This is a genomic window from Klebsiella sp. K47, from assembly GCF_051858335.1.
Lineage (GTDB): Bacteria > Pseudomonadota > Gammaproteobacteria > Enterobacterales > Enterobacteriaceae > Klebsiella > Klebsiella pneumoniae.
Genome location: NZ_JBPYUI010000028.1, coordinates 1 through 57,671 on the forward strand (window position 1 = coordinate 1; position 57,671 = coordinate 57,671).

51 protein-coding genes (1 of these 51 running past the window's edge) are annotated in these 57,671 nt (G+C 61.8%); 28 read left to right on the forward strand and 23 right to left on the reverse strand.

Features of this window, described 5'->3' with window-relative positions; genetic code table 11:
* On the reverse strand, positions 1 to 657 hold a 657-nt coding region (locus tag RRF55_RS22295), incomplete at its 3' end, for an FGGY family carbohydrate kinase (protein WP_439419169.1).
* Positions 658 to 669: 12 nt separating this feature from the next.
* Positions 670 to 1,278 carry a methylthioribulose 1-phosphate dehydratase gene (locus RRF55_RS22300; protein WP_002894164.1) on the reverse strand — a complete coding sequence of 203 codons (609 nt, stop codon included), beginning with the start codon at positions 1,276 to 1,278 and terminating at the stop codon, positions 670 to 672.
* Positions 1,279 to 1,729: 451 nt separating this feature from the next.
* Here RRF55_RS22300 and codB point away from each other — a divergent pair, with 451 nt between their 5' ends.
* The 7 genes from codB (at position 1,730) to RRF55_RS22335 (ending at position 10,249) form a co-directional block, all read left to right on the forward strand.
* Positions 1,730 to 2,992 carry a cytosine permease gene (gene codB / locus RRF55_RS22305; protein ID WP_032414668.1) on the forward strand — a complete coding sequence of 421 codons (1,263 nt, stop codon included), beginning with the start codon at positions 1,730 to 1,732 and terminating at the stop codon, positions 2,990 to 2,992.
* Entirely contained in the window at positions 2,989 to 4,224 is a 1,236-nt protein-coding gene (locus RRF55_RS22310) for a PucR family transcriptional regulator (protein ID WP_002894159.1), read from the forward strand. The genes codB and RRF55_RS22310 overlap by 4 nt, the downstream gene beginning before the upstream one ends.
* The gene (codA, locus tag RRF55_RS22315) at positions 4,221 to 5,459 is read left to right on the forward strand and encodes a cytosine deaminase (RefSeq protein ID WP_009308170.1); all 1,239 of its coding nucleotides are present in this window, start codon (positions 4,221 to 4,223) and stop codon (positions 5,457 to 5,459) included. The genes RRF55_RS22310 and codA overlap by 4 nt, the downstream gene beginning before the upstream one ends.
* Positions 5,460 to 5,604: 145 nt before the next feature.
* A complete protein-coding gene (locus RRF55_RS22320; RefSeq protein WP_072157843.1) occupies positions 5,605 to 6,555 on the forward strand; it encodes a LacI family DNA-binding transcriptional regulator in 951 nt (316 codons plus the stop codon).
* Between the two features lie 121 nt (positions 6,556 to 6,676).
* Positions 6,677 to 7,486 carry an inositol monophosphatase family protein gene (locus RRF55_RS22325; RefSeq protein WP_004151655.1) on the forward strand — a complete coding sequence of 270 codons (810 nt, stop codon included), beginning with the start codon at positions 6,677 to 6,679 and terminating at the stop codon, positions 7,484 to 7,486.
* A gap of 110 nt (positions 7,487 to 7,596) precedes the next feature.
* Positions 7,597 to 8,955 (forward strand): MFS transporter, encoded by a 1,359-nt coding sequence (locus RRF55_RS22330; protein ID WP_025368352.1) that lies wholly within the window; start codon positions 7,597 to 7,599, stop codon positions 8,953 to 8,955.
* A gap of 25 nt (positions 8,956 to 8,980) precedes the next feature.
* Positions 8,981 to 10,249 carry a histidine phosphatase family protein gene (locus RRF55_RS22335; RefSeq protein WP_004176900.1) on the forward strand — a complete coding sequence of 423 codons (1,269 nt, stop codon included), beginning with the start codon at positions 8,981 to 8,983 and terminating at the stop codon, positions 10,247 to 10,249.
* A 59-nt stretch (positions 10,250 to 10,308) separates the two neighbouring features.
* On the opposite strand, the gene mtnA is transcribed toward RRF55_RS22335, so the two are convergent.
* The gene (gene mtnA / locus RRF55_RS22340) at positions 10,309 to 11,337 is read right to left on the reverse strand and encodes an S-methyl-5-thioribose-1-phosphate isomerase (protein ID WP_004183373.1); all 1,029 of its coding nucleotides are present in this window, start codon (positions 11,335 to 11,337) and stop codon (positions 10,309 to 10,311) included.
* 101 nt (positions 11,338 to 11,438) lie between these two features.
* On the opposite strand from mtnA, the gene mtnK reads away from it, so the two are divergent.
* Positions 11,439 to 12,638, forward strand: coding sequence for an S-methyl-5-thioribose kinase (mtnK, locus tag RRF55_RS22345; RefSeq protein WP_032447410.1), 1,200 nt, complete (start codon positions 11,439 to 11,441; stop codon positions 12,636 to 12,638).
* 213 nt (positions 12,639 to 12,851) lie between these two features.
* Here mtnK and RRF55_RS22350 read toward each other — a convergent pair whose 3' ends face one another.
* The 4 genes from RRF55_RS22350 to RRF55_RS22365 all read right to left on the reverse strand — a co-directional run bounded on the left by RRF55_RS22350 (position 12,852) and on the right by RRF55_RS22365 (position 17,776).
* Positions 12,852 to 14,093, reverse strand: a complete 1,242-nt coding sequence (locus tag RRF55_RS22350; protein WP_004178989.1) for an LVIVD repeat-containing protein — start codon at positions 14,091 to 14,093, stop codon at positions 12,852 to 12,854.
* Positions 14,094 to 14,193: 100 nt separating this feature from the next.
* Positions 14,194 to 15,258, reverse strand: a complete 1,065-nt coding sequence (locus tag RRF55_RS22355; RefSeq protein ID WP_002894036.1) for a sugar ABC transporter substrate-binding protein — start codon at positions 15,256 to 15,258, stop codon at positions 14,194 to 14,196.
* A 20-nt stretch (positions 15,259 to 15,278) separates the two neighbouring features.
* Complete coding sequence (locus RRF55_RS22360) at positions 15,279 to 16,277, reverse strand: ABC transporter permease (protein WP_064148757.1); 999 nt, start codon at positions 16,275 to 16,277, stop codon at positions 15,279 to 15,281.
* On the reverse strand, positions 16,274 to 17,776 hold the full coding sequence (locus RRF55_RS22365; RefSeq protein ID WP_014907937.1) for a sugar ABC transporter ATP-binding protein: 1,503 nt from the start codon (positions 17,774 to 17,776) through the stop codon (positions 16,274 to 16,276). Before RRF55_RS22365 ends, RRF55_RS22360 begins: the two co-directional genes overlap by 4 nt.
* A 163-nt stretch (positions 17,777 to 17,939) precedes the next feature.
* Between RRF55_RS22365 and RRF55_RS22370 the strand changes: the two genes are divergently transcribed.
* The 4 genes from RRF55_RS22370 (at position 17,940) to RRF55_RS22385 (ending at position 20,694) form a co-directional block, all read left to right on the forward strand.
* On the forward strand, positions 17,940 to 19,028 hold the full coding sequence (locus RRF55_RS22370; RefSeq protein WP_004191385.1) for an oxidoreductase: 1,089 nt from the start codon (positions 17,940 to 17,942) through the stop codon (positions 19,026 to 19,028).
* A gap of 57 nt (positions 19,029 to 19,085) precedes the next feature.
* Positions 19,086 to 19,829 (forward strand): SDR family NAD(P)-dependent oxidoreductase, encoded by a 744-nt coding sequence (locus RRF55_RS22375; RefSeq protein WP_002893908.1) that lies wholly within the window; start codon positions 19,086 to 19,088, stop codon positions 19,827 to 19,829.
* 183 nt (positions 19,830 to 20,012) lie between these two features.
* Positions 20,013 to 20,315 carry a type II toxin-antitoxin system RelE family toxin gene (locus tag RRF55_RS22380; RefSeq protein ID WP_004147534.1) on the forward strand — a complete coding sequence of 101 codons (303 nt, stop codon included), beginning with the start codon at positions 20,013 to 20,015 and terminating at the stop codon, positions 20,313 to 20,315.
* Positions 20,290 to 20,694: a helix-turn-helix domain-containing protein gene (locus tag RRF55_RS22385; protein WP_025862177.1), complete on the forward strand. Its 405-nt coding sequence runs from the start codon at positions 20,290 to 20,292 to the stop codon at positions 20,692 to 20,694. Before RRF55_RS22380 ends, RRF55_RS22385 begins: the two co-directional genes overlap by 26 nt.
* Here the strand turns inward: RRF55_RS22385 and RRF55_RS22390 are convergent.
* The 7 genes from RRF55_RS22390 to entC form a co-directional block, all read right to left on the reverse strand.
* Positions 20,691 to 20,888 carry a YbdD/YjiX family protein gene (locus tag RRF55_RS22390; RefSeq protein WP_002893903.1) on the reverse strand — a complete coding sequence of 66 codons (198 nt, stop codon included), beginning with the start codon at positions 20,886 to 20,888 and terminating at the stop codon, positions 20,691 to 20,693. The genes RRF55_RS22385 and RRF55_RS22390 overlap by 4 nt on opposite strands.
* Positions 20,889 to 20,992: 104 nt before the next feature.
* Positions 20,993 to 23,098, reverse strand: a complete 2,106-nt coding sequence (gene cstA, locus RRF55_RS22395) for a pyruvate/proton symporter CstA (protein ID WP_002893896.1) — start codon at positions 23,096 to 23,098, stop codon at positions 20,993 to 20,995.
* Positions 23,099 to 23,454: 356 nt separating this feature from the next.
* The gene (gene entH / locus RRF55_RS22400; protein ID WP_002893892.1) at positions 23,455 to 23,868 is read right to left on the reverse strand and encodes a proofreading thioesterase EntH; all 414 of its coding nucleotides are present in this window, start codon (positions 23,866 to 23,868) and stop codon (positions 23,455 to 23,457) included.
* Entirely contained in the window at positions 23,869 to 24,615 is a 747-nt protein-coding gene (gene entA, locus RRF55_RS22405) for a 2,3-dihydro-2,3-dihydroxybenzoate dehydrogenase EntA (protein ID WP_024622880.1), read from the reverse strand. It abuts the gene before it with no gap.
* Positions 24,616 to 24,623: 8 nt separating this feature from the next.
* The gene (gene entB / locus RRF55_RS22410; RefSeq protein ID WP_020324582.1) at positions 24,624 to 25,475 is read right to left on the reverse strand and encodes an enterobactin biosynthesis bifunctional isochorismatase/aryl carrier protein EntB; all 852 of its coding nucleotides are present in this window, start codon (positions 25,473 to 25,475) and stop codon (positions 24,624 to 24,626) included.
* Positions 25,476 to 25,488: 13 nt separating this feature from the next.
* On the reverse strand, positions 25,489 to 27,096 hold the full coding sequence (gene entE, locus RRF55_RS22415) for a (2,3-dihydroxybenzoyl)adenylate synthase EntE (protein WP_004223595.1): 1,608 nt from the start codon (positions 27,094 to 27,096) through the stop codon (positions 25,489 to 25,491).
* Positions 27,097 to 27,105: 9 nt separating this feature from the next.
* Positions 27,106 to 28,281, reverse strand: coding sequence for an isochorismate synthase EntC (gene entC / locus RRF55_RS22420; protein WP_032414663.1), 1,176 nt, complete (start codon positions 28,279 to 28,281; stop codon positions 27,106 to 27,108).
* Between the two features lie 188 nt (positions 28,282 to 28,469).
* Between entC and fepB the strand changes: the two genes are divergently transcribed.
* Positions 28,470 to 29,429 (forward strand): Fe2+-enterobactin ABC transporter substrate-binding protein, encoded by a 960-nt coding sequence (gene fepB / locus RRF55_RS22425; RefSeq protein WP_004147526.1) that lies wholly within the window; start codon positions 28,470 to 28,472, stop codon positions 29,427 to 29,429.
* A 143-nt stretch (positions 29,430 to 29,572) separates the two neighbouring features.
* On the opposite strand, the gene entS is transcribed toward fepB, so the two are convergent.
* Positions 29,573 to 30,814: an enterobactin transporter EntS gene (entS, locus tag RRF55_RS22430; RefSeq protein ID WP_004147525.1), complete on the reverse strand. Its 1,242-nt coding sequence runs from the start codon at positions 30,812 to 30,814 to the stop codon at positions 29,573 to 29,575.
* A gap of 112 nt (positions 30,815 to 30,926) precedes the next feature.
* Here entS and fepD point away from each other — a divergent pair, with 112 nt between their 5' ends.
* From fepD to fepC, 3 genes are read left to right on the forward strand one after another with little or no spacing between them, the layout of a single operon-like run.
* A complete protein-coding gene (gene fepD, locus RRF55_RS22435; RefSeq protein ID WP_004176917.1) occupies positions 30,927 to 31,934 on the forward strand; it encodes a Fe(3+)-siderophore ABC transporter permease in 1,008 nt (335 codons plus the stop codon).
* On the forward strand, positions 31,931 to 32,923 hold the full coding sequence (gene fepG / locus RRF55_RS22440; RefSeq protein ID WP_004147521.1) for an iron-enterobactin ABC transporter permease: 993 nt from the start codon (positions 31,931 to 31,933) through the stop codon (positions 32,921 to 32,923). Before fepD ends, fepG begins: the two co-directional genes overlap by 4 nt.
* Positions 32,920 to 33,714 (forward strand): iron-enterobactin ABC transporter ATP-binding protein, encoded by a 795-nt coding sequence (gene fepC / locus RRF55_RS22445; RefSeq protein WP_002893737.1) that lies wholly within the window; start codon positions 32,920 to 32,922, stop codon positions 33,712 to 33,714. Before fepG ends, fepC begins: the two co-directional genes overlap by 4 nt.
* A gap of 64 nt (positions 33,715 to 33,778) precedes the next feature.
* Here the strand turns inward: fepC and entF are convergent, their stop codons facing one another.
* Genes entF through fes form a run of 3 tightly spaced genes read right to left on the reverse strand, consistent with a single transcriptional unit; the run spans position 33,779 to position 39,110 of the window.
* Complete coding sequence (gene entF / locus RRF55_RS22450) at positions 33,779 to 37,660, reverse strand: enterobactin non-ribosomal peptide synthetase EntF (RefSeq protein WP_032414662.1); 3,882 nt, start codon at positions 37,658 to 37,660, stop codon at positions 33,779 to 33,781.
* A 10-nt stretch (positions 37,661 to 37,670) separates the two neighbouring features.
* Positions 37,671 to 37,874, reverse strand: a complete 204-nt coding sequence (locus RRF55_RS22455; protein ID WP_004176919.1) for an MbtH family protein — start codon at positions 37,872 to 37,874, stop codon at positions 37,671 to 37,673.
* Between the two features lie 27 nt (positions 37,875 to 37,901).
* Complete coding sequence (fes, locus tag RRF55_RS22460) at positions 37,902 to 39,110, reverse strand: enterochelin esterase (protein WP_021313372.1); 1,209 nt, start codon at positions 39,108 to 39,110, stop codon at positions 37,902 to 37,904.
* A gap of 259 nt (positions 39,111 to 39,369) precedes the next feature.
* Between fes and fepA the strand changes: the two genes are divergently transcribed.
* Together fepA and entD are read left to right on the forward strand one after the other, a co-directional pair.
* The gene (gene fepA, locus RRF55_RS22465; RefSeq protein WP_439419170.1) at positions 39,370 to 41,598 is read left to right on the forward strand and encodes a siderophore enterobactin receptor FepA; all 2,229 of its coding nucleotides are present in this window, start codon (positions 39,370 to 39,372) and stop codon (positions 41,596 to 41,598) included.
* 66 nt (positions 41,599 to 41,664) lie between these two features.
* Positions 41,665 to 42,288 (forward strand): enterobactin synthase subunit EntD, encoded by a 624-nt coding sequence (gene entD, locus RRF55_RS22470; RefSeq protein ID WP_032414660.1) that lies wholly within the window; start codon positions 41,665 to 41,667, stop codon positions 42,286 to 42,288.
* 51 nt (positions 42,289 to 42,339) lie between these two features.
* Here entD and RRF55_RS22475 read toward each other — a convergent pair whose 3' ends face one another.
* Positions 42,340 to 43,275, reverse strand: a complete 936-nt coding sequence (locus RRF55_RS22475) for a transketolase family protein (protein ID WP_023282274.1) — start codon at positions 43,273 to 43,275, stop codon at positions 42,340 to 42,342.
* On the reverse strand, positions 43,268 to 44,098 hold the full coding sequence (locus RRF55_RS22480) for a transketolase (protein ID WP_002893603.1): 831 nt from the start codon (positions 44,096 to 44,098) through the stop codon (positions 43,268 to 43,270). Before RRF55_RS22480 ends, RRF55_RS22475 begins: the two co-directional genes overlap by 8 nt.
* 374 nt (positions 44,099 to 44,472) lie before the next feature.
* Here RRF55_RS22480 and RRF55_RS22485 point away from each other — a divergent pair, with 374 nt between their 5' ends.
* From RRF55_RS22485 to RRF55_RS22520, 8 genes are all read left to right on the forward strand, one after another.
* Entirely contained in the window at positions 44,473 to 45,423 is a 951-nt protein-coding gene (locus RRF55_RS22485; RefSeq protein WP_002893602.1) for a sugar-binding transcriptional regulator, read from the forward strand.
* Between the two features lie 349 nt (positions 45,424 to 45,772).
* Entirely contained in the window at positions 45,773 to 47,293 is a 1,521-nt protein-coding gene (locus RRF55_RS22490) for an FGGY family carbohydrate kinase (protein ID WP_004191412.1), read from the forward strand.
* Positions 47,294 to 47,452: 159 nt separating this feature from the next.
* Positions 47,453 to 48,388, forward strand: coding sequence for a D-ribose ABC transporter substrate-binding protein (locus RRF55_RS22495; RefSeq protein ID WP_002893597.1), 936 nt, complete (start codon positions 47,453 to 47,455; stop codon positions 48,386 to 48,388).
* A 43-nt stretch (positions 48,389 to 48,431) separates the two neighbouring features.
* The gene (locus RRF55_RS22500) at positions 48,432 to 49,052 is read left to right on the forward strand and encodes a DUF2291 family protein (protein WP_002893596.1); all 621 of its coding nucleotides are present in this window, start codon (positions 48,432 to 48,434) and stop codon (positions 49,050 to 49,052) included.
* Between the two features lies 1 nt (position 49,053).
* Positions 49,054 to 50,598, forward strand: a complete 1,545-nt coding sequence (locus tag RRF55_RS22505; protein ID WP_004176928.1) for a sugar ABC transporter ATP-binding protein — start codon at positions 49,054 to 49,056, stop codon at positions 50,596 to 50,598.
* 17 nt (positions 50,599 to 50,615) lie between these two features.
* Positions 50,616 to 51,683 (forward strand): ABC transporter permease, encoded by a 1,068-nt coding sequence (locus tag RRF55_RS22510; RefSeq protein WP_002893591.1) that lies wholly within the window; start codon positions 50,616 to 50,618, stop codon positions 51,681 to 51,683.
* 60 nt (positions 51,684 to 51,743) lie between these two features.
* Entirely contained in the window at positions 51,744 to 52,541 is a 798-nt protein-coding gene (locus RRF55_RS22515) for an SDR family oxidoreductase (protein WP_004191416.1), read from the forward strand.
* A 200-nt stretch (positions 52,542 to 52,741) separates the two neighbouring features.
* Complete coding sequence (locus RRF55_RS22520) at positions 52,742 to 53,527, forward strand: SDR family oxidoreductase (protein WP_021313378.1); 786 nt, start codon at positions 52,742 to 52,744, stop codon at positions 53,525 to 53,527.
* Positions 53,528 to 53,579: 52 nt separating this feature from the next.
* Here the strand turns inward: RRF55_RS22520 and RRF55_RS22525 are convergent, their stop codons facing one another.
* On the reverse strand, positions 53,580 to 54,185 hold the full coding sequence (locus tag RRF55_RS22525) for a glutathione S-transferase (RefSeq protein ID WP_004223546.1): 606 nt from the start codon (positions 54,183 to 54,185) through the stop codon (positions 53,580 to 53,582).
* A 254-nt stretch (positions 54,186 to 54,439) separates the two neighbouring features.
* Between RRF55_RS22525 and RRF55_RS22530 the strand changes: the two genes are divergently transcribed.
* Positions 54,440 to 55,333, forward strand: a complete 894-nt coding sequence (locus RRF55_RS22530; protein WP_023284831.1) for a LysR substrate-binding domain-containing protein — start codon at positions 54,440 to 54,442, stop codon at positions 55,331 to 55,333.
* Here the strand turns inward: RRF55_RS22530 and RRF55_RS22535 are convergent.
* Complete coding sequence (locus tag RRF55_RS22535) at positions 55,330 to 56,586, reverse strand: mechanosensitive ion channel family protein (protein WP_032424690.1); 1,257 nt, start codon at positions 56,584 to 56,586, stop codon at positions 55,330 to 55,332. The two genes, RRF55_RS22530 and RRF55_RS22535, sit on opposite strands and share 4 nt — an antisense overlap.
* Positions 56,587 to 56,810: 224 nt before the next feature.
* Here RRF55_RS22535 and ivy point away from each other — a divergent pair, with 224 nt between their 5' ends.
* Entirely contained in the window at positions 56,811 to 57,257 is a 447-nt protein-coding gene (gene ivy / locus RRF55_RS22540; protein ID WP_004210923.1) for an Ivy family C-type lysozyme inhibitor, read from the forward strand.
* A gap of 45 nt (positions 57,258 to 57,302) precedes the next feature.
* Here the strand turns inward: ivy and betT are convergent, their stop codons facing one another.
* On the reverse strand, positions 57,303 to 57,671 hold the 3' portion of the coding sequence (betT, locus tag RRF55_RS22545) for a choline BCCT transporter BetT (protein ID WP_004142478.1). Its footprint extends 1,665 nt past the window's final position; 369 of the gene's 2,034 nt are visible here — the last part of the coding sequence; its start codon lies off the right edge, out of view; it ends in the stop codon at positions 57,303 to 57,305.

A 57,671-nucleotide genomic window follows, 5' to 3' on the forward strand; every position in this document is an offset into this window, starting at 1 on the left:
CGTGCCGGCCCGGGCATCCGGGGCCAGCAGCGGGGGAAACAGCGGCAGCAGTTCGTTCAGCCCCATCTCGTTCATCACCACCGAGGACCAGCTGCCGGTCTGCTGATTGAGTAACGAGCTGCTGGCGTCCGTCAGCTCCAGCGCCGCCACGCCGGTCAGGCGAAAGCGGATCCAGTCCTTGGCGAAAAACAGATAGCGCGCGGCCGCCAGCCGCGCCGGCTGATACTGTTTCAGCCAGTACAGCTGCAGGCTGGTATTGCAGGGCTGCAGGTGGGTGCCGGTATCGGCGAAATAGCGGCGGTCGAAGCCGGGTCGGCGCAGCAGGTCGCTCATCAGCTCGTGGCTGCGGGTATCGCTCCACAGGATCCCCGGGCCCACCGGTTCGCCCTGCTCATCGCTGAGCCAGACCCCCTCCCCTTGCCCGGCGAGGCCGATAGCCCGCAGCCGCCCCGCCTGTAGCGCCGGATGGCGGGCAATCTGGCGCAGAATAGCCAGCACCGAATGCCACAGCTGGGTCATATCCTGTTCCGCGTAGCCATTGGCCGACAGGCGGGGTGAGGTATTTTCCGCGGCGCTGGCGCAGGCGGTGAAATGCTGATCAAACAGCACCGCTTTCACCCGCGAGGTGCCAATATCGATACCAAGATAAAAATCCATACCTGCTCCGGCTCAGGGCTCGTAGCGGCGGCGCATCAGCTCGCACTCGAACAGGAACTCCAGCCCCTCCAGTTGACGGCGGGCCTCCTGAATATCTTTCCCCCAGCAGGTCAGGCCGTGGCCGCGCAGCAGAAAGCCGTAGCGCAGCGGGCGCGTTTGCGCATAATCGGCAATCCGCGCCGCCAGGGCGTCAATATCCTGGTCATTATCGAAGATGGCGATCGGAACGGTATCGAGATGGCTATGCTGCCCGCTAAGGGTTTTCTGCATTTCATACCCCTGCAGCGCCAGCGTGTCGCTTTTTTCGATGCGCGACAGCACAGTGGCGTTGACGGTATGCACATGCAGCACCACGTTGGCTTCCGGGAACAGGCGATACACCAGGGTGTGCAGACCGGTCTCGGCCGACGGCTTCCGTCCGGAAGGCGCCTGGTTGGTGGCGATCTCAACCTGCAGAAAATCCTCGGTTGTCAGGCTGCCTTTGTCGCGGCCCGACTCGCTTAGCCAGCACCAGGTATCATCCTGACGCACCGACATATTGCCGCCGGTCGCCGGCGCCCAGCCTTTCGCGCCGATCCAATGACAGGTGGTGACCAGTTGCGCGAGTCTTTCTTGCCACATAGCAGTTCCTTAGGTTAGCGATGATTTATTTAGCCGTCTAAATGGCTATTTATCCGATACTAACACCGCTAACCGGAGGGGACAATATTTCAGGAAACACACACAAGACAAATGGTTATATCATAAAAGCATATTAAATAACCTTTATTCACAGTGATTTAACCAACCGTTTTCAGTACACCACTATTCTCCACTACTCTCTGGCCAAAAACAGGCGGATCGTCCTGGCTAAAATTCTCCTCCGGCGCCAGGGATGCGCTCACCGCCCTACTCTGCCCTGGACTGGTGCAAAACCTGGCAGGATGCACAGTAGAATGGCATTACCCCTCCTGGATCCTTCAATAACTGTGCATGTTGCACACCGCGCGCTATTCCCCGTGCCCGGTTTTTCCTGGCACATCTCTTGCTACTTCCGGCTATCACCGCCCATCTACCAGCCAGAGGTTCCAGGATGTCAAACAGCAATGATTTTCCCCTCGTCGAAGCGCCCGCCGCCGGACGCAAAGGCGTATTTTCCATCGCCATGGTGTTGTTCAGCTTTACCTTTTTCACCGGCACGATGTTCGCCGGCGGTAAACTCGGCGTCTCCTTTTCCATCGTCAATCTGCTGTGGATAGCCGTCATCGGCAACGCCTTGCTGGCCCTCTATGCCGCGTCGCTGGGCTGGATCGCCGCGCGCAGCGGCCTGAATACGGTGCTGATGGGCCGGTTCTGCTTCGGGGAGATTGGCAGCAAGCTGGCCGATTTTATTCTTGGCTTTGCCGAGCTGGGCTGGTACGCCTGGGGCACCGCCACGGTCGCTATCTCGTTGGTGAAGATCCTCGCTCTGCCCGAGGCGCTGACCCAGCCGTTGATGGTGCTGTTTGGTATTCTGTTCTGCGTCACCGCGCTGGTGGGCTACAAGGGGCTGGACGCGCTGTCGCGCCTGTCGGTGCCATTGATGTTTGTGCTGCTGATGGTCTCCATGTATCTGGCGCTGCACCACGCCGGCGGCTGGCAGGCGATGACCCGTATTGCGCCGAGCGACACCATGACCTGGTCGGCGGCCATCACCATGGTATTCGGCACTTTCGCCAGCGGCGCCACCCAGGCGACAAACTGGACCCGGCTGGCCAACTCCAGCCGGACCGCCATTCTCGCCAGCATGGGCAGCTTCCTCATCGGCAACGGGCTGATGATCGTCGCCGGCGCCTGGTGCGCTATCGTCTATCAACAGGCCGATATCGTTGAAGTGCTGATCCTGCAGGGGCTGTCGGTGGCCGCGGTGATCATGCTCTGTCTCAACCTGCTGACCATCCAGGGCCCCACCATCTATAACGTCTCCGCCGCCGCCTGCCATCTGCTGCGCAGCGAACGTCGCCGGACGCTGACCCTCGCCGCCGCCGGGGTGGGCATTGTGCTGGCCATTGGCGGGATGTACGAAATGCTGATCCCCTTCCTCGTGCTGCTGGGCAGTATTATTCCGCCCATCGGCGGGGTGATCCTCGCCGACTACTGGTTCGCCCGCGGCGGGCGCTATCCCCTGCTGCAGAACGCCCGCCTGCCGCGTTTTAACTGGCTGGGACTCGTCGCCTACGCCGCCGGCGCGGTGGTGGCCTATCTTTCGCCGTGGATCGCGCCGCTGGTGGGGATCTCCGTCTCCGCGCTGGTCTATATCGCCCTGACTCTGCTAAGCAAACGCCAGCCTGCCGCCGTCGCGGAGCAGGAGCCATGAGCCTGACGGTCAGCGAACTGCTGGCCCTTGAGGGACTCTCCGCCCTGCGTCTGCGGGCGGGAAAGCAAGGGCTGCAGCGGGCCGTACGCTGGTACTATGTGGCGGAAAATGAACATATCGCCGAGTGGATCATGGGCGGCGAGCTGGTGTTTATCACCGGCATCAACCATCCCCGGGATGAAGCCAACCTGATCCAGTTGCTGATGGAGGGCAAACAGCGCGGCATCGCCGGGATGGTGATCCTCACCGGCGAGGCCTATATCCACGCCATTCCCGCCACGCTGATCGCCCTTGCCGACGAGCTGGGCATGCCGCTGATCGAGCAGCCCTACCTGCTGAAGATGGTGATTGTCACCGAGCGCATCGGCACCGCGCTGGTCCGCAGCGAAAACGTCCTGCAGTCGCAGCGCGACATTCTGATGCAGCTGGTCACCGGCGACTATCCGGACCTGCAGATGCTCCATCAGCGCGCCCTGCACCAGCAGCTCGATTTTACCCGTCCGCTGCGGCTGGCGGCGCTGCGTCTGGAGGGGCTGTCCCGCCTGTTTCGCCAGTTCCCGCCCGAGCAGGCCGAAGCCTGGCTGCTGCAGGCCCACCGCAGCGTGCGTCAGCAGCTGCAGCAGCAGCTCAACCAGCAGGGCAATTCCTTTCCGCTGCTGGAGCGCAGCAACATGTTCCTTTTCCTGCTGCCGGATGAGGAGGGGGAAGGCTTTCAGCAGAAAAAATGGCTACAGCAGTGGCTGCAGGCGCTGGCGGACGGAGAGGAGAGTTTGTCGCTGCTCTGCGGCCTCTCCGCGCCGGTCAGGCAGTTGCAGGGCTACCCGCGGGCGCTGTCGCAGGCGCGCCAGGCGCTGGATCTGTGCGATACCCTGCGGCCAACCCAGCGCATCAGCGACTATCAGCAGCTGGGGTTTATCAAACTGCTGTCCGCGGTCAGCGACCCGGCGCTGCTCAACGATTTTATGCACGACACCCTCGGCTGCCTGATCGAGCCGGGCCGTAAAGCGCCGTGGCTGCTGCTGGAGACCCTCGAGACGCTGCTGCAGGAGAACGGCAACGTGGTGCGGGCCGCCGACCGGCTGGGTCTCCATCGCAACACGTTGCATCAGCGCATCCAGCGCATTGAAAAACTGACCGGCTACCCGGTCAGCCACCCTCAGTTTCATCTCAACGCCTCGGTCGCGCTGGTGATCTGGCGTTTATCGCAAAACCATTTACAGGACCCACCATGAAAATTATTAACGCTCGCCTGCGCCGCCAGGAGGCGCTGTTTACCCTTGACCTGCAGGACGGGATGATTCACCGCATCACCGCCCAGGCCGCGATGCAGACTGCCGACGCCGGGGATATCGACGCCCGGGGCCGGCTGGCGATCCCGCCCTTCGTCGAGCCGCATATCCATCTTGACGCCACCCTCACCGCGGGCGAGCCGGAGTGGAACCGCAGCGGCACCCTGTTTGAAGGCATCACCCGCTGGAGCCAGCGCAAAGCGAGTATTACCCCGGAGGACACCCGTCAGCGAGCGCTGAAAACCATCGGCATGCTGCGCGATTTCGGCGTCCAGCACGTCCGCACCCATGTGGATGTCACCGACCCGTCGCTGGCGGCCCTGCAGGCGCTGCTGGCGGTGAAACAAGAGGCCGCCGATCTCATCGATCTGCAGATTGTCGCCTTTCCGCAGGAGGGAATCGAATCGTATCCCAACGGCCGGGAGCTGATGACGCGCGCCATCGAGATGGGCGCCGACGTGGTGGGCGGCATTCCGCACTATGAGAACACCCGCGACAAAGGGGTCAGCTCGGTGATGTTTTTGATGGACCTCGCCCAGCGCTACGGCCGCCTGGTGGATGTCCACTGCGATGAAATCGACGATCCGCAGTCGCGTTTCCTCGAAGTGCTGGCGGAAGAGGCGCGGGTGCGCGGCATGGGGGCGCAGGTCACCGCCAGCCACACCTGCGCGATGGGCTCTTATGATAACGCCTACTGCTCAAAGCTGTTTCGCCTGCTGAAAGCCTCAGGCATCAACTTCATCTCCTGCCCGACCGAAAGCATTCATCTGCAGGGCCGGTTTGACAGCTGGCCGAAACGGCGCGGCGTCACCCGGGTGGCGGAGCTGGATCGCGCCGGCATCAATGTCTGCTTTGCCCAGGACTCGATTCAGGATCCGTGGTACCCGCTGGGGAACGGCAATATCCTGCGCATTCTGGATGCCGGACTGCACATCTGCCATATGCTCGGCTATGACGATCTGCAGCGCTGTCTCGACTTTGTCACCGACAACAGCGCCCGGGCGCTGTGTCTGGGCGATAACTACGGCCTCGCCGAAGGCCGCCCGGCGAACCTGCTGATCCTCGATGCGGAAAACGACTACGAGGCCGTCCGTCGTCAGGCACGGGTGCTGACCTCCATTCGCCACGGCAAGGTGATTTTGCAGCGTGAGGTGGAGCACATCCGCTACCCGGCATAGGGCGCAAGGCGCTGCGCGACGACGCCTTTCTGTGATACCTTTTCAGGCAGTGTGCGTGACCGACGCCCGCCCGGGCGTCGGCCTCCTGGAAAACAGACGGCGCGAAACGACGATGAGCGATAAAAAATGGATTAAGGCCGAGGACGTGGCCAGACTGGCCGGGGTCTCGCGCTCGGCGGTCTCCCGCACCTTCACCCCCGGCGCCTCGGTGTCGGAGAAGACCCGGCAGAAGGTGCTGAGCGCCGCGGAAGCCCTGGGCTATCAGGTGAATATCATCGCCCGGACGATGATCACCGGCAGCAGTAATTTTATCGGCATCGTCACCGCCGGTTTCGACAACCCGTTTCGCAGCAAACTGCTGGCGCCGCTGGTCCATCAGCTGGCGCTCAATGGCTTTATGCCGCTGCTGATGAACGCTGACGATCCGCAGCAGCTCGCCCCCTCGCTTAAACAACTGCTGAGCTATCACGTCGCCGGGGTGATCATCACCTCCGGCGCGCCGCCGCTGTCGCTGGCGGAGGAGTATCTGGCGCGCAAGATCCCCGTCACCCTGATCAACCGCCATGCGGACCTCGCCGGCTGCGACCGGGTGTGCAGCGATAACGCCCAGGGAGCGAAGCTGGTGGCGGATCTGTTCAGCCGCCGAGGCTGGCGGCAGGTTGGCTTTATTGGCGAAAATCGCGAGAACTTCAGCACCCGCCAGCGCTATGAGGCTTTTATCGCCCGGACGTCGGATATGGCGGTGAGCAGCCGCTTCTGCGACGGCGGCGGCTATCAAGCCGGCTACCAGGCTGCCAGAGAATTGGTTGCTGAAAACCCCGGGATGCAGGCGCTGTTTTGCGCCACCGATATGCTGGCGCTGGGCGCCCAGGACGGCCTGCGGGACGCCGCCGCCCCGCTGCCGGCCATCGTCGGCTTTGACGATATCCCGCAGGCGGACTGGCAGCCCTATCAGCTCACCACCGTTCAGCAGAATACCGCCCTGCTGGCCCACCACGCGGTGGATTTGTTAATGACGCGGATCGCCCGCTTCAGCCTGCCCTCGCGCCATCGCGAAGTGCCGGTGAAACTAATTATTCGTCATAGTGCGAAATGAAAAAATCATTTTATGCTGGAGCGATCACAGAATCTTCTGCGAAACCCGGCCACACTCATTCGGCCCTTCGGGGCTGTTTTTTTCACGCAAAATGCACACGTGTGCAAAATAGGGAGTCACTATGCAATCTCAGGAATCAGAAGCGCTACAGGCCCGCTACCGTCTGGCCTGCGAGCTGGCGAAAGCGGGGGCTGAGCTGGCGTTTGAATACTATCAACAGCGCGAGGCGCTGACCGTCGACCATAAGGGCGACGACCTGCAGGATGTGGTCAGCGTGGCCGATAAACGGGTGGAGGCCTTTGTCAAACAGCGCATTCAGAGCGCGTTTCCGGAGGATGGCTTTCTCGGCGAAGAGAGCGGCGCCCGCCTGCCCGACGCGCGAGTGCTGTGGGTGGTCGACCCCATCGATGGCACCAGCTGTTTCCTCAACGGCCTGCACACCTGGTGCCTGTCGCTGGCGATCGTCGCCGACGGCGAACCGGTCATCGGCGTGGTCTACGACCCCAACCATCGCGAGCTGTTTCACGCCCTGCGGGGCCATGGCGCCTGGCTCAACGACGCTCCGATCCGTCCGCACCCCGCGACGACGGTCAAAGAGGGCGTGATGGGCGTCGGCACCTCGCATCGCGTCACCCCGGCGGACTTTCTGCCGTTTCTGCAGGCGCTGCTCAGCGACGGCGGCATGTTTATCCGCAACGGCTCCGGGGCGTTGATGAGCGCCTGGGCGGCGGCGGGCCGGTTGATTGGCTACTACGAGCCGCACATGAACCCGTGGGACGCCCTGCCGGGGCTGGTGCTGATGCGCGAAGCGGGCGGCGCCAGCAACGATTTTCTGGCGCAGGAGGGGATCCAGCGCGGCAATCCGCTGCTGCTGGCCAGCCCAACGCTCTACCCGCAGCTGAAAAAGATGATCCCACAACCATTACATTAACCCTTACGGGTCAGGCTATTTCTGATTATGTACTCTACACAGTAACGATAACTTCATTCACGGACGAACCACATCAATCAGTCAGGCCTCCGACCTGCGGAGAACCACCTATGTCTGGAATTATCGCTTTTTTCCGGGCGTCGCCGCCGAAAGCGGGCGCCGCGTTTGATGAACACCGTTTTCGCCGGGTGCGCTGGCAAACCTTCATCGCCATGACCCTGGCCTACGTCACCTTTTACGTCTGCCGGTTATCCTTCACCGTCGCCAAAAGCGCGCTGGTGGAGCTGGGGATCACCCCGACGGAGCTCGGCATGATCGGCTCTACCCTGTTCTTCAGCTACGCCATCGGCAAACTGGTCAATGGTTTTATCGCCGATCACGCCAACGTGGTGCGCTATATGAGCCTCGGTTTATTGCTCAGCGCCGGGATGAACCTGATGATGGGGATGACCACCAACGCCCTGCTGCTGGCCATCTTCTGGGGGATCAACGGTTGGGCGCAGTCGATGGGCGTCGGCCCCTGCGCGGTCTCGCTGGCGCGCTGGTACGGCGTTAAGGAGCGCGGCACCTTCTATGGCATCTGGTCGACGGCGCATAATATCGGCGAGGCGGTGACCTATATGGTGATCGCCGCGGTGATCGCCGGGTTTGGCTGGCAGATGGGCTACCTGTCCACCGCCGCGCTCGGCGCCGCCGGCGTGGTGCTGCTGGTGCTGTTCATGCACGATTCGCCGCAGAGCAGCGGCTTCCCGTCCATCAACGTCATCCGCGATGAACCGCAGGAGGAGGTCGAAGCCCGCGGCTCGGTGTTTAAAAACCAGCTGCTGGCGCTGCGCAACCCGGCGCTGTGGACCCTCGCCCTCGCCTCCGCCTTTATGTACATCGACCGCTACGCCGTCAACTCATGGGGGATCTTCTTTCTGGAGCAGGATAAAGCTTATTCCACCCTGGAGGCGTCCGGGATTATCGGCGTCAACGCTATCGCCGGCATCGCCGGGACCATCATCGCCGGCATGCTCTCCGACCGCTTTTTCCCGCGCAACCGCAGCGTGATGGCCGGATTCATCAGCCTGCTGAACACCGCCGGCTTCGCCCTGATGCTCTGGTCGCCGCACAATTACTACACTGATATTCTGGCGATGATTATCTTCGGGGCCACCATTGGCGCTCTGACCTGCTTCCTCGGCGGGCTGATCGCCGTCGATATCTCTTCGCGCAAGGCCGCCGGGGCCGCGCTCGGCACCATCGGCATCGCCAGCTACGCCGGCGCCGGCCTGGGCGAGTTTCTCACCGGGATCATTATTGATAAAACGGCTATCCTTGAAAACGGCAAAACGCTGTATGATTTCAGCACGTTGGCGATGTTCTGGGTGGGTACCGGTCTGGGTTCCGCGCTACTCTGTTTTACCACTGCCGCCATCGTCGCCCGGCGCCATGCCGTCGAACGGCAGACCTCGTTCTCCTCATAACCGATTAACGAATAAGGAAGAAGATATGATGCCTGCAAGACATCAGGGGCTGTTACGCCTGTTTATCGCCTGCGCACTGCCGCTGCTGGCGCTGCAATCTGCCGCCGCCGCGGACTGGCAGCTGGAGAAAGTGGTCGAGCTCAGCCGCCACGGTATTCGTCCGCCGACGGCCGGCAACCGGGAAGCCATTGAGGCCGCCACCGGCCGACCGTGGACCGAGTGGACCACCCATGACGGGGAGCTCACCGGCCATGGCTATGCCGCCGTGGTCAACAAAGGGCGTGCGGAAGGCCAGCATTACCGCCAGCTCGGCCTGCTGCAGGCCGGATGCCCGACGGCGGAGTCGATATACGTGCGCGCCAGCCCGCTGCAGCGGACGCGAGCGACCGCCCAGGCGCTGGTGGATGGCGCCTTCCCCGGCTGCGGCGTCGCTATCCATTATGTCAGCGGGGATGCCGATCCCCTGTTTCAGACCGACAAGTTCGCCGCCACGCAAACCGACCCCGCCCGCCAGCTGGCGGCGGTGAAAGAGAAGGCCGGGGATCTGGCGCAGCGTCGGCAGGCGCTGGCGCCGACCATCCAGCTATTGAAACAGGCGGTTTGTCAGGCCGATAAGCCCTGCCCGATCTTCGATACCCCGTGGCAGGTCGAGCAGAGCAAAAGTGGGAAGACCACCATTAGCGGACTGAGCGTGATGGCCAATATGGTGGAGACGCTGCGTCTCGGCTGGAGTGAAAACCTGCCTCTCAGCCAGCTGGCGTGGGGCAAGATCACCCAGGCCAGGCAGATCACCGCCCTGCTGCCGCTGTTAACGGAAAACTACGATCTGAGTAACGATGTGTTGTATACCGCGCAAAAACGCGGGTCGGTGCTGCTCAACGCTATGCTCGATGGCGTCAAACCGGAGGCGAATCCGAACGTACGCTGGCTGCTGCTGGTGGCCCATGACACCAACATCGCCATGGTACGCACGCTGATGAACTTTAGCTGGCAGCTGCCGGGCTACAGCCGGGGAAATATCCCGCCGGGCAGCAGCCTGGTGCTGGAGCGCTGGCGCAACGCGAAGAGCGGAGAACGCTATCTGCGGGTCTATTTCCAGGCGCAAGGCCTCGACGACCTGCGTCGTCTGCAGACGCCGGACGCGCAGCACCCGATGCTGCGTCAGGAGTGGCGTCAGCCGGGCTGCCGTCAGACCGACGTTGGTACGCTGTGTCCCTTCCAGGCGGCCATCACCGCGCTGGGTCAGCGTATCGACCGGTCATCCGCCCCGGCGGTAGCCATGGTCCTGCCGTAGCGGCGCGGTGTTTGTCCGGGCCCGGGAAAACCTTTTTTCCAGGCCCGGCACGACGTCCGTTATCCGTTGTCCGGCGCAAACGCCCCGGCGGCGACCTGCGCCGGGGTGACCACCCCGCTGTCCAGCACCCAGCCGCTTATCAGCCCAGCAGGCGTGACGTCGAACGCCGGATTGTAAACGGCGGCCCCCGTCGGCGCCCACTGTACCGCGCCGAAGCTGCCCGCCACTCCGGTCACTTCCGCCGCCGCGCGCTGCTCAATGGGGATCGCCGCCCCGTTCGGGCAATGGCGGTCGAGGGTGGTCTGCGGGGCAGCGACGTAAAACGGGATCTGGTGATAATGGGCCAAAACCGCCAGAGAATAGGTGCCGATTTTATTCGCCACGTCGCCGTTGGCGGCGATACGGTCGGCGCCGACCCACACCGCATCCACCTGCCCCTGCGCCATCAGGCTGGCGGCCATTGAATCGGCGATCAGCTGATAGGGCACGCCCAGCTCGCCCAGCTCCCAGGCGGTTAAACGACCGCCCTGCAGCAGCGGCCGGGTTTCATCAACCCATACGTTGGTCACTTTTCCCTGCCGGTGCGCCAGCGCGATAACCCCCAGGGCGGTCCCTACCCCGGCGGTCGCCAGGCCACCGGTGTTGCAGTGGGTCAGCAGTCGACTGCCGGGCTTCACCAGCGCACTGCCCGCCTCAGCGATGCGGTCGCACAGCTGTTTATCTTCTTCGACCAGACGCAAGGCTTCCGCTTCCAGCGCCTGCGGGTAATCCTCCCGGGCCAGCGCCTGCTTCATGCGATCCAGATTATTCATCAGGTTGACCGCTGTCGGCCGCGCCGCGCGCAGCGTCTCCAGCGCCTGCTGGAGTGCATCCCGGTTCAGGCCGCGCTGGGCCAGCAGGGCCAGCAGCAGGCTGGCGGACAGGCCAATCAGCGGCGCGCCGCGCACCCGCAGGGTATGAATATGGTCCACCAGCAGCGCAACGTTATCCGCCGCCAGCCAGCGTTTTTCCTGCGGCAAGGCCTGCTGGTCGAGAATAAAAAGCTGATTTTCACTCACCCGCAGGCTGGTGGTCTGTAATGTCTGCATGTCGTTAAATCCCTGTTGCGTTGTTGTATCACATTGTGTCAGGATGGAATCCAGAAGTATAGACGTCTGAACGGCTTAATCAGAATTCGAGGATCGAGGCAATGTCGCAATACCATACCTTCACCGCCCACGATGCCGTGGCTTACGCGCAACAGTTCGCCGGCATCGACAACCCATCTGAGCTGGTCAGCGCGCAGGAAGTGGGCGATGGCAACCTCAATCTGGTGTTTAAAGTGTTCGATCGTCAGGGCGTCAGCCGGGCGATCGTCAAACAGGCCCTGCCCTACGTGCGCTGCGTCGGCGAAACCTGGCCGCTGACCCTCGACCGCGCCCGTCTCGAAGCGCAGACCCTGGTCGCCCACTATCAGCACAGCCCGCAGCACACGGTAAAAATCCATCACTTTGATCCCGAGCTGGCGGTGATGGTGATGGAAGATCTTTCCGACCACCGCATCTGGCGCGGAGAGCTTATCGCTAACGTCTACTATCCCCAGGCGGCCCGCCAGCTTGGCGACTATCTGGCGCAGGTGCTGTTTCACACCAGCGATTTCTACCTCCATCCCCACGAGAAAAAGGCGCAGGTGGCGCAGTTTATTAACCCGGCGATGTGCGAGATCACCGAGGATCTGTTCTTTAACGACCCGTATCAGATCCACGAGCGCAATAACTACCCGGCGGAGCTGGAGGCCGATGTCGCCGCCCTGCGCGACGACGCCCAGCTTAAGCTGGCGGTGGCGGCGCTGAAGCACCGTTTCTTTGCCCATGCGGAAGCGCTGCTGCACGGCGATATCCACAGCGGGTCGATCTTCGTTGCCGAAGGTAGCCTGAAGGCCATCGACGCCGAGTTCGGCTACTTCGGCCCCATTGGCTTCGATATCGGCACCGCCATCGGCAACCTGCTGCTGAACTACTGCGGCCTGCCGGGCCAGCTCGGCATTCGCGATGCCGCCGCCGCGCGCGAGCAGCGGCTGAACGACATCCACCAGCTGTGGACCACCTTTGCCGAGCGCTTCCAGGCGCTGGCGGCGGAGAAAACCCGCGACGCGGCGCTGGCTTACCCCGGCTACGCCTCCGCCTTTCTGAAAAAGGTGTGGGCGGACGCGGTCGGCTTCTGCGGCAGCGAACTGATCCGCCGCAGCGTCGGACTGTCGCACGTCGCGGATATCGACACTATCCAGGACGACGCCATGCGTCATGAGTGCCTGCGCCACGCCATTACCCTGGGCAGAGCGCTGATCGTGCTGGCCGAGCGTATCGACAGCGTCGACGAGCTGCTGGCGCGGGTACGCCAGTACAGCTGAATGCGCCTGTTTCCCTCACCCCAACCCTCTCCCACAGGGAGAGGGAGCACCCCCTAAAAAAGTGCTATTTTCGGGGATTGCCCGGCGGCGCTGCGCTTGCCGGGCCTACAAATAGCCGCATAACGGTTTGATATTGCAGTCTTTCGTAGGCCGGGTAAGGCGAAAGCCGCCACCCGGCAGACATGCGAGTACAATTTTGCGTTTACCTTACCCTCACCCCAGATACTCAATCACCGATAGCCCGCCGTTGTAATCGGTGCTGTAGATAATGCCTTGCGCATCGACAAACACGTCACAGGACTGGATCACCCGCGGGCGGCCGGGACGGGTATCCATCATTCTCTCAGGCGCAGCCGGCACCAGCGCCCCGGTCTCCAGCGGGCGATACGGGTTGGAAATATCGTAAGCCCGCACGCCGGCATTCTGATACGTGGCAAAAATCAGCGTTGAGCTGACAAAGCTCCCCGGCCGGTTCTCATGCAGGTTGTGCGGACCGAAATGCGCCCCTTTCGCCACGTAATCCGCTTCATCCGGCGGCGGGAAGGTGGCGATGCTCACCGGGTTGGTTGGCTCGCGGATATCAAACAGCCAGATCAGCTTCTCGCCGTCCTCCTGGTTGTCGAGCACCGCTTCATCCAGCACCACCAGCAGATCGCGATCCGGCAGCGGCAGCGCGGTATGCGTTCCGCCGCCGAACGGCGGGCTCCAGTTGCGATGACTAATCAGCCTCGGCTGGGTACGGTCTTTGACATCCAGCAGCGTCAGGCCGCCGTCGCGCCAGCTGCCGTAGGCGGTATCCCCGGCAATAATGGCGTGATGCAGCGCATAGCGTTTGCCCTGCGGCCAGTCCGGTGTTTCACCGCCCGCCTGGTGCATCCCCGGCAGCCACCAGCGCCCGGCTACTTCGGGCTTACGCGGATCGGCCAGATCGATGGTCAGGAAGATGTAGTCGGTAAAACCGTCGATCAGCGCGGACACATACGCCCAGCGCCCGCCGACGTACCAGATGCGGTGAATACCGATGCCGTTAAGCGACAGGAAACTGATTTCCCGCGGCTGCGCGGGAGTGGAAATATCAAAGATGCGCAGCCCGGCGCTCCAGCCCCTGTCCTGCACATCGCTGACCGTGTCACCCACCGAGCGGGTGTAGTACACCTTCTCATCAGCAAAACGGGCGTCGGCAAACAGATCCCGGGCGTTGATCACCAGCAGCAGATCGTCATGCGCCTGGAGGTGCACGTTCCAGGTGCCCGGCGGCGCGGCAATATAGTTGACGGTGGTGGGCCGGGTCGGATCGCGAACATCGACCACGGAAAAACCCTGCGACACCATATGGCCGATATAGGCGAATCCGCGGTGCACCATCAGCTGCACGCCGTCCGGACGACCGCCCTGATCGCTATGGCCAATCAGCCGCATATTGCGGCTGTATTCGGGGGAAGGTAATGCTGACATAGGGGATCCCTCTCGCCCGGTGGCATGGTTTTCCCCTCTCCCTGCGGAGAGGGCCGGGGCGAGGGCACCAGGCCGCCACCCACCGCCACCCGGCTTGATTTTATTTGTTCTTCGCTTCCAGCGTCGCGAACCACGGCGCGATAAAGTCTTCGGTCTGGCCCCAGCCAGGGATAATTTTCCCCAGCGACGCCACGTTTACCGCTCCCGGCTGGGCCGCCAGCAGCGCCTGGGGAATCGCTGCCGCCTTGAAGTCGTAGGTGGCTGGCGTCGGCTCGCCGGCGATCTTATTGGCGATCAGCCGCACGTTGGTCGCGCCGATAAGCTTCGGATCCACCGCCACGCTCACCTTCCACGGGCTGCCGGCCTCGCGCATCAGCTGCAAATCCTGGTTGGAAATATCAATGCTGTAGAGTTTGATCTCGGTGCGGCCATTCTCTTTCAGCGCTTTATAAGCTCCCTGGCTAAAGGCATCCCAGGTGCCCCAGATCGCGTCAATTTTCCCTTTCGGATACTTGGCGAGGATCGCCCCCACCTTGTTGGCAGTGTCGCCCTGCACATCGGATGACACGGCGCCGATCGACTCCAGCTCTTTAATCCCCGGATTTTGCTTCAGCAGCGTCTGGTAAGCCGCCTGACGGCGCTCCATCGGCGGGAAGCCCGCTACCCACAGCTTGACGATGTTGGCCTTACCGTTGAAGTCTTTCACCAGCTGGCCAAAGGAGAGCTCGGTCAGTGAGGCGTCATCCTGCTGGCTGACCGTCACCCCGGGGATCTCACCGCTTACCGCGGTATCGAACACCGCCACTTTGATCCCGGCGTCCACCGCCTTCTTCACCAGGGCGGTGGAATACGGGTCACGCCCCTGGGAGAGAATAATGCCATCGTATTTCTGGCTGATGGCCTGGTTGACGAAGTCCTGGAATTTGGCGTCATCGCCGTTGCTCAGGAAGGTGCTGATTTTGAAACCGAGCTTTTTGCCTTCCTGCAGCGCCCCGGCGACAAACTGGGTGGTGTTATCGTCAGACCCGAGGTTGCGGATCACGGCAATGCGGATCGGGCCGTTGTGTTCAGCAATCGCCGCCGGCACCGGCGTCGGGGCGGTGGCCAGCGCCGCCGTCGACTGCAGCAGACCCAGCGTCATCAGAGAGAGTGCGATCTTTTTCATGCGTTTTACCCTGTAAAATGTTAAGTACGGCTCTGAAAATAGGTCAGTGCCAGCGCGCCAGCCAGCACCAACCCTTTAATAATGTCCATCGCGTAATATGGCACCGAGAGCATCACCAGCCCGTTGGAGAGCACGCCGAGGATCACCGCCCCCACCAGCGTCCCCAGGGCGTTTGGTTTACCGGAGCCCGCCAGCGAAAAGCCGATCCAGGCCGCCGCCACCGCGTCCATCAGATAGCCGCCGCCGGCGTTGACCTGCGAAGAGCCGATGCGCGAGGCCAGCAGAATGCCGCCGAGCCCGGCCAGCAGCGAGGCAATCACGTATGCTGCGACTTTGTAACGCGTGATCCGCAGGCCGGAGAGCCGCGCCGCCTCCGGGTTGCCGCCGATGGCGTACATCCGCCGTCCGTGGGTAGTGAACGACAGCGCGAGCTGGGCGACCAGCGTCACCACCAGCATGATAATGACGATGGTCGGCACCTGCCCCAGCGCGCCAAAGGCCGCCGGGATAGTACCCTCCGCCATCTCGCCGCTCGGCAGCACCATGTTTTCGGTAATCGACCCACCGTAGCTGTATGTCATTGCCACGCCCTGAATCACAAACAGGCTGGCCAGGGTGGCGAGCATGTCAGGAATGCGCAGCACCACGATCAGAAAGGCGTTAAACAGCCCCACCAGGGTGCAGAGCGCGAGGGTTATCAGAATCGCTTCGGTGGTCCCCAGGCCATGCCAGACAAACAGGGAAATCACCAGCGCGTTAGCCAGCGATGCCGTCGATCCGACGGACAGATCGAAGCCGCCGATGGTGAGGGAAATCGACACCCCAATGGCAATCACCGTCACGATGGCAATCGAGCGCAGAATGTTGATGATGTTGAACGGGTCAAGGAAGTTGTCCGAGGCGAGGCCAAAGACCGCCACCAGCAGCACCACGGTCAGCAACATGCCCCACTTATAGAGAAAATCAAAAAATCGCTGACGGCCCGATACCGTCGCGTTTACTGCCAGGGCCTTGCTCACGCTGCCGCTCCTCCGGTTGAATAATAAAGCAGTGTCTCTTCCCGGGCTTCCGCGCCGGGGATCTCCGCTACGATCCGTCCGTCCCACAGTACGCAGATGCGGTCGCATAAACCGACCAGCTCGGCGAATTCACCCGAGGCATAAATCACCCCTTTGCCTTCCCGCGCCAGACCATCGATCAGCATGAACAGATCGGTTTTCGCTTTCACATCGACCCCTTTGGTCGGTTCGTCAAAAATCAAAACGTTGGCATCACCGCGCAGCCATTTGCCAATGGCCACCTTCTGCTGGTTGCCGCCAGAAAGACGGCGCAGCGTCTGACCGGGACCGGTAGCGCGCACGCCGAGGCGGGCAATCACCTCCTCCGCCCAGCGCCAGGCCTGCCGATGGCCAAACAGGCTCCAGCGCGAAAAGCTGTTATCGGCGCTGACCGCCAGGTTCATCGCGATCGGCTCTTCAATGAAAATGCCCTCTTTGCGTCGCTCCTCCGGGACCAGCGCCAGGCCGCGCCCTACCGAGTCGGCCGGATCGCGCGGCCGCCACGGCTGACCGTTCAGCTCGCCCCGCTGCACCCGGCTTTTGCTGGCGCCGAACAGCGCTTTGCACAGCTCGGTTTTGCCCGCGCCGGCCAGCCCGGCGATTCCGAGGATTTCCCCCTTCCGCAGGCGCAGCGAAATATCCTGCAGCAACGCCTCATCATGCAGACCGTCAACCTGCAACAGCACCTCTTCGCCGTGCGGCGGGCGCGGCGGCGGGAAGATATCGCTCAGCTCGTGGCCCAGCATCTTTTCGACGATCTGTTCGCCGCTCAGCGGCCCCATCGGGCCGCTCTCAATCAGCCGCCCGTCGCGCAGCACCGTCAGGGTGTCGCAGATCGCCTTCAGCTCATGGATACGATGCGAAATAAACACCACCCCGATCCCCTGATGCTGCAGACGGCGTACTACCGCAAACAGACGCTCACTTTCATGCTGATCCAACGGCGCGGTGGGTTCATCGAGGATCAAAAAGCGGCAATGGTGCGACAGGGCGCGGGCCAACAGGATTTGCTGTTTTTCGGCGAGCGTGCAGCTGTCAATGGAGCGCCGGACGTCCAGCGCCACATCCAGCTGCGCCAGCGCCTCGCGCGCCAGCTGCCGAACCCGCGACCAGCGGAAGGTCATGCCCGGCTCCGCCAGCCTGTCCAGCATAATGTTTTCCGCAATGCTCAGGCCCGGCACCAGCGCCACGTCCACCTCCTGCTGCACCAGGTGGATCCCCAGCTGTTTAGCATCCCGCGGCGAACGAATGATGACCGGCTGGTTGTTGATCGTCACTTCGCCCTCATAGTGGGCGTGGGTGCCGCACAGCACGGCCATCAGCGTCGACTTACCCGCGCCGTTGGCCCCGGTCAGGGCATGCACCGACCCGCCATGGAGGGTAAAGTCCACCTTGTTCAGCGCCTGAAAGCCGGAGAAGGCCAGGCTAATGTTATGCATCTCAAGGCGATTCGCGCTCATCACTGCTCCCGTGCGGCAATTAATCTTCTGATTTAACGAATTTTTCATAGCCGCCGCTGGCTGACAACTGCGTAAAAAGCATAAGATACAACGAAATAATATTAGCCATCTGGATGTCCAGACATAACATCAGGTTAGCCCAACACCCATAAGGACAGCTTCCATGAGCAACAGCGATATCCGCGTCGTGCCCGGCCCGGCCAACTATTTCTCCCATCCTGGCAGCCTTGAGCGGCTGAGCGATTTTTTTAACGCCGACCAGCTCTCGCGAGCGGTGTGGGTCTATGGCGAGCGCGCTCTGGCCGGCGCCGAACCTTTTCTGCCGGCGGCCTTCCACCTGCCGGAGGCGAAAAAGATCCGCTTTACCGGCCACTGCAGCGAACGCGACGTGGCGGGGCTGGTGCAGGCCTCAGGTGACGATCGGGCGGTAGTGATTGGCGTCGGCGGCGGCGCGCTGCTCGACAGCGCGAAAGTGCTCGCCCGCCGCCTGGGGGTACCGCTGGTGGCCATCCCGACTATCGCCGCCACCTGCGCGGCGTGGACGCCTCTGTCGGTGTGGTATAGCGACGCCGGACAGGCCCTGAATTTTGAGATCTTCGATGACGCCAACTTCCTGGTGCTGGTCGAACCGCGCATCATTCTCAACGCCCCGGCGGAGTACCTGCTGGCGGGCATTGGCGACACCTTAGCCAAATGGTATGAGGCCGTGGTGCTGGCGCCGCAGCCGAAGGCGCTGCCGCTCACCGTGCGGCTGGGGATTAACGGCGCGCTGGCGATCCGCGACGTGCTGCTGGCCAGCAGCGAAACGGCGCTGGCGGACCAGCGCCGCGGCGATCTGACCCAAGCGTTTCGCGATGTGGTGGAGGCGATTATCGCCGGCGGCGGGATGGTTGGCGGGCTGGGGGAACGTTACACCCGGGTCGCCGCCGCCCATGCGGTGCACAACGGACTGACGGTGCTGCCGCAGACGGATAAATTTCTCCACGGTACCAAAGTGGCCTACGGCATTCTGGTACAGAGCGCCCTGCTTGGTCAGGACGATGTGCTGGCGCAGTTAGTGCAGGCGTATCAGCGCTTTAACCTGCCGACCACCCTGGCGGCGCTGGAAGTCGATATCAATAACCGCGCAGAGCTGGACCGGGTCATTGCCCATACCCTGCGCCCGGGCGAGTCGATTCACTATTTACCGGTGACGTTAACCCCTGAGGTTCTGCGCGCGGCGTTTGAGAAGGTGGAATACTTCAGCCGTTAATCACCCCGACCGTCTATACCTAATGATGATGCTCACCACTCTCGCAACGAGGTCATCATGCAGATCGATTTAACAGGTAAGAAGGCGCTGGTTACCGGCGCCAGCCGTGGGTTGGGTCGCGCCATCGCGCTGTCGCTGGCGCGCGCCGGCGCCGATGTGGTTATTACGTATGAAAAATCGGTCGATAAAGCCCAGGCGGTCGCCGATGAAATAAAGGCCCTGGGTCGGTACGGCGAAGCGGTACAGGCCGACAGCGCCAGCGCGCAGGCGATTCAGGATGCCGTCACCCATGCGGCCCGGTCCCTCGGCGGGCTGGACATTCTGGTCAACAACGCCGGAATAGCCCGCGGCGGTCCACTGGAATCCATGACGCTGGCGGACATTGACGCGCTTATCAACGTCAATATCCGTGGGGTGGTCATCGCCACCCAGGAAGCGCTGGTGCATATGGCCGATGGCGGACGTATCATCAACATCGGCAGCTGTCTGGCTAACCGCGTGGCCATGCCGGGCATCGCGGTTTACGCCATGACCAAGTCCGCCCTCAACGCCCTGACCCGTGGCCTGGCGCGTGATTTAGGCCCTCGCGGGATCACCGTTAACCTTGTCCATCCAGGGCCGACCAACAGCGATATGAACCCGGAGGATGGGGAACAGGCGGAAGCCCAGCGCCAGATGATTGCGGTCGGTCACTACGGCCAGCCGGAAGACATCGCCGCGGCGGTCACCTTCCTCGCCAGCCCGGCCGCCGGGCAGATCTCCGGAACGGGGCTGGACGTGGATGGCGGATTGAACGCCTGATCGCACATTTTCTGCAAGCCTCTGTCGCCCGGCAGAGGCCTTCCCGCGCCGCCTCGACGGGTTGCGTTTTGCCTCTTACCTGCGTTTTTTCTCCGCTCTACAGTACCCCATAAGAAATTCGGAATTTATCTAATAGTCTTATTATTTCCTTATATTTTGTGTGGGCGTACAGTGGAGGGACGGATGAAAATTGTCTGGTCAAAAACGGCAGATAAGCAATTTTCTAAAATCGATACTCGGTATAAGAGCCGCATTAAATCCAGGCTGGAGAAGATGGATGATAAAGCTTCACCTATCTCGGATATCAAAAAATTGTCCTCTCCCGAAAACCACTACCGGCTGCGATTAGGTGATTACAGAGTCATCTACACCTTTGGGGATCCGCCGGGCGATACCTGCTACGTCGTGGCGGTTAAACGCCGAACCACCACCACCTACCTTCATGAGGAACATACCGAATATGACTATTCAGTACATCAAGGATGAAGAAGGAAAAGACCAGTATGTCGTCATTCCTTACAGCGATTACTTTCGTATGCGCCTGGCTCTGCTGGAGTACGACGAAGAGGATGAAAGCGACTGGGAAGATATTCCTTATGAATCAGATATCTATGATGACGTCATGCTGCCGGGCGAAGTATGCGACGTGATGCATAAAGAAAACGTCAGCCTGCAGGCCGCGTGGCGCATCCTGCGCGGGATGTCCCAGCAGGAGGTAGCCGAAAAGCTTGGCATCAGCCAGTCCGCGGTGTCACAGCTGGAAGCGCTGGACTCCCGTCCGCAAAAGCGCACCCGCGAGAAGCTGGCGGCGATTTACGGCTGTACTCAGGAGCAGATCAGCCTCTATCTGCCGAAAGAGGGTTAACAGCACTTCGCCCCGCCCTTGCCGCCGTAGCGCGCGTCCTGGCGTTCGCGAAAGAACTCTTCATAAGTCATCGGCGTCTGATCCGGGTGGGTTATTCGCATGTGCTCGACGTAGTTATCGTAATCCGGCACGCCGATCATCATTTTGGCGGCCTGGCCTAAATATTTTCCTGCTTTGGAGAGGGTGTCAAACATAAGTCATTTCTCTTTTGTATCCCTCACCCCGAGCCTCTCCCAAAGGGAGAGGGAGGATCGGAAATGTAGGCCGGGTAAGGCGAAGCCGCCACCCGGCACACCGGTTAATGCGCCCCTTTCGCCTGGGTCTCAATCGCGTCCAGGTTTTCAGGCATTGGCTCATACGGCGTCTCTTTCGCCGTCGGTTTATCCTCTTTCAGCGCCGCCAGCGCGGTTTTAATCGAGAATAGCGCCAGCACCACCACCACAATCATAAAGAAGATGGTCAGCCCGGCATCGAGACGGTTGTTAAACACCAGCTGCGCCAGCTGTGATTCGGTATATTGCGGCGGAATGTTGCCGCTGTCGATCATCGCCTGGAATTTATTGGCGATGGCCAGGAAACCGACTTTGGTGTCCGGGCTAAACGACTTCTGCCAGCCGGCGGTCAACGTACAGATCAGCAGCCAGCTGGTCGGCAGCAGCGCCACCCACGCGTAGCGCTGGCGTTTCATCTTGAACAGGACCACCGCGCAGAGCATCAGCGCCATCCCCGCCAGCATCTGGTTGGCAATACCGAACAGCGGCCATAGGGTGTTAATCCCGCCCAGCGGATCGACCACCCCCTGATGCAGGAAGTAGCCCCACGCCAGGACGCACAGCGCGGTCGCCAGCAGGTTGGCCGGCAGCGAGCTGGTTTTTTTCAGCCCCGGGCTAATCACGCCCAGCAGATCCTGCAGCATAAAGCGCGCCGCGCGGGTGCCGGCGTCAACCGCCGTCAGGATAAACAGCGCCTCAAACAGAATGGCGAAGTGGTACCAGAACGAGACATCCATCAGTCCGCCCAGCGAGCCGTGCAGGATGTAGGCCATCCCCACCGCCAGCGTTGGCGCGCCGCCGGCGCGGGAGATAATCGACTGTTCGCCGACCTCGCTGGCGATTTGATGCAGCGTATCAGGCGTAATGCTAAAGCCCCAGCCGCTCACCACCTGCGCTGCCGAGGCGACGACATCGGTGGTACCCGCCGGCGCCAGCACCGCCATCGGGCTGTTCATCGCGAAGTAGACGCCCGGATCGATAATACAGGCCGCCACCAGCGCCATAATAGCGACGAAGGATTCCATCAACATGCCGCCGTAGCCGATAAAGCAGGCCTGGCTTTCGTTGGCCAACATTTTCGGCGTGGTGCCGGAGGAGATCAGCGCATGGAAGCCGGAGACCGCGCCGCAGGCGATGGTGATAAACAGGAACGGGAACAGGTTGCCGGTCCATACCGGGCCGGTACCATCGACGAACTTGGTCAGCGCCGGCATCGTCAGGGTCGGGCGCATAATCAGGATGCCAATCGCCAGCCCCACGATGGTGCCGATTTTCAGGAAGGTGGAGAGATAATCGCGCGGGGCCAGCAGCAGCCAGACCGGCAGTACCGCAGCCACAAATCCGTAGCCCACCAGTATCCAGGTCAGCTGTACGCCGGTGTAATCAAACCACGGCGCCCAGGTCGGGCTTTCCGCCACCCAGCCGCCGGAGATGATGGCGAACACCAGCATCACCAGGCCTATCACCGACACCTCGCCGATGCGTCCCGGACGCAGATAGCGGATGTAGATGCCCATAAAGATCGCCAGAGGAATGGTAAAGGCGACGGTGTATGTCCCCCACGGACTGTGGGTCAGCGCTTTCACCACAATCATCGCCAGGACCGCGAGGATGATCACCATGATCATAAAGCAGGCCACCAGCGCCAGGACGCCAGCGGTCGGTCCCATCTCCTCTTTAACCAGTTCGCCAAGCGAACGGCCATCGCGGCGGGTCGAAACAAACAGCACCATAAAGTCCTGTACCGCCCCAGCCAGCACCACGCCGGCGAGGATCCAGATCATCCCCGGCAGGTAGCCCATCTGCGCGGCGAGCACCGGGCCCACCAGCGGCCCCGCGCCGGCAATGGCGGCAAAATGGTGACCGAACAGCACTTTTTTGTCGGTTGGAACGTAGTCGAGGCCATCGTTATGCCGCACCGCGGGCGTCATCCGCGTCGGGTCAACGCCGAGCACGGTTTTAGCGATATACAGGCCGTAGAAACGATACGCGATCAAATAAACGCAGACCGCGGCGACGACAATCCACAGCGCGTTTATCTGCTCACCCCGGTTTAAAGCGATATAGCCGAGGGCGAAGGCTCCGATGACGGAGAGCAGCGCCCAGATAAGGTATTTCCCTGAATTATTCATTGTTGTGGTCCACCGGTAGGGTAATCAGGATGTTACATTTTGTTTCTAGATCACAACGCAGAATTTAACAACACCGAAACATCGCAGATGCCGTACACCCACAGAGATTTGTCTCACATTGCTAGCGAGATCACTTAAGGCAGGAAAATGAATGAAAGGGTTACCGTGAACGGTGCCGTTTTTTTTGTCGGGTGGCGGCTAACGCCTTACCTGACCTACAGATCCGTAGCCCTGCTAAGCGCAATGCGAGCAGGGAAACTCCCGGATGGCGGCGCGCTGCGCCTTATCCGGGCTACCCCATTGCGCCGATACGTAGCCCGGCTAAGCGTAGCGCAAGCCGGGGAAACAGCGGCTTCTTAGCCCAGCACCGCGGTGCCCAGACGACAGGTGCAACAGCGCCGCCCCTTCTCGTCATACACCACAATCTCCCAGCTCTGGCTCTGGCGACCAAGATGCAGCGGACGGCACTCGCCGCGCACTTTCCCGCTGGAGACGGCCCGGTGATGGCTGGCGTTAAGCTCAGTCCCGACGACGCACTGCCCCTCTTCGGTCATCAGCCAACCGGCCATCGAGCCCAGCGTCTCCGCCAGCGCCGCCGAGGCGCCGCCGTGCAGCAGGCCAAACGGCTGATGGGTGCGCGCATCCACCGGCATCTCCGCCTCCAGCAGCCCCTCTTCCAGTCGGGTGTAGATGATGCCAAGATGCGCCACCATGGTATTTTCGCTGCTGGCGTTCAGCGCCGCCAGCGTAAGCTCTCGCTTCCAGGCCATTTACGCCCCCAGCGTCGAGCCGCCATCAACCACGATATCCTGCAGGGTGATATGGCTGGCGTGAGAAGAGGCGAGGAACAGAATGGTATTGGCAATCTCCTGCGGGCGGGCGATTTTACCCAGCGGGATGCCGAGCTTAAACTGCTCGCCGAAGCCGCGGATCCGCTGCTGCTCTGCATCGTCGCTGACCCACAGGGTGCGCTGCATATCGGTATCGGTGGAGCCCGGCGACACCAGATTACAGCGCACCCCGCTGCCCGCTAGCTCAAGGCCGACGGTCAGCGCCAGGCTTTTCAGCGCCGCCTTCGAGGCGCCATAGGCGCTCATGCCGATACGCGGCGTGTGCGCGGCATCGGAGGCGACGGTGACGATCGCCCCGCCCCGCTGGCGACGGAACTGGGCCATCGTCTGCTGAAACAGGTTGAACGCCCCGCCGACGTTGACCGCGAAGGTCTGCTGCCAGTCTTCCGCGCTCAGCTGGTCGGTAGCGCCCATGCGCAGGATCCCGGCGGCGTTCACCAGCACATCTAAACGCTCGGTGTTCGCCAACAGCCGGCTGCATGCCTCGCGTACCTGGTCGGCATCGGCGACGTCCAGCGTTTCGGTGGCAAACGGGTAGCTTTCGCCGTCAAAGGCGAGGTCGAACCCGGTGACGTTAGCCCCGGCCTCGACGAAAGCCAGCGCGGTGGCATAGCCAATCCCTTTACCTGCGCCGGTCACCCACACGGTCTGACCGCGAAAATCCAGCGCCGCCATTAGTGCACCTCGCGGGAGAGCAGCGCCCACCAGGCGTCGATGGTCGGGTTTTTCGCCAGCATCACGAAGTCGATATCGCCGTGCACTTTGCGCCAGCGGGCGGCCAGGGCCATCATCCGCACCGAATCCAGACCGTAGTCGATTAGGTTTTCATCATCCAACGGTTCATCGGATTCGTCGAGCAGCGGCAGAATTAGCTCACGCAGCGCCGCTTTGGAGGCTGGGAGCGGTAGCAGCTCTTCGGTCATCACCACGCGGCCGGAGCGGCCGGCGACGTATTTCAGCGCCATCAGGTGCTCTTCACGGCTGAAATCTGCCAGCGCGTCGGCGACAAAGAACGGTTTGATATCGCGCATGAAAGCATCGGTGGCGGTGGTCATGCAGCCGATATGGGCGTAAACGCCGGTGATGATCAGCTGGTCGCGACCGGTCTCTTTCAGCATCTCCTCCAGCGGCGAGCGATGAAACGCGCTGTAGCGCCATTTCACCAGCACGGTATCGTCTTCATCCGGCGCCAGCGCGGCAATCACCTGCTGCTGCTCCGGCGAGCGGGTCAGACCCGGCCCCCACATATCATTCAGCAGGGCGCGGTCTTCATCGCTCTGCTCTTTCGGCTGGGCAGTGTAGTACACCGGAATGCCGTTCTGTTTGCAGAAGTCGCGCAGGGCGGCGATATTAGCCACCACTTTCTCCATCATCGCGCTGTTTTCGCCCCAGAAGTTGAGGAAATACTCCTGCATATCGTGGATCAGCAGCGCGGCGCGCGACGGCTCAAAGGCCCAGTTGACCTTGTTCGCCGGGATATCGCTGGCTTCCGGCAGCGCATATGCCTGTAATTTAGGGATTGCCATTCTCTGTTCTCCTTCAGCCCAGCTTGCCTTCGGCCAGCCACTGACGTAATTGTTTTTTATCGACTTTGCCCACCGGCGTCAGCGGCAGCGCGGCAACGCACTCCACGCGGTCCGGCAGTTTAAATTCCGCCACCCCCTGCTCGCGCAGGAAGCGGCGCACGGCGACGGCGCGCAGCGGCGAGGTCACCACCAGATAAGCGCAGCTTTTCTCGCCCAGCAGATTGTCTTCGATGCTGACCAGCGCGGCGTGGATCACCGCCTCATGGCGCAGCAGCAGGTTTTCGATCTCTTCAGCGGCGATCTTCTCGCCGCCGCGGTTGATCTGATCTTTTTCCCGGCCCTGGACGGTGATATAGCCATCTTCATCGATCGAAATCAGATCACCGGAGCAGTAAAATCCATCGGCATCAAAGGCTTCAGCGTTATGTTGCGGACTGTTGTAATAGCCGCGGAAGGTATAAGGGCCGCGGGTCATCAGACGGCCCACTTCGCCGCGCGGCAGCGGGTTGCCGTCGGCATCCGCCACCCACACTTCATCGTCCGGGCACATCGGACAGCCCTGGGTATTGATGATCCGCTCCGGGCTATCGTTAAGGCGGGTGTAATTCACCAGCCCTTCCGCCATGCCGAACACCTGCTGCAGCTGGCAGCCGATTTCCGCCGGAATGCGCGCGGCGAGCGTCGCTGACAGGCGCGCGCCGCCGACCTGCAGCAGCTGCAGCGATTGCAGCTGGGCGTTGCTGCCCCATTCGTGAATCGCCTGCAGCCACAGGCTGACTGCCGGCGGCACCAGCGAGGCAACGTTGATCTGATGTTTTTCGATCAGCGGGAAACAGAGCGTGGCGCTCGGGTCGGCGGCGAGGATCACCCGCCCGCCGGCGAGGAAGACGCCGAGCGAACCCGGGGAACTCATCGCATAGTTATGCGCCGCCGGCAGCGCGTTGAGGTAGCGCGTTTCAGCGTTAATCCCGCAGATCTCGTTGCTGCGGCGGATACTGTAGTCGTAATCGTTATGGGTGCGTGGGATAAGCTTCGGCGTCCCGGTGCTGCCGCCGGAGAGCTGGAAAAAGGCCACTTCGTCGGCAGGGGTTGGATTGGCGATAAAGTTATCCGCCGGGCGGTTAATCTCCGTCGCCAGATCGCGCTCGCCGCCGTCGTTACGCAACAGTGCGACGCGCAGGGAAGGATGTTCCGCGATAAACGCGTGGAGAAAGCTATCGTCAGCAAACAGAGCGTGCTCGCGATCGGCAATCAGCAGCGCCGGTTTAATCTGCGCGGCGTAGGCATTAAGTTCGCTGCGCTGGTGGCTGAACAAAGCGTTCACTGGCGCGACGCCGATGCGCAGCAGCGCAAAGAAGGTCATGTAAAACTCGGCGACATTGCCCAACTGCACCAGCGCGGTCTCCCCGCGCTTCAGTCCCTGGCGCTGCAGCGAGCAGGCGAGGTTGTCCACCAGCTGGTTAAACTGGCGGTAGCTAATCTGCCGCTCGCCATCGATAATCGCCACGGCGTCGTTTTCCGCGTGACGGGTGATCAGATTGGTTAACGGCAGATCCTGCCAGTAGCCTTTTTGACGATAGCGGGCCGCAAACTCTTCCGGCCAACGGGTAAATGCAATCATCCTTGCCTCTTAGTTCAAGCCAAATACGTTAAGCATGGTGGTCAGTTTGACGCCGGTTTCGCGCCATTCGCCCAGCGGCGAGGAGGCCGGAACGATACCCGCGCCGGCAAACAGGCGCAGCGTACGCTGCTGCAGACGCGCGCAGCGGATAGTCACCACCCACTCGCCGTTGCCTTCGTCATCGCACCAGCCGACGATGCCGCCGAACAGCTGGCGATCGAAGGGTTCCAGTTCAGCAATCAGGCGCTTCGCCGCCTGATGCGGGAAACCGCTCAGCGCCGGCGTCGGGTGCAGCAGACAGGCCAGCGACATGGCGTTTTCTTCCGCCAGCGCGGTGCCTGCGATCGGCGTCGCCAGATGCCAGAGCGTCGGGGTGGTAATCAGCTGCGGCGACTCCGGTAGCGACAGCTGACTGCTGCGCGGGCCCAGCACGCTCTTCATCGCCTGGGTCACCAGCTCGTGCTCGTGGCGATCTTTGCCGGAGGCCAACAGCCTGTTGCCTGCTTCCCGGTCCAGCACATCGTCCGGCTGGCGACGGGCGGAGCCGGCCAGCGGCAGAGAGCTGAAGTGCTGTCCTTCTTTACGCAGCAGCAGCTCCGGGCTGGCGCCCAGCAGCACGCCGCCGTCGGAGAGCGGCACGTGGAAGTTAAAGCTGGCGGGGTTCTGGGCGATCAGTCGCTCCATCAGCGCGCCGCTGTCGACGCGGTCGCGGGTGGTAATATCGATAAGCCTTGATAGCACCACTTTGTCGACTTCCGGGGTGGCGGTCAGCGCGGCGGCGCGTTCCACCATGGCTAAAAACGCGTCCTGCTCCGGGATCTCCCGACGCTCCACCACCTCCATCGCCTCCAGCGGCGCGGCATAGCGGGCGGAACGCTGCTTTTCCGGGCGAGAGAACGCTTCCCAGCGCTCGGGGATATAGAGCTCGGAAGGCTGACAGGTGTCGAACGGGATAGCCCCGACCATCACCGGCTTGCGGATCCCCGCCGCCCGGGCCTCGGCAAAGGCGGCCGCCATCTGCTGCTGGAACTCGCCGTTCAGCGCATCGCCGCCAACGGCGGGCTGTGAGAAGCGACGTAAGCAGCCTGAAGTGGTAAAACTGCGGTACGGCGACATAAAGAAGAAGCTGTCCGGCGACAGGGTCCGGGTCGGTTTCTTTACATCCTCAGCCAGTGACGTTTCCATATCATCCTCCAAAAACGATAAAGATATTAAGAATAATTATCATTTATATTTTTGTTGGCTAACCTAAAAGGTATTGCCCGCCATGTCAACCGCGTTACGTCATGGCGCCGCCACTTTGGCTTGCATCCTGCTGGCACAAAGTTGAAAATGAGACGCATTTATCACCTTTCAAATCAGGATGCGATGACGTGAACTTCTTTTCTTTCTGCCGCCGCGGTGCGCTGACCGGCATGCTGTTGCTTTTAGGAATTACCTCAGCCCAGGCGGCGGACTGGCCGCGCCAGGTCACCGACAGCTACGGGACGCATACCCTGCCGAGTCAGCCGCTGCGCATTGTCTCCACCAGCGTGACGCTTACCGGTTCGCTGCTGGCGATTGACGCTCCGGTGGTCGCCAGCGGCGCGACCACGCCGAACAACCGCGTCGCCGATAGCCAGGGCTTTCTGCGCCAGTGGAGCGAGGTTGCCAAAGCCCGAAAGCTGGCGCGGCTGTACATCGGCGAACCAAGCGCCGAAGCGGTGGCCGCCCAGATGCCGGATCTGATCCTGGTGAGCGCGACCGGCGGCGACTCCGCCCTGCCGCTGTACGATCAGCTTAAAACCATCGCCCCGACGCTGGTCATCAACTATGACGATAAAAGCTGGCAAACCCTGCTCACCCAGCTGGGGCAGATCACCGGTCATGAACAACAGGCCAGCGCGCGCATTGCCGACTTCAATAAACAGCTCGTTTCGTTAAAAGAAAAAATGAAACTGCCGCCGCAGCCGGTGACCGCCCTGGTCTATACCGCCGCCGCGCACAGCGCCAATATCTGGACGCCGGAATCGGCTCAGGGGCAGATGCTCGAACAGCTGGGCTTTAGCCTGGCGACGCTGCCGGGTGGCCTGCCCGCCAGCCATAGCCAGGGTAAACGCCACGATATCGTGCAGCTGGGCGGGGAGAACCTCGCGGCCGGTCTGAACGGCCAGAGCCTGTTCCTGTTCGCCGGCGACCAGAAAGATGCGGATGCCATCTACGCCAACCCGCTGCTGGCGCATCTCCCGGCGGTCGCAGGCAAACGCGTCTACCCGCTGGGCACCGAGACCTTCCGCCTTGACTACTACAGCGCTCTGCTGGTGCTCCAGCGTCTCTCCAGCCTGTTCGGCTAACGCGGGCTGCGCCATCAGGCCGGGCACTCGGCCTGCACACCTTGCCGGGCGGCGCTGCGCTTGCCCGGCCTGCTGAGCTTGCACCGGCCTGCCGTACCCCAGGCCCGGTAAGGCGTAGCCGCCATCGGGCAATCGCACCCTACTTAACTTTCGTTGACGATTTCCGGGCGCTGGAAACGGCGCAGCTCGCGTAGCAGCCCAACCAGCAGCACGCCGACGAGCGCCAGCGCCCAGCCGCTGGCGCTGGCGGATGCCGCCGGCGTCATCACCGCCCCTAAGCCGCCGAGCAGCGCCGCTCCGATGGCGTCGCCGGTGACGTTTTGCGCGGTCCACAGACCGTTAATCCGCCCGAGCATATGTTCCGGCGTCTGGGTCTGAATCAGGGTGTACTGCAGCAGCGAGCTAATAGCGCTCAGCCAGCCAAACAGCGCCAGGCACAGCGCGCCCAATGCCCAGTGCGGCATCAGGCTGAACAGCGCAATGGCGACAAACGATCCCACCGTCGTCGCCAGCATCAGCGCGCCCGGCCGCACCGTCTGGGCCAGCTGGCCGCTGGTCAACGCCCCCAGCGCCGCACCGAGCGGAATAGCGGCGTACAGCAGGCCAATCTGTCCGGCCGACATCTGCCAGCTACCGGCCAGCGCCGGATAGAGCACCCGCACCGCGCTGGCCATGGTCAGCAGACCGCCAAGCAGCGCAATCCCGCCGATAAGCGGGCTCCGGCAGAGGAAGGTCAGCCCCGCCAGCAGGGAGCGCAGCGGATGCTCGCGCGGCTGCGGAGGCGGCGGCAGCTGCGGCAGACGCAGCAGGGTTAAGGTGGTGATAAAGGTCCCCGCCGCCGCCAGGCCGAAGTTCCAGGCCACGCCGCCGGTGGCCAGCAGCAGGCCGCCGATCATCGGCGAAATCACCGAGCCCAGGCGCACCGTCAACATAGTGATGGCCCCGGCCTGCATCAGGTTTTCCCGTCCCACCAGCGCCGGGGTCGCCGCCAGCAGCGCGGTCACCCCCAACGAGGCGAAGAACCCGTCCCAGATCCCCAGCAGGTAGATCGCCGCCAGCGACGGCTCCGGCAACAGGGCGTTCAGACACAGGCCGACAAAGCCCACGCCGCAGGTGCCGCGCGCCAGCAGGATCAGGCGTTTACGTTCATAGCGGTCAGCCAGCACGCCCCCCACCATCAGACCAACAAACATCGACGCCCCGGTCAGCGTCACCGACAGCCCGACCTGCCAGGTCGAATGGGTCATCATCTGGATCTGCACCGGAATGGCCACGCCCAGCAGGCCAAGCGACAGAATAGAGATAAAGCGAGCGATAAAAACGGCGCGAAACGCCGGGTGAGTTTTCAGCAGGCTGAGATTGAGCAGCCAGGATTGTCGGTTCATTACAGCGCCTTGTCGTTATTTTTAATACCCTTTTTACTGTGGGTCATGCTACCATAGCTGAATAAAATCGATAACGATAATTACTATCATTATCATATCAGGGATGTCAGTTATGTCGTTTTCTACGACCGCGGTACGCTCTGTCGCCGTGCCCGGATTGTTGCTATTACTCGCCTTAGCCGCCGCGCTTAGCTTGACCATCGGCGCCAAATCGTTGCCGATCGGCACGGTATTCACCGCCTTCAGCGGAACCTGTCAAAGCGCTGATTGCACTATCGTGCTGGACGCGCGCCTGCCGCGCACTCTGGCCGGTCTGCTGGCCGGCGTCGCCCTCGGCCTCGCCGGCGCGCTGATGCAGACGCTCACCCGCAACCCGCTGGCCGACCCCGGCCTGCTGGGGGTCAACTCCGGCGCCAGCTTCGCCATCGTCCTCGGCGCGGCGCTGTTCGGGATCACTTCCCCGCAGGAGCAGCTGCTGCTGGCATTCTGCGGCGCGCTCTGCGCCTCGCTGCTGGTAGCCTTTACCGGCAGCCAGGGCGGCGGTCAGCTGAGCCCGGTGCGCCTCACTCTCGCCGGGGTCGCCCTTGCGGCGGTACTCGAGGGGCTGTCCAACGGCATCGCCCTGCTCAACCCGGACGTCTACGATCAGCTACGCTTCTGGCAGGCCGGTTCGCTGGATATCCGCACCCTGCAAACGCTGAAAATTGTCCTGCTGCCGGTAGTCGTGGCGGGGATCGCCGCTCTGCTGCTGAGCCGGGCGCTGAACAGCCTGAGCCTGGGCAACGATACCGCCACCGCCCTCGGCAGCCGCGTCGCCCGCACCCAGCTGATCGGCCTGATCGTCATCACCGTCCTGTGCGGCAGCGCCACCGCCGTCGTCGGCCCCATCGCCTTTATCGGCCTGATGATGCCGCATATGGCGCGCTGGCTGGTGGGGGCCGATCATCGCTGGTCGCTGCCGGTCACCCTGCTCGCCACCCCGGCCCTGCTGCTGTTTGCCGACGTGATTGGCCGCCTGCTGGTGCCCGGCGAACTGCGGGTATCGGTGGTGAGCGCCTTTCTCGGCGCGCCGGTGCTGATCTGGCTGGTGCGCCGCCAGCCGCGGGGAGGTGGACTGTGATTGCTCCGTCCCGCCGCCTGATAGCCAGCTGTCTGCTGCTGATGGCCGCCAGCCTGCTGATTTCTCTGCTCGGGCTGGCGCAAGGCCCGGTGCCCCTGACGATTGACCAGGTGTTCTCGGCGCTGTTCGGCGATGCGCCGCGCAACGTCGCGATGGTGGTGAACGAATGGCGGCTGCCGCGGGTGTTAATGGCGCTGCTCATCGGCGCCGCGCTCGGCGTCAGCGGCGCCATTTTCCAGTCGCTGACCCGTAACCCGCTCGGCAGCCCGGACGTGATGGGCTTTAACACCGGCGCCTGGAGCGGCGTGCTGGTGGCGATGGTCCTCTTCGGCCAGAACCTGACGGCGATCGCCCTGGCGGCGATGGCCGGCGGGGTGCTGACCTCGCTGGTGGTCTGGCTGCTGGCCTGGCGCAACGGGATCGAAACCTTCCGCCTGATCATTATCGGCATCGGCGTGCGCGCCATGCTGGTGGCATTCAACACCTGGCTGCTGCTGCGCGCCTCGCTGGAGACCGCCCTTTCTGCGGGCCTGTGGAACGCCGGATCGCTTAACGGCCTGACCTGGGGTAAAACCTGGCCGTCGGCGCCGCTGATCCTGTTGATGCTGGTGGGCAGCGCCCTGCTGGTTCGCCGGATGCGGCTGCTGGAGATGGGCGACGATACCGCCTGCGCGCTGGGGGTGCAGGTCGAGCGTTCGCGCCTGCTGCTGATGCTGGTGGCGGTGGTGCTCACCGCCGCCTCGACGGCGCTGGCCGGGCCGATCTCATTTATCGCGCTGGTGGCGCCGCATATCGCCCGCCGCCTGAGCGGCACGGCCCGCTGGGGACTGACCCAGTCGGCCCTGTGCGGCGCGCTGCTGCTGGCGCTGGCCGATTACGGCGCCCAACGGCTGTTTATGCCGTGGCAGCTGCCGGTTGGCGTGTTAACCGTCAGCCTCGGCGGTATTTACCTTATTGCATTGTTGATTCAGGAGTCCCGCAAAAAATGAGTGCTGTCCCCTCCCGTTTGCGCGGCGAGCAGTTAACCCTGGCCTACGGGAACAAGACCATCGCCGAGTCGCTGAACGTGACCATCCCTGACGGTCACTTCACCGCCATTATCGGCCCCAACGGCTGCGGCAAGTCGACGCTATTGCGCACCCTCAGTCGCCTGATGACGCCGGCCAGCGGCCACGTCTGGCTCGACGGCGCGCAGATCCAGCAGTACGCCAGTAAAGAGGTTGCCCGCCGCATCGGGCTGCTGGCGCAGAATGCCACCACCCCTGGCGATATCACGGTGCAGGAGCTGGTGGCCCGCGGGCGCTATCCGCACCAGCCGCTGTTTACCCGCTGGCGCAAAGAAGATGAAGAGGCGGTGAACAAGGCGATGCGGGCGACCGGGATCAGCGATCTGGCGCTGCAGAGCGTCGACACGCTTTCCGGCGGCCAGCGGCAGCGGGCGTGGATTGCGATGGTGCTGGCCCAGGAAACGGCGATTATGCTGCTGGATGAGCCGACCACCTGGCTGGACATCAGCCATCAGATCGACCTACTGGAACTGTTGAGCGAGCTGAATCGCGAGAAGGGCTATACCCTGGCGGCGGTGCTGCACGATCTTAACCAGGCCTGCCGCTACGCCACCCACCTGATCGCCCTGCGCGACGGCAGGATCGTCGCCGAGGGGGCGCCGAAGGAGATCGTCACCGCCGATCTGATTGAACGGATTTACGGTCTGCGCTGCACGATCATTGAAGATCCGGTGGCGCATACGCCGCTGGTGGTCCCGCTGGGCCGCCGGTAATCTCCTCTTTCCCCGGCTTGCGCTACGCTGAGCCGGGCTACCTGCTGTAGCCCGAACTCAACCGTTACCCCAGAATCTCCCTGACCACCGGACCGATGGCCTCAAAGGCCTGCGGGGAGATGATATCGACGTGGGCGCAGTTCTGGCTGAACACCTCCAGTTCCCCCACCCACGGGCCCCATACGACCTGCGGATCCATCCCCTCCTGCCGCGTCTTCTCCGCCACGAACAGCGTCGCCTTGCCGTCAAACTTCGCGCTATGCGCGGTGGTTAACAGCCGCACCGCATCGGCATAGTTGCCTTCGATGGCGCTGAACAGCTCGCCGGAGGCTTGCCCCTGCTGGGCGGCGAGGAACGCTTCGCGCTCGCGGTCGATCTCCGCCAGTACCTCGGGATCCAGCCCGTTGGCCTCTTTCTCTGCCCAGTTTTGCGTCTCCGGCGGCCAGGTATCCAGCAGGCCGAGGAAGGCCACCGCTTCGCCGCGCTGGCGCAAGCGGGCGGCAATCCCCTGGGCTAAGGTGCCGCCCAGCGAATACCCGAACAGGTAATAAGGGCCGTGCGGCTGCTGCGCCAGCAGCGTGCGCAGATGATGCTCGCAGACCTCGTCGAGGCTGGCGGCGCTGGCCATCGGCCCCTGCGGGCGCGGCGACTGAATACCGGTAATCGACCAGCGCGGGCTAAGATAGCGCGCCAGGACGCTGAACTGCCAGGCGAAGCCGGAGGCGGGATGGAAGCAGAACAGCGTCGGGCCGTCGCTCTCGCGCAGCGGCAGAAGCGTATCCAGCCCCAGGCGCTGGGCCTGCTCATCGCTGAGATCGGCGGCCAGCAGCGCGCTCAGTTTGCCCACCGTCGAGGCCACCATCACCTGCCCCGGGGTCACCTGCCGCGCCAGCTGGCGGCTGAGCTGTGCCGCCAGGCGCATCGCCAGCAGCGAATGACCGCCAAGGGCGAAGAAATCGGCGTCGATATCGTTCACCTCGCAGCCCAGCAGCTGGCTGAAGGCGGCGGCGACAAGAGTTTCCATGCCGGGCTCCGGCGGCCGGCCGCTGCGCTCGCCGCCGAGGGTCGGCAGCGGCAGCGCTTTACGGTCCAGTTTGCCGTTGGCGCTCAGCGGCAGCTCAGCGAGCTGCATCAGCACCACCGGCACCATATGCGGCGGCAGCTGTTCCGCCAGCCGCGCTTTCAGCGCCGCGGTATCCAGCGGCAGGCCGGAGTCAGAGACCAGATAGCCCACCAGCTGTCGGGCATCGCCGCCGGTCGCCGCCGCCTGGTTGAAGACGCAGGCGTGACTCACCGCCTGCCCCACGTCCGGCAGGGCCGACATCACCCGATCAATCTCGCCAAGTTCGATGCGCTGCCCGCGGATCTTCAGCTGATCGTCGCTGCGGCCAAGGTACTCCACCGCGCCGTTCGCCAGCCAGCGCGCCACGTCGCCGGTGCGATACATCCGCTCGCCGGGGGCAAACGGGTCGGCGATAAAGCGGCTGGCGGTGAGATCCGGGCGCCCCAGATAGCCCTGCGCCAGCTGGATGCCGGTGAGATAAAGATCCCCCGCCACCCCCGGCGGCACCGGGCGCATCGCGGCATCGAGAATGCGCAGCCCGGTGTTCCACACCGGCCAGCCAATCGGCACGCTGCTGCCGGTCACCGCCGCCAGCTCAGATCCGCAGGCCGGGTACCAGCTGACGTCCACCGCCGCCTCCGTCGGGCCGTACAGGTTATGCAGCGGCGCGCCGGTTAAGCGTTCCCACTCGCGGCACAATTCCGTCGGCAGCGCTTCGCCGCTGCAGAATACCCGCCGCAGCGTGCGGCAGGCGGCCACGCTGTCGGCATCCAGCGAGGCGACAAACGCCGCCAGCATCGACGGCACAAAGTGGGTGGTGGTCACGCCGTAGCGGGCGAAGAACTGCTGCATCGCCTGCGGGTCGCGGTGCGCCTCCGGCTCGGCCATCACCAGCTGCGCGCCGGCGATAAACGGCCACCAGAATTCCCACACCGACACGTCGAAACTGCACGGCGTTTTCTGCGCCACCACGTCGTCGGCAGATAACGGATAGCGATCCTGCATCCACAGCAGGCGGTTGACGATGGCGGTCTGGCCGACCATCACCCCTTTCGGCCGCCCGGTGGAGCCGGAGGTAAAGATGATGTAGGCGGTATGGTCTGGTTTTGACAGCGCCAGCGGCGCCTCATCCCCGGCGGCCAGCGGCTGCTGGTAGCAGAGGCTTTCCAGCCCCGGAATATCGCTGAAGCGGGCCAGCTGGTCCTCCGTGGCGATCAGCAGCGACGGCCGGGCGTCTTCCAGCATCATCCGCAGGCGGTCGTCCGGGTAGCCGGTGTCCAGCGGCAGCCAGGCGGCCCCCGCTTCGACAATGCCGTGCAGCGCCAGGGTCAGGAACACCGAGCGCGGCAGGGCCACCGCCACGCTGTCCCCAGGCTTCACGCCGCGCTGACGCAGCAGCTGCGCGAGCGCCACCACCTGCTGACGCATCTCGCGATAGCTGAACTGCCAGCGGGCGTCCGCCAGCGCCGGGGCATCCGGGGTCTTCCGCGCCTGGTCGGCCACCAGCGCGCTGAGGGTGGTGGCAGGCAGCGGCACAGCGGTATCGTTGACCGCCGCCAGCCGGGCCAGCTCGTCGGCGGAGAGCATCTCTGCTTCGCCGCAGCGCAGCGTCGGATCGGCGGCGAACTGCGCCAGCAGCGCGGTCAGTCGCGCCATGTGGCGACGGAGCTCGGCTTCGTCGTACCGGGCCTTGTTGGCGAGGATCTCCAGCGACAGCCCGCCGGTCTCATCCGGGAACAGCGCCAGCTCGAGATCATTGACCGGGCCGGTGGCGAGGGTGTGGGTCACTGCCTCGACGCCGTCGATATCCAGCTGGTAATCAAAGACTTTGACGTTCAGCACCGGGCCGAACAGCGGTTCGTCCCCTGCCGCTTTGCCGCTGTCGCGGACGATCTGCTCGGCGTCATAGCGCTGATGGCGGCGCATCTTTTTCAGCTGAGCGGCGAGGCGCATCGCCAGGTCCGCCAGCGTCTCCCGGGCGTCAATATGCACCGCCAGAGGCAGGACATTGAGCACCGGCCCCGTCGAGGTCAGCGCGGCTGAACCCATCCGGCGCATAAAGATAAAGCCCGCCGCGTAGTCCATCCGGTTGCACAGGCGGCCCAGCCACAGCGTGGTGAGCGCCAGCGCCAGATCAGCGGGCTGACACTGCGGCGCATGGCTGGCCAGGCGGCGGAAGCCGTCGGCGTTCATCTCCAGCTTCATCCGCCAGATATCGCTCCCGGCGGCGCGCCCGCCCAGCGGCGCGGCAGAGAGTGAGGCAGGCGCCGGTAAGGCCTGGCGCTGGGCCTGCCAGAAAGCTTTATCCCGCTGCCAGGCCTCGCTGCCGGCGTAGCGCTGGTACTCGTCCACCACCTCGGCGAAGGGGGTGAAAGGCGACTCAGGAGTAGCTTCCCCCCGCTGCCAGGCGCGATAAATGGCGGCGATCTGCCGGGTTATCGCCGGGAAGCTGAAGCCATCCACCAGCAAGTGGTGATAACGCTGATACCAGTACCAGCAGTCGTCGCCGACGCGCAGCAGTTGATGGCACACCAGCGGGTTGCCGCCGTCGACGCGCAGATCCTGCGCCAGATCCGCCTGCATCCGCTCCGTGGCGGCGCGATGCGGATCCGGCGCCGTCCGCAGGTCAATGATCGACGGTTCGCCAAAGGTGCGGTCGGCCGCCAGCCACTGCCAGACTTCCCCCTCCTCTTCCTCAAAGCGCAGGCTGAGGGTGTCCGCCTGCTGCAGACCGGCGACAATCGCTTTTCCCAGCAGCGTCGGGTCGAGGGCGCCGCGTAGTTCAACATAGTGGGCCACGCTCCAGGCGCCTGGCAGAGTGGAGAGGCGCTCGGCCATCCAGATCCCCGGCTGCGCGGCAACCAGCGGTAAACGAGTGGTCATTGTCAGCTCCTTATGACGCATGATGGGCGGGGGTCAGTGTCGACCAGTTGGCCGCCAGCCAGGCGTTGCAGGCCTCGGCCGACTGCGGGGGGCACACCACCGTCCAGCCGGCAGGCAGGTCGCAGTGCGCCGGCCACAGGCTGTACTGCTGTTGATCATTGCGCAGAATGTAAAACTGCCCTTGCGGATTGTCGAAGGGGTTACTGAATTGCATATCAAACTCCTGTCGTAAAACGCGATGCTAAGGGTGCGACAGCAGAGGCTGCCAGAGCTGGATAAGCCCTGCCGTCAGCCCGCCGCGCCAGCAAAGCGCATCATGCCCGCCGTCAACCTGACGCCAGAAAATCGTCTGCTGTGTTGTGGTGAGTTGCGCCAGTAGCGCCTGGTTCGCGCGAAAAATAATCGGTTCGCGTTGGCCCGCTTCCAGCCAGATGCGCAGCCCGGCCGCGGACACCTCACCCTGGCGAAGCTGTTCGCCGATAAAGCCCATCCCGCGGCCATCACGGTGCGGCCACCAGTAGGAGCCTGACTGGCTGAGCACGCAGCCAAAGCGCTGCGGCCAGTTGAGAGCGGCGAACATCGCCGCCAGACCGCCGAAGCTTTGCCCGGCCACCACCGTCCGATCCGGGCGGTCGCTGAACGGGGCATAGCCGTGGACCAGCGGCAGGAGCTCCTCCTGCACCGCCAGCCAGAAATCGCGGTGACAGGGCAGCTCAACCCCGCGGCGCTGGTTGTCGATCGCGTCGATCAGCAGGTAGACCGCCGGCGGCAGTCTCCCCTCGCGGGTCAGGGCGGCCAGCGGCGACCACACCGGCATGCTCTCGGCCCAGAACTGGCCGTCGAGCAGGATCGCCAGCGGCCGCGTTTGCGGGTCGACAGCCTCGCCGGTGGTGTAGATCCAGACCCGGCGATGGTTGCCCAGACGCGCGCTGCGCCACTCAAGGCAACGGGCGGCAGGATGCGCCTCATTAAGCGGGTCCCAGCCGGGCTGCGCGGGGGCCTGCGGCATCTCCAGGGCGGACACGCCATGGCCGCGTCCGCCCCGCCAGCTGTGCGGGTTCAGCGGATCGGCTATCGCCCGCGGCAGCAGTTTGCGCCAGCCTTCGCGTAGCAGCGCGCGGTCGGGCGCATCAGCGCTGAACACCTCAGGGGAAAAATCATCGTCACGGTCGGAGGGAATAAAACAGTAGCTGCCGCGCCAGGTCGGCGACAGCGTAGTGCGCCAGAACCAGGCGTCGGTCCCGGGGAGACGTTGCAGCGATTGCGGACGCGCATTCTGATGGTGGTCGGTCACGCCGGTGATATAGAGCCATACCCGACGATGGGGAGAGCGGGTTTCATCCCCCGCCGGGTCCCGCCACCAGAACGTTACCTCGATGGCGTCATCCACTGCGCGGCACTGCGGCCCCCGCAGGGTTTGCCACCACTCCTCGCTTCCTGTCCTTAACATTCTGTCATTAACCCTATGTATAGCGTGACTTTTTTAATTAATTGTCATTATTTATTGATAATATTATTGATAACTATTTGCATTTGCAATAGCGTATTAGCGCGCCGTGGGAAGCGCGTCTTTCATCAGAACATGTCAAATCGGGCTTATTCAGCCAGCGACGGAGTGCCTTTGCCCGCTTTTGGCAACATTTATGCCGCCTCCCCTCCCGGTGGGAAGGGGCGTTTGGGGAACGTGGCGACAAAAAGCAGGAATAACAATGAATAACAGGATCAAATCCCTGGCCTTGCTGGTCAATCTGGGAATTTACGGGGTTGCTTTTCCGTTAAGCGCAGCGGAAACCTCCACCGACGATAAAAACAGCGCCGCTGAAGAGACCATGGTGGTCACCGCCGCCGAGCAGAACCTGCAGGCGCCGGGCGTCTCCACCATCACCGCCGATGAGATCCGCAAACGCCCCCCGGCGCGCGACGTCTCGGAGATCATTCGCACCATGCCGGGAGTCAACCTGACCGGCAACTCCACCAGCGGCCAGCGCGGCAACAACCGCCAGATTGATATCCGCGGCATGGGCCCGGAAAATACCCTGATCCTGATCGACGGCAAGCCGGTCACCAGCCGCAACTCCGTGCGCCTTGGCTGGCGCGGCGAGCGCGACACCCGCGGCGATACCAGCTGGGTGCCGCCGGAGATAATCGAACGTATCGAAGTGATTCGCGGCCCGGCCGCCGCCCGCTACGGCAACGGCGCCGCCGGCGGCGTGGTGAATATCATCACCAAAAAAACCGGCGATGAGTGGCACGGCTCATGGAACACCTATATGAACGCCCCGGAGCACAAGGATGAAGGCCCCACCAAACGCACTAACTTCAGCCTCAGCGGCCCGCTGGGCGGCGATTTTAGCTTCCGCCTGTTCGGTAACCTCGACAAAACGCAGGCCGACGCCTGGGATATCAACCAGGGCCATCAGTCCGAGCGTACCGGGATCTATGCCGATACTCTGCCGGCCGGGCGCGAAGGGGTGAAAAACAAAAACATCGATGGTCTGGTGCGCTGGGAATTCGCTCCGATGCAGTCGCTGGAGTTTGAGGCCGGCTACAGCCGCCAGGGCAACCTCTACGCCGGCGATACCCAGAACACCAACTCCAACGACCTGGTAAAAGAGAACTACGGCAAAGAGACCAACCGTCTGTATCGCAACACCTACTCGATTACCTGGAACGGCGCCTGGGACAACGGGGTGACCACCAGCAACTGGGCGCAGTACGAACGCACCCGCAACTCGCGCAAAGGCGAAGGCCTGGCCGGCGGCACCGAGGGGATCTTTAACAGCAACCAGTTCTCGGATATCGATCTGTCAGATGTGATGCTGCACAGTGAAGTCAGTATCCCGTTCGACTACCTGGTTAATCAGAACCTGACGCTGGGCAGCGAGTGGAATCAACAGCGGATGAAGGATAACGCGTCCAACACCCAGGCGCTGTCGGGAGGCGAAATTCCGGGCTACGACAGCACCGGCCGCAGCCCGTACTCGCAGGCGGAAATCTTCTCGCTGTTCGCCGAGAACAACATGGAGCTGACCGACACCACCATGCTGACTCCGGCGCTGCGTTTCGATCATCACAGCATCGTCGGCAATAACTGGAGCCCGTCCCTCAACCTGTCGCAGGGCCTGTGGGATGACTTCACGCTGAAGATGGGCATCGCCCGCGCCTATAAAGCGCCGAGCCTGTATCAGACCAACCCGAACTACATTCTCTACAGTAAAGGCCAGGGCTGCTACGCCAGTAAAGACGGCTGCTATCTGCAGGGTAACGACGACTTAAAAGCCGAGACCAGCATCAACAAAGAGATTGGCCTCGAGTTTAAACGCGACGGCTGGCTGGCGGGCGTCACCTGGTTCCGCAACGACTACCGCAACAAGATTGAAGCGGGCTATGCTCCGGTCTATCAAAACAATAAAGGTACCGATCTCTACCAGTGGGAAAACGTGCCGAAAGCGGTGGTGGAAGGTCTGGAGGGGACGTTGAACGTTCCGGTGAGCGAGACCGTCAACTGGACCAACAACATCACCTATATGCTGCAGAGTAAGAACAAAAAGACCGGCGATCGTCTGTCGATTATCCCGGAATACACGCTGAACTCCACCCTGAGCTGGCAGGTTCGCGATGACGTTTCGCTGCAGTCGACCTTCACCTGGTACGGCAAGCAGGAGCCGAAGAAGTACAACTACAAGGGTCAACCGGTCTCCGGCAGCGAGAAGAACGAGGTTAGCCCCTACAGCATCCTCGGCCTGAGCGCGACCTGGGACGTCACCAAATACGTCAGTCTGACCGGCGGCGTGGATAACGTCTTCGATAAGCGCCACTGGCGCGCGGGCAACGCCCAGACCACCGGGGGCGCCACCGGCACGATGTACGGCGCCGGCGCCGAGACCTATAACGAATCGGGCCGCACCTGGTACCTGAGCGTCAACACCCACTTCTGATAGCGGGTTCTCCCTCCCCCGCCCTTGCTGGACAAAGGGCGGGGGCAACCGCGGTAACCTTATCCTATGCGCCACCATCGCACCGTTTTGCCTCTGGCCGGCTATACCATCCAGCAGATCGACTTCGACCCGGCGACTTTCCAGCCTGAAGATCTGTTCTGGCTGCCCTATCACGCCAGCCTGACCGGGTGGGGCCGCAAGCGGCAGGCGGAGCACCTGGCCGGACGCATCGCCGCGGCATACGCCCTGCGCGAGGTGGGGGAGAAACGGCTTCCCGCCATCGGCGATCGGCGCCAGCCGCTGTGGCCCACGCCCTGGTTCGGCAGCATAAGTCATTGCGGCCAGCGCGCGCTGGCGGTGATCGCCGATCGGCCGGTGGGCGTCGATATCGAGCGCCGGTTTACCCCCCAGCTGGCGGCGGAACTGGAGAGCAGCATTATCGGTCCGGCGGAAAAAACGGCGCTGCTGCGCAGCGGCCTGCCCTTCCCGCTGGCGCTGACGCTGGCGTTTTCGGCGAAAGAGAGTGGGTTTAAGGCCTGCCATCCCGACGTACAGGCGGGCGTCGGTTTTAACGATTTTACGCTGGCTGCAATAAAGGAAGGAAATCTGCGTCTTCGGCTCTCCACCGTGGAGTATCGGCTGCAATGGATTCAGGCAGGGGAATACATCATCACGCTCTGCGCGCCGTAAAAAAACCCGCGCGGCATTCCGCACGGGTTATCGGTTTTAGACGGCGAAAAATCAGCGCATTTTCTGCGCCAGCTCCGCGACGGAAGCGGCATCGAAACCGTGGTGTTTACGCAGCCAGCCGCGATCTGCCGCCGCCGCATACTCACCATCCGGGATCCCCAGACGTTTGAGCGGGATACCTACCCCAGCCTCAGCCAATACTTCCGCCACCAGGCTTCCCACCCCGCCGTTGACGTTATGCTCCTCCACCGTAATCACCGCTTTGCACGGCTTCAGCGCCGCCAGCAGCGCGGCGGTATCGCAGGGGCGAAGAGATGGCACGCTCACCACTTTGGCCTGAATCCCCGCGTCGGCCAGCATCTGCGCCGCATCGACGATCTCATGCACCGTCGAGCCGGTGGCCACCAGCGCGATATCATCGCCTTCCCTCAGCGTGACGATCGCGCCCGGTACAAAGCGATAGCTTTCATCGTGCAGTTCCGGCAGCGCCTTGCCATCGAGGCGAATATAGACCGGCCCCTGATAACCGATGGCGTAATCAATAATCTGCCGACATTCGCGCGGCGAGGACGGGGCGAAAATCTGGATATTGCCGAAGCCGCGCATCACCGCCAGATCGTCAATGGCATGGTGGGTGCTGGCCAGCGGGCCGTAGCTGGCTCCGGCGTTAAGGCCAAACAGCTTGACGTTGGTGTTGTTGTAACAGACATCCACTTTGATTTGCTCATTGGCCCGCGAGATAAGAAACGGCGCGGCGTTACAGGTCACAGCCACTTTTCCGCCCAGCGCCAGACCGGCGGCGGTGCCGACCATGCTCTGCTCGGCGATGCCGACGTTCACCAGCCGGCCGGGGAACTGTTTAATAAACGGCGCGATTTTGGCCGTTGACGTGGAGTCGGCTACCACCGGCACCAGATCGACGCCGCGCTCCACGGCGGCGATAAAGGCTTCGACCATGACGTTAGCCAGGTGTTCTGCATTACTCATCTTTCAGTTCCTCCAGTGCCAGTGCAATTTCTTCGCCTTTCGGCACCCGGTGGTGCCACTCCGGGCGCCCCTGGATAAAGGAAATACCGGCACCTTTCGTGGTGTTGGCAATAATAACGTTGGGTTTACCTTCCTGCTTCAACCCCTCGATGACCGAGACCACCGAGGCCATGTCGTTACCCTGGCATTCGCTGACTTCCATACCGAAGGCGCGCCATTTATCGGCCAGCGGATCGGTATTCATGATTTCGCGCGTCGGCCCGGCCAGCTGGAGGTTGTTCTTATCATTAATAATGACCAGATTATCCAGGCCGTAATGTGCAGCCGCCAGGGCGGCTTCCCAGTTACTGCCTTCCGCCAGTTCGCCGTCGCCGGTGATCAAAAAAATGCGGCGGGTGCTGTTGCTTTTCTTCGCGGCCAGCGCCAGCCCCACCGCAACAGGCAAACCGTGGCCCAGCGCGCCGGTGTTGAGCTCGATGCCCGGCGTTTTTTGCCGCACCGGGTGGCCGGGGAGATGGGAATTGGCATGCTGGTAGGTCTCCAGCCACTCGACCGGGAAGAAGCCGGCTTCCGCCAGGACGCAGTAGTAGCAGCCCACGGCGTGGCCTTTCGACTGGATGTAGATATCGCGCTGCGGGTCGTCGAGCCGGTCCGGCGCGACGTTAAGGACGCGGAAATAGAGCGCGGTTAACAGTTCGACCTGCGAAAGGTCAGCCCCGGTGTGGCCGCCGGCCGGACTATTGGCGTTTAAGCGCACAATATGGCGCCGCACCGCGCGGGCTTTACGCTCCAGCGTCTGAATATCATATCTGTAGGGATTCATTTCACACCTCTGAATTTATTTTCAGCATGGAATATTTATTCCAGCAAGGACTAAAAAAACCAGATATCCCTATGCCGGGTGGTAAGCCTTCTGCCACAGCGCCCTACTCAGGAACATTCTGCCTCCCGCTCCAGGCGAAGCCCGGATAAACACATTGACTCGAAATCGCCTTGAATATATATTCAATAATGATTCTTTATTCGATTATGGCCTGGCTGTTTTGTTTTTGTCCATAGTCGATTTTGAGGATTGGCAAAAGTTAGACGCCTGTCACACTTAAGTCTGATTTTTTTTCGCGTATGATAAAAGTCACTACGATAATGGCTGCAGCTAACCGCCTGAAGAAAGGCGATAAATGATTTTCGAGGATTAATATGGCTAAGCAGGATGAACAACGGCTATTGGTTAAGATTGCCACGCTTTACTATCTGGAAGGACGAAAGCAGTCTGATATCGCCCAACTTCTCTCGCTGTCTCAGTCATTTGTCTCCCGCGCCATTACCCGCTGCCAGAAAGAAGGCGTCGTCAAGATCAGCGTCGTTCAGCCGTCCAACATCTTTCTGAAGCTCGAAAAAGGGCTTGAGGATCGCTACGGCCTTAAGCAGGCGGTGGTGGTGGATACCGAGGAAGAGGCCAGCGATCATACCATCAAGCGGGCGATTGGCTCCGCCGCCGCCCACTATCTGGAAACCCGGCTGCGGCCAAAAGATCTGATTGGCGTCTCCTCGTGGAGCTCAACCATTCGCGCGATGGTCGATGAAGTTCATGCGCAAAACCTGAAAGCCAGCGGCGTGATCCAACTGCTCGGCGGCGTCGGGCCAAACGGTAACGTGCAGGCGACGATTCTTACCCAGACCCTCGCCCAGCGCCTGAATTGCGACGCCTGGCTGCTGCCGTCACAGAGCATCGAAGGATCCATGGAGGAGCGCAACCGGCTGCTGGCCAGCAAAGACGTCGCTGACGTGGTGTCGCGCTTTGATGAAGTGGATATCGCCATCGTCGGCATCGGCATTCTCGAACCCTCTCAACTGCTGAAAACCTCCGGTAACTACTATCACGAAGATATGCTGCAGGTGCTGGCGGCGCGCGGCGCGGTGGGTGATATCTGCCTGCACTACTACGACAAAAACGGCCATCCGGTGTTACGCGATGATGAAGATCCGGTGATCGGTATGGCGCTGGAGAAGGTCAAAAAATGCCCGAACGTGGTCGCGCTGGCCGGCGGTACCGACAAAGTCGCGGCCATCAAAGGCGCCCTCACCGGCGGCTACATTGATGTTTTAATCACCGATTACCCTACCGCTCGCATGCTGGTTAGCGACTAACCTGCCGCGCTGCTTTTCCTCTCTGCCGCCCTGACGTGCTTTTTTAGCTTCAGGGCTGGCTCTGTTAATACATTTAAATTCAATCAGTTAATCAACCACTCCAGCCGCCTATCGCCGCTTTCGCCGATCGGCGAAATGTGATTGCCAGCACAATTGATGATTTTTCCGGTAGCCCGTCACCGGGTTTGTGGCTTAAGGTATCAAATAAATAATCACTATCGAATATATATTCAGTGATTAAAAAGATGATAATGAAATGTCACAACATGGCCTGCACAGACGCAGGAGACGGTGGGAGATATTCCTCGTCTTCGCGGTTCCAGGACACCGAGTGACCGAGGAGAGCACGATGCAGGCGACAGCAAAAGAGTTCATCATTGCCCTGGATGAAGGCACCACCAACGCCAAAGCGGTGGTGCTGGATAGCCGGGGCAAAGTTATCGTCAAATTCTCGCAGCCGCTGGCGATCCAAACGCCGCGCGACGGCTGGGTGGAGCAATCGGGCGAAGCGCTGGTTACCGCCTCACTGACGGTGATCGCCAGCGCGGTGGCCCACGTTGGCGCGGAAAACGTCGCCGCGCTGGCTATCAGCAACCAGCGGGAAACCGCCATCGGCTGGTATCGCGACAGCGGCGAACCGATTAACGCGGCCATTACCTGGCAATGCACCCGCAGCGCCGCGTTCTGCGACACGCTGCGTCACGATCGTCAGGAACAGCACATTAAGCGTGCCACCGGCCTGCCAATCGCCCCGCTGTTCTCGGCCTCCAAAATGCGCTGGCTGCTGGATGCGACTGTCGATGGCCGCCTGCGCGCCGAACGCGGTGAGATTTGCCTCGGCACCATCGACAGCTGGCTGCTGTGGAATCTGACTGCTGGAGAAGCCTTCTGCTGCGACTACTCCAATGCCTCCCGCACCCAGCTGCTGAACCTGCACCGCGGCGAGTGGGACGACGAGATGCTGGCGCTGTTCGGCATTCCGCGCGCGGCGTTGCCGGAAATTAAACCGTCGAGCGGCCTCTTCGGCCATACCAAAGGACTGGCCGCCATTCCGGACGGTATTCCGATCATGTCGATGATCGGCGACTCCCACGCCGCGCTGTTCGGCCACGCGCTCGGCGAGGCAGGCTGCGTCAAAGCCACCTACGGCACCGGCTCTTCGGTCATGGCCCCGGTCAAATCGGCGCAGTGCGATATCGACGCGCTGGCGACCACCGTCGCCTGGCACGATGGCGACCAGCTGGTGTGGGGCCTGGAAGGGAATATTCCCCACACCGGCGATGCTGTCGCCTGGATGGCGGACAGCACCGGACTGAGCGAACTCTCTGCCGCCGAGCTGGCCCATGAGCTGAATACCCTCCCCGCCTCCGTCGACTCAACCCTCGGGGTCTACTTCGTGCCGGCGCTGACCGGTCTTGGCGCGCCCTGGTGGGATGACAGCGCCCGCGGCGTGATTTGCGGCCTGAGTCGCGGGGTGAAACGCGCGCATCTGATCCGTGCGGCGCTGGAGTCCATCACCTATCAGATAGCCGACGTGGTGGTGGCGATGCGTCAGCATGAGGAGTTCACCCTGACGGCGTTGATGGTGGACGGCGGGCCGACCAACAATGACTGGCTGATGCAATACCAGGCCGATCTGCTCGGCTGCCCGGTGATGCGCAGCGACGTGCCGGAGCTGTCCGCCATCGGCGCGGCGTTGCTGGCACGCAAAGCGCTCCATCCGGGATCGACCGCCGATCTGCAGGCCTTCTTAACCGAACATAGCACCTTTCAGCCCGACATGGCCCGCCACCAGCGCTTACAAACGCGCTGGCAGGAGTGGCGCCATGCGGTCGACCGAACATTATGGAAACCGGACTCGCCAGCCTGACCGCCAGACTGCGCGACGACACGCATTCACTTATCACAGGAGAAACCCGGCCCATAACGATATCGCTATCCCCGAATACATTAGGGGAAATTTCAGACCGTAAAAGCCTGCCCGCTCAGGGGCTCATTTGTTCGAATATAAAAATACAGGAACAGAGTCATGAAATTACGTATAACCCTTTTAACCGCTGCGACCCTGACCGCCTTCTCCTTTGCCGCGCACGCCGCGGAGAAAGGCACCATTATGATCATGGTCAACTCGCTGGATAACCCGTATTACGCCTCGGAAGCCAAAGGCGCCAGCGAAAAAGCGCAAGCTCTCGGCTACAAAACCACCGTGCTGTCCCATGGCGAAGATGTCAAAAAGCAGAATGAGCTTATCGACACCGCGATTGGTAAAAAAGTGCAGGGCATTATTCTCGATAACGCTGACTCCACCGCCAGCGTCGCCGCCGTTGAAAAAGCCAAAAAAGCGGGCATTCCGGTGGTCTTAATTAACCGCGAAATTCCGGTTGATGATGTGGCACTGGAACAAATTACCCACAATAACTTCCAGGCCGGCTCTGAGGTCGCCAACGTCTTCGTCGAGAAAATGGCGGAGAAAGGCAAATACGCCGAGCTGACCTGCAACCTCGCCGATAATAACTGCGTCACCCGTTCTAAATCTTTCCATCAGGTCATTGACCAATATCCGGATATGGTCAGCGTGGCGAAACAGGATGCCAAAGGCACCCTGATCGACGGCAAACGCATCATGGACAGCATCCTGCAGGCGCACCCCGACGTGAAAGGCGTCATCTGTGGCAACGGGCCGGTAGCCCTTGGCGCGATTGCGGCGCTGAAAGCGGCCAACCGTAGCGATGTGATCGTCGTCGGCATCGACGGCAGCAACGATGAGCGCGACGCCGTGAAAGCCGGCACCCTGCAGGCAACCGTGATGCTGCAGGCGCAGGCCATCGCCGCTCAGGGCGTCACCGATCTGGATAACTACCTGCAAAAAGGCGAGAAGCCGGCGAAGCAGCGCGTGATGTTCCGCGGCATTCTGATTACTCAGGATAACGCCGATAAAGTCCAGGATTTCAACATTAAGTCCTGAGTTCGGGTGGTTGCGCCCCTGCGGGGGCGCAGAGGAGAGCATTATGTTTAAGAAAACCTGTCTGACGCTGGCCGTACTGGCGCTAGGGGGCTGTCGCATCGTCTCGCAGCAGGAGCTGGCAGACCTGAAATCCCCGCCCAACCCGCATATGGCGAATATGGATAAAACCTGGCAGCAGAGCATCGTACCGCAGGTGGTGACGAAAGCGCGTCCGGCGGCGGAACTGATGAGCGCGCTCAAGGCGGCAAAAGACATTGATAGCGCCTGTAAAACCCTCGGCTACCGTGCGCAGGATGAAAACCCCTGCATCTTCTACGTCAAGGTTTCAGGTACCGTCAGCAAACTCGATACCGCCTCGCGCAGCGGCAAAATGACCTTGACCGACGCCAGCGTCGGGAAGGTGACGGTGCAGATTGGCCCTACCCTGCGCGGCACCCAGCTGCGCGACGGCTACAGCGGCGCCAGCTATCAGGACTTTAATGACCAGGTGCTGTTCGGCGAGTACAGCAAGAATATCAACAGTCAGGCGGTCAAAATGATTCAGACAGCCAACGTCAAAACCGGCGACAGCGTGGAGGTGTACGGCGTCTTCTCGGCCTGGGATATTCCACAAACTCTCCCGGAAATTACCCCGGCGAAAATCATTCATGCAGGGGGACAATAATATGGCGCCGCACGATCTCGTCGCTCCCCAGCCCGTTGAGTCCGAAGTGATTATCGAAACCCGCGGCCTGTCGCGCGTCTATCCCGGCGTAACCGCCCTGGATAATGTCAATTACCGGGTCTATCGAAATAAGGTCAACGTGCTAATCGGAGAAAATGGTGCGGGTAAATCCACCATGATGAAAATGCTTGCCGGTGTGGAAACGCCCTCCTCCGGGCAAATTATCCTCGATGGTGAAGCAGTTTCATTACAGTCGACGCATCAGGCAGAAAAACTGGGCATCAGTATTATTTTTCAGGAACTGAATTTATTTCCCAATATGAATGTGATGGACAACATCTTCATGGCGAATGAATTCTTTCAGAAAGGACGCATTAACGAAAAATACCAGTACGCGCTGGCCAAATCACTGCTGGAACGGCTGGAGCTGGATGTCGATCCTTACGCTCCGCTGGGTGAACTCGGTATCGGCCACCAGCAGTTAGTCGAGATTGCCCGCGCCCTGTCGAAAGACACCCGCGTGCTGATCATGGACGAGCCCACCTCGGCGCTGAGCCAGTCTGAGGTCAAAGTGCTGTTCAAGGTGATCGCGCAGCTTAAGCGGCGCGGCGTGACCATCATCTATATCTCGCATCGCCTCGAAGAGCTGATGGAGATTGGCGACAACATCACCATTTTCCGCGACGGTCGCTTTATCAGCGAGCGTCACGTCAGCGACGCCAGCGTACCGTGGATCATCGAGCAGATGGTCGGTGATAAGAAAAAACACTTTGATTATCAACCGGCGCCAAAAGGCGACGCAGTGCTTGACGTCAAAGGGCTGACCGCGCTGCATCCCAGCGGCGGTTACAAGCTCAATGACGTCACCTTCACCCTCAGCAAAGGCGAAGTGATCGGTATTTACGGCCTGCTGGGCGCCGGGCGCACCGAGCTGTTTAAAGGCCTGGTCGGCTTGATGCCCTGCCAGCGCGGCGAGGTGCATCTTAACGGCGAAAGCATCGGCAAATCTCGCTTTCAACAGCGCCTGAAAAAGGGGCTGGCGCTGGTGCCGGAGGACCGTCAGGGCGAAGGCGTGGTGCAGATGATGTCGATTCAGGCCAACATGACGCTCTCTGATTTCAGCCTGCAGGGGTTCCGCCGCGCCTGGCGCTGGTTGAACCCGCAAAAAGAAGAGACCTGCGTGAAAGAGATGATCCAGCAGCTGGCGATCAAGGTCAGCGACGCCACATTGCCCATCACCTCGCTGAGCGGCGGCAATCAACAAAAAGTGGTGCTGGGTAAAGCGCTGATGACCCAGCCGCAGGTGGTGTTCCTCGACGAACCGACGCGCGGCATCGACGTCGGCGCGAAAACCGACGTCTATCACCTGATCGGCAAAATGGCTCAGCAGGGGCTGGCGGTGATGTTCTCATCTTCGGAACTGGATGAGGTGATGGCCCTGGCCGACCGCATCCTGGTGATGGCCGATGGCCGCATTACCGCCGATTTACCGCGCCATGCGGTGACCCGCGAACAGTTAATCGCGGCTTCAACACCTCAAGATTAATCAGGCTGGAATCCATCATGAACCAGAAATATATGATTTATATGTACCTGCTGAAGGCCCGCACCTTTATCGCCCTCCTGCTGGTGATCGCGTTCTTCAGCGTGATGGTACCCAACTTCCTGACCGCCTCTAACCTGCTGATCATGACCCAGCACGTGGCGATCACCGGCCTGCTGGCCATCGGCATGACGCTGGTCATTCTCACCGGCGGCATTGATTTGTCCGTCGGCGCGGTGGCGGGGATCTGCGGCATGGTCGCGGGCGCGCTGCTGACCAACGGCCTGCCGCTGTGGAACGGCGATATCCTCTTCTTTAATGTCCCGGAGGTGATCCTCTGCGTGGCGATCTTCGGTGTGCTGGTCGGTCTGGTCAACGGCGCGGTGATCACCCGCTTCGGCGTGGCGCCGTTTATCTGCACCTTAGGCATGATGTACGTCGCCCGCGGCTCCGCGCTGCTGTTTAACGACGGGAGCACCTACCCGAATCTCAACGGCATGGAAGCGCTGGGCAACACCGGTTTCGCCACCCTCGGATCCGGCACCCTGCTCGGCGTCTATCTGCCGATCTGGCTGATGATCGGCTTCCTCGTGCTGGGCTACTGGCTGACCACTAAAACGCCGCTTGGCCGCTACATCTACGCCATCGGCGGCAATGAGTCTGCCGCCCGCCTCGCCGGCGTGCCAATCGTGAAAGCGAAAATATTCGTCTATGCCTTCTCCGGCCTGTGCGCGGCGTTTGTCGGCCTGATCGTCGCATCACAGCTGCAAACCGCGCACCCGATGACCGGCAACATGTTTGAGATGGACGCCATCGGCGCCACCGTGCTCGGCGGTACCGCGCTGGCCGGCGGCCGCGGCCGGGTGACCGGGTCAATTATCGGCGCCTTCGTCATCGTCTTCCTTGCCGACGGCATGGTGATGATGGGCGTCAGCGACTTCTGGCAGATGGTGATTAAAGGCGTGGTGATTGTCACCGCTGTGGTCGTCGACCAGTTCCAGCAGAAGCTGCAGAGCAAGGTCATCCTGATGCGCCGCCACGAGGAAAAACTGGCCGCCATCCCCCCCAACGGCGCCACCTCCAGCTAACCGGCAACGATTCACATCTTCCGCCGGGCCTGGTGCCCGGCTCAGCGAAAGGGAAAAAATATGCAACGAGATTTCCAGAACAAAACGGTGGTGATCACCGGCGCCTGCCGCGGCATCGGCGCAGGCATTGCCGAGCGCTTTGCCCGCGACGGCGCAAACCTGGTGATGGTCTCCAACGCCGAGCGCGTTCACGAGACCGCCGAAACGCTGCGTCAGCGCTATCAGGCGGATATTTTATCGCTGCAGGTCGATGTGACCGACGAAGCGCAGGTGCAGTCGCTGTATGAGCAGGCCGCCGCCCGCTTCGGCACCATCGACGTCTCCATTCAGAACGCCGGGGTGATCACCATCGATTACTACGACCGGATGCCAAAAGCCGATTTCGAAAAAGTGCTGGCGGTCAACACCACCGGCGTGTGGCTGTGCTGCCGCGAGGCGGCCAAATATATGGTGAAACAGAATCACGGCAGCCTGATCAACACCTCTTCCGGCCAGGGGCGACAGGGGTTTATCTACACGCCGCACTACGCCGCCAGCAAAATGGGCGTGATCGGCATTACCCAAAGCCTGGCGCACGAGCTGGCGCCGTGGAACATCACCGTCAACGCCTTCTGCCCCGGCATCATTGAGAGCGAGATGTGGGATTACAACGACCGCGTGTGGGGCGAAATTCTCAGCACCGAGCAGAAGCGCTACGGCAAGGGCGAACTGATGGCGGAATGGGTCGAAGGGATCCCAATGAAACGCGCCGGTAAGCCGGAAGACGTGGCCGGGCTGGTGGCCTTCCTCGCCTCCGACGACGCGCGCTATCTCACCGGGCAGACCATCAATATCGATGGCGGTTTGATTATGTCGTAATCCCCGCGGGTTAGCGGGCCCCATCGCCCGAATAAGGCGTCCCGAATTGGCGCTACCACGCCGGGACGGCCCCCCGGTGGCGCTACGCTTACCGGGGCTACGTAACACCGCCGAAAGGTAGCCCGGATAAGGCGCGGCGCACCACCATCCGGGAAGCCAGGCTCCCGACGTTCGACACTATATTGAAGAGAATAATCATTATGATCGGTAAAGACTTTGCACAACACCTATTTAGCCTGCGGGATCGCGTCGCCTTCGTCACCGGCGCCGGCAGCGGCATCGGCCAGACCATCGCCTGCAGCCTCGCCAGCGCGGGTGCACGGGTAGTCTGTTTTGATCTTCGCGACGACGGCGGGCTGGCGGAAACGGTCAGCCATATTGAATCCATCGGCGGTCAGGCTTGCTCTTATAACGGCGATGTCCGCCAGATTGCCGACCTGCGCGCCGCCGTCGCGCTGGCCAAAAGCCGCTATGGCCGCCTCGATATCGCCGTTAACGCCGCCGGGATCGCCAACGCCAATCCGGCGCTGGAGATGGAGAGCGAGCAATGGCAGCGGGTGATCGATATCAATCTCACCGGCGTATGGAACTCCTGCAAAGCGGAAGCGGAACTGATGCTGGAGTCCGGCGGCGGGTCGATTATCAATATCGCCTCGATGTCGGGGATTATTGTTAACCGCGGCCTCGACCAGGCGCATTACAACTGCTCCAAAGCCGGCGTGATCCATCTGTCGAAAAGCCTGGCGATGGAGTGGGTGGGCAAAGGGATCCGCGTCAATTCCATCAGTCCGGGATATACCGCCACGCCGATGAATACCCGTCCGGAGATGGTGCACCAGACCCGCGAGTTTGAAAGCCAGACGCCGATGCAGCGGATGGCGAAGGTGGAAGAAATAGCCGGCCCGGCGCTGTTCCTCGCCAGCGACGCCGCCTCGTTCTGCACCGGCGTAGACCTGGTGGTCGACGGCGGGTTTGTCTGCTGGTGATCCTCTCCTGCTTCAGGGCGCCACGCTGCGGCGCCCCTCTCCACCCCTGCCGTTAACCCAGCGGATACTGTTGAAACGCCGGCAGCGCCTCCCCCTTCTCCGCCAGCGCGCGAATATGCGGAAACGCCGCGGCCGACACCACCGCCGGGATCATCAACTGGATAAAGGACCAGACCACCGTGCTGGTGACCATCACCTGATCCGGCTGCGCGGCGGCGGCGCGGTCTGCCAGCCGGGCGTCCCACTCCCGACAGGCGGCCAGCAGCTGGCCGGTCACCCGGGCTATCCACGGCTGATGCTGCTTCTCTTCCGGCCGCAGACGGTGCTCATAAACATGCTGGACCGCTTTTTCACAGGCGGCGAGGATCACCCCCAGCAGGTGCAGATCGCGGGCCAGCGCCTCGGGATGCACGGGAAGCAGCCGGCGCCCGGCCGGATTGGTCGTTTCGAAATAGTGGAGGATCAGCGTGGAGTCCATCAGCTGCGTCCCGTTATCGAGCACCACCGTCGGCGCCTTGACCACCGGATTAATGCGGGAAAATTCGTCAAAGCCGCTAAAGACCGATAGCGGCAGGCTCTCGAATTCCACGCCATAGAGCGCCAGAGAAACCGCCACGCGTCTTACATAAGGTGAATCCATCATACCAATGAGTTTCATCGTCACTCCTGCCTGCGATAAAGAGGTTGCGGCTTTACCTTACTGGAAAACCGATGCCGCGAATATCACCAGATACTTACCGCAACGGTTAGTAAAACTAACAGATTGGCGACTCGCTGTAGCCCTCCAGCCCCCCTTGTGCTATACCGACTGAGGCAGCATTTAGCCCCTTTTTCAGCCTATTCGCGGCGGCTATAAAACCCGCTAACCCGGTAGTAACGTTAACGTATCGACTCACTGACTGAGAGATCACCATGGCAGATTTTCCCCCTGTCGCCAGCCTGCGCAGCTTTGAGGCGGTGGCGCGCCTCGGCAGCGTAACGCAGGCCGCCCACGAGATGAGCGTGACCCATTCGGCGGTCAGCCAGCACATCAAACAGCTGGAAGCCCTGGTCGGCGTCACGCTCTTTATCCGCCACGGCCGCGGAGTGCGCATCACGGAAGAAGGACGGCTCTATGCCCTGCAAATCCGCGAGGCGTTACAGCACATCGCCGACGCCACGCGCATGGTGCAGATCAAACCCCGCACCCTGGAAGTGTCCCTGGCGACGCTCCCCTCCTTTGGCTGTCACTGGCTGCTGCCGCGGCTGGCGCGCTTTCAGGCGCGGCATCCGCAGATCGCGGTGCGCCTGCTGACCAGCCTGGCAGTGGTTAACCTGCAACAGGAGGGTATCGATCTGGCCATACGCATGGGGCAAGGCGACTGGGAGGGGATGGAAAGCCGGCATCTGTTTGCCGATGAACAGCTGGTGGTCGCCGCCCCCGGCTATCGCGGCGGTAACCTGCCGACCACCCCGCAGGCGATCGCCGCCAGCGATATTATTTTTTCCATGGAGTCCTGGCATGCCTGGTGCAGCCAGGCGGGGCTGGAAAAGCCGATCGTCCCCTCAGGCCTGCGCCTGAACGACTCCAATCTGGTGCTGGAGGCGGTTCGTCTGGGGGCCGGCGTGGCGCTGGAGCGGCGCTCCCTGGTGGCGGGGGCGATAGCCCGCGGCGAGCTGGTGCAGCTCACCGCCGTCACCGTCCCCTACCCCTGGCACTACTGGCTAACCGTCTCCCCGCAGGCGGAGAACCGGCCGGAAGTCGCCCGGTTCATCGCCTGGCTGGAGGAGGAGATCGCCCTCTGGCGCCAGCAGATCAGCGCTTAGCCTTCGGCCGACGGCGGCAGGCCCGCCCGGGCGGCGTGCTCCTGGGAGAGACGCCAGAAATCGTGCCCGGCGGGATACTGATAGAGGCGCAGGGAAAACTGTCCGGCCACCGCAGTAATGTACTCAAATATCGCCGACTGGGTGTTTTCGTAGTCTTTCCACAGCGTTGAGGAGGTGAAGCAGTAAATCTCCAACGGAATGCCCGAGGGCGACGGTTTCAGCGTTCTCGCCACAATGTACATCTCTTTAATAATATCCGGCCGCTCGGCGAGATAGTGCATCAGATAGTGGCGAAACAGGGTCAGGTTGGTCAGCCCGTTATCGACAAACCAGCGGTCGGCCACGCCGCCGGGATCCCGGCCGTCAAGCAGCGTCGCCAGAGGCTCACTCACCCCGCGGATGGTCAGCATCGAGGAGAGCATCTCCTGGTCGAGAAAACGCACCGAGTGCTGATCGATGGCGATACTGCGCATGATCCGCCGCGCCCCGGAGGAGAACATCGCCTGCCAGTTGGTATAGGTCTCGGTGAGGAAATTCTTGGTCGGGATACGGGAGATGGTATTGTCCCAGTTGCGGATGGTAATGGTGTGCAGCGCGATATCCGTCACCTCACCGCTGAGATTCTTGTCAGGCATTTCAATCCAGTCCCCCAGCTGGAGCACGTCGTTGGACGACAGCTGAACGTTCGCCACCAGCGACAGCAGAGTATGCTGGAACACGATCATCAGTACCGCCGCCACGGCCCCCAGACTGGAGATGATAATGATCGGCGATTTGTTCGACATCACGGCGAGGATCATGATCGCCGCCAGGATGTGGACTAAGATTTTGCCTATCTGGATATAGCCCTTAATGGAATGATTTTTACGTTTGGTCTTTCGCAGATAGGAGCTGTTGACAATATCCAGCATCTCGTTGAAAAACACCGACATAAAAATAAAAAACAAGATCCCGCAGATAGTATTAATCGCCGTCACCAGCGATGCCGGCATCGCCGGCATAAACTGCAGAACGTAATAGACAATAATAACCGGAATGAAATTGGACAGCTTTTCGGCGATGCGTCGATCCTTCTCCAGCGGCACATCCTGTTTGTGGCTACTAAAGAAGACCTTACGCACCACTTTAATCAGCAAGAACTTGCATAAAAGATGGGCAAATATGCCGGAGAGCAGCAGCAGAATAAGATTAAACCCCACCGCCAGCGCCGGATTACTCTCAATAAACGTCAGTAGATGATTCACATACGCCATGCTTTATCGCCTGAATAACTATGCCACTTCGCTAACTGCTTTATCCCAAGGGCAAATATTTGGAAAATAAATCAATCCGCATCATGGCATATCGCTTAGCGTAACGTCCATGCGCGCACCGTTTCTAATCATTCACAGAAAATATGTCAGAGTTTGCATTAATCATTCTCTACGCTCACTATAAAGAGGCTTGTTATGAGGACGGAATAAGTCCAGGAGGAAACATGTTTAAAGCTCTTACCGCTATCGTCGCCTTAGCCGCCTCCGCCAGCGTTATGGCGCAAAGCGATGTCACGCTGAACAGTCTGGCTCACGATGCCGCCACCCGGGCGTCGTTTAACCAGATGGTCAAAGGCCATCAGCTGCCCGCCTGGGTGACCACCGGCGGCACCGGTTCGCCCGCGCAGACGGTGAAACTGGGTAGCGAATCCTGGCAGGTGTTAAGCGCCTGCAAACCCCACGACTGCGGCCATGAACGTATCGCGGTGATCTGGTCGGAAAAAAGCAAACAGATGTCCGGCGTTTACTCAGTGGTCGATGAAAAAACCGACCAGGAGAAGCTGACCTGGCTTAACGTCAGCGATGCCCTGTCCATCGATGGCAAAACCGTGCTGTTTGCCGCCCTCAGCGGCAGCCTCGACAACCATCCGGACGCCTTTAACTACCAGTAACGACCATCGCCCCCGTCAGCCTTTCCCCGACGGGGGCTTCCCTGATTAGCCATCCGGGAACATCACGCTGTTCCCCGGCGCTTCCCGATGCAGATGGATAAAGTTCAGGTGCCGCTCGTACTGGTCGAGAATATCGGTGATCACCTGCTCTTTGCTGTAGTCCATCAGGTCGTTACCCTGACTGCCCTCCAGCAGGAAGGTCTCCAGCCGGTAATAGGTGGATTTCCCGCTGCGCGCCCGATAGGTAAAGCCCGGCACCGAGTACTGCTGCGGCCAGATCTTGTAGATAAAGTTCTGCTCGTCGCCCATGTGCACCAGCAGATCGAGGTGGCCAAGGTTCTCACCCTCTTCCGGCGGCAGGCTCTTCAGTTCCACCGCCGCGCCGCGCAGCCGCAGCTCCTGGGCCACCTCCTC

Coding starts and splice junctions, on each gene's coding strand:
- RRF55_RS22300 (WP_002894164.1), bottom strand. CDS start 1,278: ATGTGGCAAGAAAGACTCGCGCAACTGGTCACCACCTGTCATTGGATC.
- codB (WP_032414668.1), top strand. CDS start 1,730: ATGTCAAACAGCAATGATTTTCCCCTCGTCGAAGCGCCCGCCGCCGGA.
- RRF55_RS22310 (WP_002894159.1), top strand. CDS start 2,989: ATGAGCCTGACGGTCAGCGAACTGCTGGCCCTTGAGGGACTCTCCGCC.
- codA (WP_009308170.1), top strand. CDS start 4,221: ATGAAAATTATTAACGCTCGCCTGCGCCGCCAGGAGGCGCTGTTTACC.
- RRF55_RS22325 (WP_004151655.1), top strand. CDS start 6,677: ATGCAATCTCAGGAATCAGAAGCGCTACAGGCCCGCTACCGTCTGGCC.
- RRF55_RS22330 (WP_025368352.1), top strand. CDS start 7,597: ATGTCTGGAATTATCGCTTTTTTCCGGGCGTCGCCGCCGAAAGCGGGC.
- RRF55_RS22335 (WP_004176900.1), top strand. CDS start 8,981: ATGATGCCTGCAAGACATCAGGGGCTGTTACGCCTGTTTATCGCCTGC.
- mtnA (WP_004183373.1), bottom strand. CDS start 11,337: ATGCAGACATTACAGACCACCAGCCTGCGGGTGAGTGAAAATCAGCTT.
- mtnK (WP_032447410.1), top strand. CDS start 11,439: ATGTCGCAATACCATACCTTCACCGCCCACGATGCCGTGGCTTACGCG.
- RRF55_RS22350 (WP_004178989.1), bottom strand. CDS start 14,093: ATGTCAGCATTACCTTCCCCCGAATACAGCCGCAATATGCGGCTGATT.
- RRF55_RS22355 (WP_002894036.1), bottom strand. CDS start 15,258: ATGAAAAAGATCGCACTCTCTCTGATGACGCTGGGTCTGCTGCAGTCG.
- RRF55_RS22365 (WP_014907937.1), bottom strand. CDS start 17,776: ATGAGCGCGAATCGCCTTGAGATGCATAACATTAGCCTGGCCTTCTCC.
- RRF55_RS22370 (WP_004191385.1), top strand. CDS start 17,940: ATGAGCAACAGCGATATCCGCGTCGTGCCCGGCCCGGCCAACTATTTC.
- RRF55_RS22375 (WP_002893908.1), top strand. CDS start 19,086: ATGCAGATCGATTTAACAGGTAAGAAGGCGCTGGTTACCGGCGCCAGC.
- RRF55_RS22380 (WP_004147534.1), top strand. CDS start 20,013: ATGAAAATTGTCTGGTCAAAAACGGCAGATAAGCAATTTTCTAAAATC.
- RRF55_RS22385 (WP_025862177.1), top strand. CDS start 20,290: ATGACTATTCAGTACATCAAGGATGAAGAAGGAAAAGACCAGTATGTC.
- RRF55_RS22390 (WP_002893903.1), bottom strand. CDS start 20,888: ATGTTTGACACCCTCTCCAAAGCAGGAAAATATTTAGGCCAGGCCGCC.
- cstA (WP_002893896.1), bottom strand. CDS start 23,098: ATGAATAATTCAGGGAAATACCTTATCTGGGCGCTGCTCTCCGTCATC.
- entH (WP_002893892.1), bottom strand. CDS start 23,868: ATGGCCTGGAAGCGAGAGCTTACGCTGGCGGCGCTGAACGCCAGCAGC.
- entB (WP_020324582.1), bottom strand. CDS start 25,475: ATGGCAATCCCTAAATTACAGGCATATGCGCTGCCGGAAGCCAGCGAT.
- entE (WP_004223595.1), bottom strand. CDS start 27,096: ATGATTGCATTTACCCGTTGGCCGGAAGAGTTTGCGGCCCGCTATCGT.
- entC (WP_032414663.1), bottom strand. CDS start 28,281: ATGGAAACGTCACTGGCTGAGGATGTAAAGAAACCGACCCGGACCCTG.
- entS (WP_004147525.1), bottom strand. CDS start 30,814: ATGAACCGACAATCCTGGCTGCTCAATCTCAGCCTGCTGAAAACTCAC.
- fepD (WP_004176917.1), top strand. CDS start 30,927: ATGTCGTTTTCTACGACCGCGGTACGCTCTGTCGCCGTGCCCGGATTG.
- fepC (WP_002893737.1), top strand. CDS start 32,920: ATGAGTGCTGTCCCCTCCCGTTTGCGCGGCGAGCAGTTAACCCTGGCC.
- entF (WP_032414662.1), bottom strand. CDS start 37,660: ATGACCACTCGTTTACCGCTGGTTGCCGCGCAGCCGGGGATCTGGATG.
- RRF55_RS22455 (WP_004176919.1), bottom strand. CDS start 37,874: ATGCAATTCAGTAACCCCTTCGACAATCCGCAAGGGCAGTTTTACATT.
- fes (WP_021313372.1), bottom strand. CDS start 39,110: ATGTTAAGGACAGGAAGCGAGGAGTGGTGGCAAACCCTGCGGGGGCCG.
- fepA (WP_439419170.1), top strand. CDS start 39,370: ATGAATAACAGGATCAAATCCCTGGCCTTGCTGGTCAATCTGGGAATT.
- entD (WP_032414660.1), top strand. CDS start 41,665: ATGCGCCACCATCGCACCGTTTTGCCTCTGGCCGGCTATACCATCCAG.
- RRF55_RS22475 (WP_023282274.1), bottom strand. CDS start 43,275: ATGAGTAATGCAGAACACCTGGCTAACGTCATGGTCGAAGCCTTTATC.
- RRF55_RS22480 (WP_002893603.1), bottom strand. CDS start 44,098: ATGAATCCCTACAGATATGATATTCAGACGCTGGAGCGTAAAGCCCGC.
- RRF55_RS22485 (WP_002893602.1), top strand. CDS start 44,473: ATGGCTAAGCAGGATGAACAACGGCTATTGGTTAAGATTGCCACGCTT.
- RRF55_RS22490 (WP_004191412.1), top strand. CDS start 45,773: ATGCAGGCGACAGCAAAAGAGTTCATCATTGCCCTGGATGAAGGCACC.
- RRF55_RS22495 (WP_002893597.1), top strand. CDS start 47,453: ATGAAATTACGTATAACCCTTTTAACCGCTGCGACCCTGACCGCCTTC.
- RRF55_RS22500 (WP_002893596.1), top strand. CDS start 48,432: ATGTTTAAGAAAACCTGTCTGACGCTGGCCGTACTGGCGCTAGGGGGC.
- RRF55_RS22505 (WP_004176928.1), top strand. CDS start 49,054: ATGGCGCCGCACGATCTCGTCGCTCCCCAGCCCGTTGAGTCCGAAGTG.
- RRF55_RS22510 (WP_002893591.1), top strand. CDS start 50,616: ATGAACCAGAAATATATGATTTATATGTACCTGCTGAAGGCCCGCACC.
- RRF55_RS22515 (WP_004191416.1), top strand. CDS start 51,744: ATGCAACGAGATTTCCAGAACAAAACGGTGGTGATCACCGGCGCCTGC.
- RRF55_RS22520 (WP_021313378.1), top strand. CDS start 52,742: ATGATCGGTAAAGACTTTGCACAACACCTATTTAGCCTGCGGGATCGC.
- RRF55_RS22525 (WP_004223546.1), bottom strand. CDS start 54,185: ATGAAACTCATTGGTATGATGGATTCACCTTATGTAAGACGCGTGGCG.
- RRF55_RS22530 (WP_023284831.1), top strand. CDS start 54,440: ATGGCAGATTTTCCCCCTGTCGCCAGCCTGCGCAGCTTTGAGGCGGTG.
- RRF55_RS22535 (WP_032424690.1), bottom strand. CDS start 56,586: ATGGCGTATGTGAATCATCTACTGACGTTTATTGAGAGTAATCCGGCG.
- ivy (WP_004210923.1), top strand. CDS start 56,811: ATGTTTAAAGCTCTTACCGCTATCGTCGCCTTAGCCGCCTCCGCCAGC.